Consider the following 41,178-nt stretch of genomic DNA (forward strand, 5'->3'; position numbering starts at 1 on the left):
ATTTGCAGGGTGATTGTGCCTTGTTGAAAAAAGCAGGTGTTGATTATGTTTTTGCACCTTCTACCGATGAGATGTGGCCACTTGGAAATGATACAATTGTGAAGGTGGAAAAACTATCACGTATATTAATCGGGAAATTACGTCCAGGGCATTTTTGTGGTGTGACCAGTGTTGTTGCTAAGCTTTTTAACATTGTTCAGCCAGATAAGGCTTTTTTTGGAGAAAAGGATTTTCAACAGATTTTCATTATTCGACGTATGGTTGAGGATTTAGCTTTTCCTATTGAAATTATTGGCGTTCCCATTTTACGCGAAGCAGATGGTGTAGCTCGTTCCTCACGGAATCAACTTTTAATACGAGAAGATCGCAAAGCAGCAAAAATTATTCCTGAAAGTGGTAAAGCTGCTGAACAGCTTTACCACCAAGGAGAACGATCGGTTAACAAATTATGCAAAATTGTTCGCGATATTTTACAACAAGAATCGCGCGCAATTATTGAATCTATAGATTTGCGGGATATGGAAACATTATGTGTTGCCAAAGGAAAACTAGAAAAGCCTGCGGTTTTACTCCTCACTGTTCGTTTTGGTGCTGTGAGGCTTATTGATCAATATATATTGCAAGAGAAGGTTGACAAATGAGTATACATAATAAAACCATAAAACGTATAACTTCTGCTGAGATACGTTCAAGAAAAGGGCAACAACCGATTGTTTCGCTCACGGCGTATCAGGCTTATACCGCACGGATTGCTGATCCCTATTGCGATTTGCTTTTGGTTGGTGATAGCGTTGGTATGGTCGTCTATGGGTTTGAGACAACACTTCCTGTGAGTTTAGATATGATGATTTTGCATGGGCAGGCAGTTATGCGTGGCTCTCAAAAGGCCCTTATCGTTGTGGATATGCCTTTTGGTTCTTATGAAGAAAGTCCAGAACAAGCTTTTTTGAATGCATCGCGTATCCTTGCCCAAACCGGATGTGGGGCAGTTAAGCTTGAAGGTGGTGTTTATATAGCAAAAACAATCGATTTTTTATGTAAACGCGGCATTCCAGTGATGGGACATATCGGGTTGACTCCACAGGCTGTGAATCGTTTTGGTGGTTTTAAGACGCAAGGGCGCAACGAGAGTGATTGGCAAAAGATTAAAACTGATGGAGCAGCGATTGAAGAGGCTGGTGCTTTTGCTGTTGTTGTGGAAGGAGTTGTCGAGCCTTTAGCAGCAGAGCTTACAGAAAAACTTGCTATTCCAACAATTGGTATTGGTGCATCTAATCAGTGTGATGGACAAATATTGGTTATGGAAGATATGTTGGGTTATGGTAGTTATGTGCCAAAATTTGTACGTCGTTATGGTGCTCTTGAACAAGCAATGGAAACCGCAATCAAGAATTATGCAGAAGATGTTACATCTCGTGCTTTTCCAGCGGATGAAGAAGTTTATAAACTGCAATAAAATCCCATTTAATATGAAAAAGATAATAATATTTATTATCAAATGTCTGTGAAGCTATGCAAACGCAAAGCAAGTTATGTTTATTATTTTACAGAGGATTGATAGAAGCTAATACATCTTTCCAATCTATGTTCATTCTATTGATCGTTTTATGAGGTTATTGGGTTAATAAAACTTGTGCTGTTTTTGTAAATCGATATCTAAATTTAGCATAGCCACATGTTTGAAATAGTGGTTAAGGAGAATGAAAGCTCCGCAGTTCCAGTTTTGTATGCCAGATTGGAAGGTGAGTGCATATATCTGTTTAGGCAAACTGTAAAACAGGAAAAAACTCACTTGGAAAAAATATGAAGGCATAAAGGTAAAATCAGCGTCTATCTTTCCAAATAACGAGATTACGCATTGTCTCGCGCTTTTATTTATTGCGTTCTCATGGGGACACACTCCTCACGCAACATAGAGCCCCACTCTATTGACCTTTATACATTTATTTTAAAGAAACATTTCTTAATGTTCTTAAACCCATTTCACGAGTATAGCCCATGAATGGTATAACGGTAAATCTATGAGGCACTATCATCTTTATGCTTATGAAAAAGCCAGCATCATCAGACTATTTTCTAGCTCCTAATATTATGCCAGACCTTGCATCTAAGAGTATTCATAAGAAGTATTTTCCTTCTTTTTTAAGTATTTTTACCCACACACCATTCTCATTTATGATATGCAAGCAAGGAACTTACATTGGTTTTATATAAGAGGATTTGAGACAAGAAAATTTTACTATACTCGAAGCTATTGTTGAATATGAGAAATGATGATTTATGAAGATAAATCAATATGTGATTTATTTTTAGTCATACATATCGATTTTTTCATATATTACTGATTTATGTTCAAAATTGGCTATAATTGCCTCATAAACACACAATTTTTCGAAGGACTTGTGAATAATATATTACAAAAAGCTGAAACTTAAAGAATGGCTACTTTTGTTGGTTCTAAACGACTTTATCAAGAGGCAAAAATTATAAAGTATCAAATATCTATAAGAAGAATAGGTACGATGAGAAAATTTCTTCGTATAGTGATTGTATTCAAGAAGCTGTTCAGTGAAAAAGGCTGTAAGCTCATTATTTTTTTCAGCTAAAACAATAAGATGAATGAGGCAAAGAGAATTATGATGACTTCTGAGTATCAAGATTATTAAAACGTGTTAAAAAGGCGCTTTCAATTTGTTGTGTAGAATAGGGTTGTAAATTGAGATCATCGCATAAAATATGATTCGGAGAACCAAAATAGCGAAGGGCTTCTTCTGTATTAAATCCAGCAAGCGTGATAGCTTCGTAGAATGCAGCGATACGGTCGGCTTGTTTAATTTTTTTTGAGAGCTTTTGAGAAGGATTAATAGGGAGAGAAAAACGCATATGGATAGCGTCTTGTATACGTTTTTCGATGGTTTCATATTGTTTTCCGATGACAGCTTTAAAGGGCGAAATAATATCACCGATAACGTATTCTGGCGCGTCATGTAGAAGAGCACACAAACGTTCATTACTGCGCGATTGAGGACAAAGCTTTTGAAATATTTGTTCTACCAAAAGTGAATGTTGTGCAACAGAATAGGCATGATCACCTTGGGTTTGACCGTTCCAACGTGCAACGCGGGCAAGTCCATGAGCAATATCTTCGATTTCAATATCAAAGGGTGAAGGATTGAGGATGTCAAGTCGTCGGCCAGAGAGCATTCTCTGCCAAGCACGTGCTTCTCCATTTTTTGATAATTCAGCTTTAGCCATTAAGATGTTTCCACAGTGTTTTCAAGAAAGGTAAAATTCATATTTTCAGCAATGCTTATGGTGACAGGAACATCATTTACTGTAAATGGGATATTATGCTCCATTGCATCTTTGACATGGTCAATACGCGTTAAAATGAGAGCTTCGTTTGCAGCGCATGTTCCCAAGGAACCAAGTACTTTGCCTCCTACTTTAACGCTAGAACCTAGAGTTAATTCACGCTGACTTTTTACGATTAAAATGCGGCGGCGCATTGTGCGACGGTGATGCATTCGCGAAACAATTTCTTGTCCAATATAACACCCCTTGTTAAAGGAAAGTCCATTAATTTGATCATAATTAATATCATGAGGAAAGACTTTTCCGATTTCATAATCTTTATCACTTTCTGCGATTGCATAACGGATACGCAATTGATTCCAATAATCATGATATTCTGAAACCAAAAACGGTGTTGTCCCATAGGTCCGTATTATTTTTTGTTTTTGTGGAAAGCGTTTATCAATAAAACTTGAATCAAAATTTAAACTATTTGATTCATTATCCCAAGAAACTGTAACAAGTTCTTGTAATGGTTTTATAATTTCTACTTTTTTATGTAGTTTATAGAGGAGCAGACGTTTATAGAGAATATCAGCTAAAGAGAAAGTGGTATCAATGAAATAACCGTCTTCTCTTTTTCCGATAAGAAAATCAGCAATAACTTTTCCTTGTGGTGATAAAAGAGCTCCAGGGAAAATTTCTTGAGAGCCGATTTTTGTCACATCTGTTGTGATAAGAACCTGCAGAAAATCTGTTGCTTCTTCACCCGTAATTTCAATAATCTTACGTTTTTTTAAGAGAATGGCATTTTGTTTTTCAATCATGGTTCTTGCCTTTCTAGCCAAAGTTACCTAATCGATAAAGAAAGGATATGTAAGGAGCACGGCTATGTTTAAAACATTTGATATAATTTTAAAAGGTGCAACAATTGTAAATCATGATGGAAGTGGTAAGCGTGATATTGGTATTACAAATGGCCGCATTGCTGAAATTGGTGATCTTACATGTGCATCTGCTGGGGAAGTCATTGATTGTACAGGACTCCATATTTTGCCGGGGATTATTGATAGCCAAGTTCATTTTCGCGAGCCTGGTAATGAACATAAAGAGGATTTAGAAAGTGGCTCCTATTCTGCGGTGTTAGGAGGTGTTACATCAGTATTTGAAATGCCTAATACCAATCCATTAACCACATCGGAAGAAGCATTGTCTGATAAAGTAAAACGTGGATTTCACCGGATGCATTGTGATTTTGCATTTTGGGTTGGAGGAACGCGTGAAAATGCACATCAATTAGCTGAGTTAGAAAGGCTGCCTGGTGCTGCTGGAATTAAAGTGTTCATGGGTTCTTCAACAGGCGATCTTTTGGTAGATGATGATGAAAGTGTGCGTCTTATTTTGGAAAATACACGCCGTCGTGCGGCTTTTCATTCTGAAGATGAACAAAGGCTTAGAGAGCGCAAAATGTTGCGTATTGAAGGGGATGCATCATCGCATCCGATTTGGCGTGATGAGATTGCAGCATTAAAATGTACACAGCGTTTAGTAACAATTGCGCATGAAACGAAGTCACGTATTCATATTTTACATCTTTCTACTGCCGAAGAAATTGATTTTCTAAAAAAACATAAGGATGTGGCAACAATTGAAGTTACGCAGCATCATTTGACGTTAACGTCAAATGATTATCAACGCTGTGGTACATTAATTCAAATGAATCCACCGATCCGTGAGAGCCGACACAGTGAAGCTCTTTGGTATGGTGTTCAGCAAGGTATTGTTGATGTGTTAGGTTCTGATCACGCTCCTCATACCCTTAAAGAAAAACAGCAGCCTTACCCAGCTTCCCCTTCCGGCATGACAGGTGTGCAAACAACAGCAGCAATTATGTTAACACATGTCAATGCAGGAAAGATATCTCTTGAACGTTTTGTTGATCTCACCTCGCATGGTCCTAGCCGCATTTTTGGTATAAGCTGTAAAGGACGTATTGCTGTTGGATATGACGCTGACTTAACCATTATTGATCTTAAGCGGGAAGAAATAATGACCAATGCATTGATTGGTTCACGTGCAGGTTGGACGCCTTATGATGGTAAAAAGGTTAAAGGCTGGCCTGTTGGGACCATTATTCGTGGTATGCGTGTTATGTGGGAAGGAGAAATTGTTACACCTTCGCAAGGCGAACCTATTAAATTTGTAGAAACTTTGGTGTGACCAAATAAAATTGGTGCTTTTTATGAAATAACTTTATTTGCATAAAGGGCGCACGTGGTAATTTTATCGGACGAAGATAAAAGCGTATGGAGGGGGCATTCTCTAAAAATGACGATATTTATATAAAGCAGGTTTATGCCTCTCTTTATTTTTTGTCAGTAGGGGAACTTAAACCAAGGGTTTGATAATTTTTGGGAGGTTGAGTACCATAATGCATGAGAAGGCTTTCGGATAAGGATCTTCCTTCTTTAATATACCTTTGATTTGCTTCAATTGCCGATTGGGTACAGTGATGATAATTTTCTGAAAAAGCACGATAAGCTTCATTAAACGCTGCATAAAAATAAGAGCGTCTTTGTTGTATTGGTTGTTCTGCTTCAATCAGTGCATTCATATAGTCATACCATTGGTTTGTTGGAGTACCACAAAGATTTTGTAGAGAGTGTAGGGCTCCCAAAATTTCTGCTAGCCGTAACAATTTTGTCTCATAGGGTGGCGATTGTTGTGCAAAAGTGGATGTTAAAGCGAAAAAAAATATAAAAAAAACAATTTTTATCAATATATTATGCATTAATTTTTGCCACCTTTGAATAAGTTCCTATGCAATTACAATTGCAAACAAAATGGTGTGGATAAAAGAAATTGTGCATCATTACCAAGAGCAAACATATTATAAATTTAGGGCATGAAAGAGAATAAGGAAAGCCTCATAGGGCTATTGAACATTCTAACAAAGTTTTGTGTAGTTAAAAATTTCAGATTTTATGTATACAATCTATTTTTTGTATAAATTTACAGTAGATTGTTCGTTGTAGTTTTTTTCTGTGATAATGTTCTCATCAAAAAAATATGTATCAATAAAATACTCCAATCAAATAAAATGGATTGTTTTTTTCACAGATGATAGATACAGCCTACATGAAAGGGGGAGCTATGAGAATTTTACGTAACTTATACAAAAGTTTGAGCTTAAATCACATAATGCAATAATTTTTTGCAAGATTTACTTGGATGAGCGATGAGTGTTATCGCTAACGGAGTATAATAATGAGTAAGTTGCAATTTTATAATACGCTTACACGTAAAAAAGAAATTTTTACACCGATAGATGCGACAAAAGTGCGTCTTTATGTTTGTGGTCCAACAGTTTATGATTATGCGCACATAGGAAATGCACGCCCTGTAATTGTTTTTGACCTTTTATTTCGCTTATTGCGTTATCTTTATGGTAATGAGCATGTTATATATGCGCGCAATATCACAGATGTGGATGATAAAATTAATGCACGAGCAGCCCACGAATATCCAGAATTAGCACATAATGAAGCTATTCGCCGATTGAGCGAGCGTACCTCTTCTCAATTTCAACAAGATACGGTAGCACTTGGGTGTCTCTTGCCGACCAGCCAACCACGCGCAACGGATCATTTAGAGGAAATGCGCTGTTTGATTGAAAGGTTGCTTGAAAAAGGGCACGCTTATAAAGCAGAAAATCATATATTATTTTCTGTCAGTAGCATAAAAAATCATCCCCATTATGGGGCATTTGCTAAACGCTCGTTGGAGGAAATGAGAGCTGGTGCACGTGTCGATGTTGCGGCTTATAAAAGGGAGGAGATGGATTTTGTTCTATGGAAGCCTTCTGTGGAGGGAGAACCAGGGTGGGCATCACCAGCAGGAATTTCTGTTTTAGGACGTCCAGGTTGGCATATTGAATGTTCTGCAATGTCAATGGCAAAGCTATTAGAACCATACGGTGGTGGTTTAAACTGTGATGATCCGTCAGTAAATATTTTTGATATCCATGGTGGTGGCATTGATTTGATTTTTCCCCATCACGAAAATGAGATTGCACAAAGTTGTTCAGCTTTCGGGACTGAACGAATGGCTAACTTTTGGATGCATAACGGTTTTTTGCAAGTTGAAGGCAAAAAGATGTCAAAAAGCCTTGGCAATTTCATGACTATTCGTTCTATTTTAGAGAATGATTTTTTTGAACTTAATGATGCGTTAACCAATGAAATGAAGCAAAATTGGGCTGGCTTATCTGCACGTTTTTCAATGTTACAAACGCATTATCGTGAACCATTAAATTGGACAGCTCAGCGTTTAGCGCATTCTAGTAATGAACTTTATCGTTGGTATGAATTGCTTCGCTCTGAAAGAGAGAAGGTGAATAACAATGAAATGGTTGATGACTCTTTGATAAGTGCACTAAGTGATGATTTGAATACTCCGAATGCATTTGCTCTTTTGCGAAAGTTTTATAAAACAGGGGATAGTGTGGCTTTATCAAATGGGATGAATTTATTTGGCTTATTGCACCAAGAGTGGATAACAGATGTACAGTGCCCATTGTTTGTGAAAAAAGCTTCTCTTGATGTAAAGTTTATCGATCAATGCATTGCCGAAAGACTACGGCTTATCCATAATAAAGAGTGGGGGGCTGCGGATACAATTCGTGATGAGCTGGCAGCTGAGGGGATTCTTTTAAAAGATAAAAAAGACCCACAGACTGGTGAGCGTATAACGATGTGGGAAGTAAAGCGGTGATTTTCCTATTCCAGCAGCTCTCATAAAAAAGGGAGAATGTGATGGAATTTATATATAGTTATGGATATGTTGCACTTAAATTAGCCATAGGTCTTTTTGCTTTTCTATTGATTTTAAGAACGACGGGGCGTGGTAGTCTTAGTCAAATGACCCCTGTTGATTTGGTCAGCAATTTTGTAATGGGGGGTATTATTGGTGGCGTTATTTATAATCCAAATATTAGTAGTGTTCAGCTGTTGGTTGTTTTATGTATTTGGCAAGCTTTGGTGACATCTCTTAATTTTTTTGCACACCATTCTGTTTTTTTTCGTCGCCTTGTTGCAGGACGAAATGTCACATTAGTTTTAGATGGTGTATTTCAAATAGATAAAATTGAGAGTTTGGGTCTCAGTGTTAATGATTTAATTACAATGTTGCGTATTAAAGGTTGTAGTTTACATGAAGCAGCTTTTGTTCGTTTAGAAACCAATGGCGATTGCACCATTATTAAAAAGGAAGAAGGTAAGAAATCTACTATTTTAGTAGAAAATGGTGAAGTTATTGAGGAAGGACTTAAAGAAATTGGTAAATCAAAAACATGGCTTCAAGCTGAATTGAAAAAAAAGCGTATCAAGGTTGAAAGTTTATTTGCAGCAGAATGGTATGAGCATACGGATCAAAATAATAAACTTTCTAAGGGATTCTTTCTTGTTCCTTTTTCCAAAACAGTCTAACTTCAAATGCTTATAGGTAGAGCTTATTGGAAGCGATAGAAGAGAGACTATGATCAATAAGCCGCAACAGGAGAGGTTTTATAGGACCTGTGGAGTAGATGATAGAGAAGTAAAGGCTTTATGAAACGCAATAAAACGATAAAAACTGTATCGTCAGAGACAGGTCAGACATTTCGCACACTGTACAATTTATGGCCTTATATGTGGCCGGCAGATCGACGTGATTTGAAAGTGCGTGTTCTATGGGCAATATTTTACCTTATTTTAGCTAAGCTGTTTCTTATCTCGGTGCCCTATTTTTTTAAATATGCTACGGATACGCTTAATGCTAGCTTTCATTTACCAGTATGGCTTCCATCCAGTTGGATTATTCCCATCATGCTCGTTTTAGCATATAATGTTGCACGTATTGTTCAGTCTGCATTAAATCAGTTACGCGATTCTCTGTTTGCAACCGTTGGTCAACACGCTATTCGTCAGCTCGCTTATAAGACTTTTGTACATATTCATGGATTGTCTTTGCGATTTCATTTAGAAAAGCGAACTGGCGGGCTTTCTCGTGTGATTGAGCGTGGTACAAAGGGCATTGAAGCTATCGTTAGATTTTCAATTCTCAATACAGTCCCAACGGTTTTAGAGTTTCTTTTAACAGCATTTGTATTTCAAATAAGTTATGGATGGCATTATGTATTCGTAGTTTTGATAATGGTTGGTTTATATACTTGGTTCACAATTAAGGCGAGTGATTGGCGTATTCGTATTAGGCAAGAAATGAATACAGCAGATACAGAGGCCAGTACGCGAGCTGTGGATTCCCTTTTGAATTTTGAAACAGTCAAATATTTTTGTAATGAAAATCTGGAAGCACGTCGATTTGATTCTTCGATGGCAAATTATGAAAAATCGGCAACAAAAATTTGGACATCATTAAGCTGGCTTAATTTTGGTCAGACTCTTATTTTTGGTATTGGAATGACTATTCTGATGTTGATGTCCGCTTATGAAGTTTTTCATAAAACACAGACTTTAGGAGACTTCGTTTTTATTAATACACTTTTAATACAGCTTTCTATTCCACTCAATTTTATTGGTTCAATTTATCGTGACATTCGGCAAGGGCTAACGGATATTGAAGCCATGTTTGATCTTTTAGATGTTCAGCAGGAAATCACTGATAAATCAGATGCTAAGCCATTGGTGATAGAGGGTGGTAACATTCGCTTTAATCAGGTAAATTTTTCCTATGATCCGTCTCGCCAGATTCTCAAAGATATCAATTTTGAGATTCCCAGAGGTAAAACCGTTGCCATTGTTGGTCCATCAGGTGCTGGTAAATCGACTATTGCTCGATTACTTTTTCGTTTTTATGACGTTAATGCAGGTTCTATAACAATTGATGGACAAGATATCCGTGATATAACGCAAAAAAGTTTGCGTGAAGCTATTGGTATGGTACCTCAGGACACAGTATTATTTAATGATACAATAGCCTATAATATTTGCTATGGGCGTCCAAGTGCTACAGATGAAGAGATGCGTAAAGCTGCTGAAATGGCACAGATATCAAAATTTATTGAGATGCTTCCGGAAAGCTTTCAATCTATGGTCGGTGAGCGTGGGCTTAAGCTGTCAGGTGGTGAAAAACAACGTGTGGCTATTGCTCGGACATTGTTAAAAGCTCCTCCACTTCTTATTTTAGATGAAGCAACCTCAGCTCTTGATACGGCGACGGAACAGGAAATTCAACAAGCATTGGATATTGTTAGCCGTGGGCGTACAACATTGATCATTGCGCACCGTCTTTCTACTATTATAAATGCTGATGAAATTTTGGTTCTCAAAAATGGTCGTATTATTGAAAATGGGACACATGCAGAGCTTCTACGTAAAAAAGGTCTATATGCTTCCATGTGGAATAAACAGCTTGAAGCATCGCAAGCGGAAGAAAAATTACGTAAAATGCGTGAAGAAGATGAAATGGGTGTTGTTAATCGTAAAAAATAAGCTGCGCAAAATGTGATTTATGACTTTATATGGAGTGATTGGTTCAGTACAGAAAGGAATAGTGAGGAACAAAAGCGTTTATGACTTATTTAGGTTATACTATGAATAGGAAATTATATGAGTATTCTACAATCTATCCATAATGGTTTTACACCAATTCATAAAGAAGGTTACCCTTTTATTGTAGCGTTTTTTATTATTTCGCTCATTCTTGGTTGGATATGGAGTCCGTTGTTTTGGTGTGGTCTTGTTCTCACTGTGTGGTGTATATATTTTTTCCGTAATCCAGATCGTGTGATTCCTTTGAACTCCGATTGGATTATATCTCCTGCGGATGGGTGTATCTCATTTGTTGAGCCATGTGTTCCACCAGAAGAATTGGGATTAGGTAAAGAAGAGATGATCCGTATTTCTGTGTTTATGGATATTTTTTCATGCCATATTAACCGTATTCCCATAAGTGGTACAATAGAATCTATCGTTTATCGTCCAGGTCGGTTTGTAAATGCTGAGCTTGATAAGGCTAGTCAATTTAATGAGCGCAATGGGATGGTGATTGACAGTAAACATGGTAAAATTGGTATGGTACAGATAGCTGGAATGCTTGCTCGCCGTATTGTTTGTTGGGCGAAAGAAAGTGATTCTGTTACGGTTGGAGAAAGATTTGGATTGATTCGTTTTGGTTCTCGCCTTGATATTTATATACCAACTGCAGTGAAATTACGTGTTGCTGTTGGCCAGATAGCAATTGCTGGAGAAACAGTATTAGGTTCTTTTGATGAGAAGAGTGCTACCACTGATTTTAGATTTGATTAGGATGAATAATGAAAAACTTTTCGCTATTTTCTTCATTTAATCCTGAGGGACAACATGATGACGTTGCAAATCGGTGGCGTTCACCTACACCGATGCGGTATATTGTTCCCAATATCATCACTATTTTAGCAATTTGCGCAGGAATGAGTAGTATTCGTTTAGCTTTTGAGCATCGCTATGAGGGGGCTATTTTAATGGTGCTTTTAGCCGCAGTTTTAGATGGTGCGGATGGCCGTATTGCTCGTTTGATGGATGGGAGTTCATCTTTTGGAGCACAGATGGATTCTCTTGCTGATGTGGTTAATTTTGGTGTTGCACCTGCACTTATTGTTTATTCCTTTGTTTTGACTCAAGCACACCAAGTTGGTTGGGTAGCGGCACTTGTCTATTGTGTTGCTTGTTGTTTGCGATTAGCACGCTTTAATGTGATGTTGGATAATGCTGATACACCAAAATGGAAGGAAAGTTATTTTGTTGGTGTTCCTGCGCCAGCGGGAGCATTATTGCTTTTATTACCTATGTATTTAGGAGCTCTTGGTTTGATGCCAAGTTGGAGTTGGGCATTATTTTTTAGCCTTTATACTGTGATTATTGCTTTTCTTTTGGTGAGCCGTTTACCAGTATGGAATGCAAAAACAATAGATCAAAATCTGAGGCGTGATATTGTTGTACCGTGTATGTTGGGAGTGGTTATTTATGTAGGTTTTCTTGCAACTTACACATGGTACACTTTATTGATCACAGCCATTGGCTATATGATCTTTCTTCCTTGTAGTTTTGTGGCTTATAATAAACGGGTTGTTTTGGAAGGAAAAAACAACAATGTTAAAACTATCCAAGAGTTATAATGTTTTTTTAAGAATAGAAGAAGTAGAGAGAAATTTAATTTAGATTGGACATTTTTCTTCTATGTCTGTGATTGTAGCGTGTTTCTCACATAAAACAGAAGGCTATTGCGTTGCATATTTCACAGGCTTGTTTTAAAGAGATACTCTCAAGGCGCCAAAACCCATCTCACGACAGCGCCCGTGAATGGTGTAACAATAAAGCCATTGAGCACCCCCATCTTTGCGCTTATGCCGCACCATTATTATATTTGCAAGTTCCCAACGTTGAGACAGCCCTTGGCACCTAAGACGGTTCATTAAGAGCCATTTTAGTCCTTTCTTGTACGGTTTTTATCCATACGCTAGCCTCGCTTTTGATGTGCCAGCAAATGATTTTGATTGATTCAACAATGGGAGAGACTTGAAATGAGAGAATTCTACATTATTCGGGTCTCTCATTCAATATACAAAACAGTAAACGATCATTATAAATCAATATGCTATTGGAAAAATAATCGCCATCGCGTGTTTCATTCATGAATTTATTTTAAAAAGACTTTCCTTGTTACGGCTCATCTTATTTCGCAATGATGATTGTAAAGGATCTAATGCCAATATCTATTTTGCGTATTATCTTTACGCTTATAAAGATACAAGCTGGCATCGTCATTCTATTCATCAGTTTTCAATGTCATAATTTATTTTGTTTTTAAACGGTTTATGAAAGTTATGCTATTTTTCTCTTTTTGAAATAATTTCTGTTCGCACATAGCTTCCTTTTATGGCTAAAAAGAGATTTTTTTATGTTATAACTTAAGAAAGCCTAAAATGAGAAAGTTTTAACTGTATTTGAAACTTTTATTGAATCTAAAAAATAAATTACTTTTACAAATCAGTGTATTAGGTTAATCAGGCGCATGATAATCCATAAAACGATTTTTACGGACATTAAAGAGTTTGCCTGTTTCTTTTAAATTAGGTGAGGATAAATGTGCTATTTTTGCGGCGACTTCTTGTGGTGAAGGGAGGGTTTGAGGATCTTCACCAGGCATAGCTTGTGCACGCATGGCAGTGCGTGTTGCACCAGGGTCAACACAATTAATCTTGATAGGGGTTTGTTTGAGTTCTTCTGCCCAGCAACGTGCAAGAACTTCTAAAGCTGCTTTAGAGGCTGCATAGGGGCCCCAGAAAGCGCGTGCAACATGAGCAACGCTTGAGGATAACAAAATTGCTCGTCCAGCATCGGATTGACGCAATAAGGGTTCAACAGCTTTCATTAAACGCCATTGGCTGATGAGGTTTATCTGAAAAACATCTTCAAAGACCGTATTGTCGGTATGAGCTATTGGTGAGAGTGTTCCAAGAATTGCTGCATTTACAACCATAATGTCGAGCTTCTGCCAGCGTTTAGCAATTGAAACACTAAGAGTATCGATGTTTTCCATATGATGTAAGTTGAGCGGAACAAGTGTTGCGTGAGCCCCTTTTTTTTGGATTTGATTGTCAAGTTCAGTAAGTCCACGAATCGTTCGTGCAAGGGCGATAATGTGAGCACCACGTTCTGCGAGTTCTAAAGCTAAATGGTAGCCAATACCCTTCGAAGCACCAGTAATAAGTGCAACGCGACCAACAAGACTAAAATCAAATTTTGTCATTATTAATTTCTTGTTTTAAGGACCGATGCTTGATGAATTTGAGGGATATTTTCTTGATCAACTAAATGTGTCGGATAATGTCCGGTGAAATAATGGTCAGTAAATTGTGGATCAGCGTTATTACGTTTTTCTCCTGATACAGCAAGATACAGTCCATCTGTTGAAAGAAATTCTAATGAGTCAGCTCCGACAAAATGACACATAGATTTTAAGTCAGGATATTTATTAGCTAATAAGCTTTCAATTTTAGGTGTATCAATACCATAAAAATCGGGATAGAAAATCATAGGGCTAGAAATACGCATATGAACTTCTTTTGCACCTGCATCGCGGAGCATTCGCACGATTTTGAGGGAGGTTGTTCCGCGTACAATGGAGTCATCAACCAGAATGACACGTTTGCCTTTGATGATAGAACGATTTGCAGAATGCTTTAATTTTACTCCAAAAGCACGAATTTGCTGTGTTGGTTCTATAAAAGTGCGACCAACATAGTGATTTCGAATAATACCAAGTTCAAAAGGAATTCCAATTTCCTGTGCATAACCAATTGCAGCAGGTGTTCCGCCATCGGGAACGGGAACCACAACATCACCCTTACAAGGGGCTTCCCGTGCCAAATGAATTCCCATATTTTTACGTACCGTATAAACACTCCGCCCTCCAACAATCGAATCAGGGCGCGCAAAATAAACATATTCAAAAAGGCAAAGCTTTTCTGGTTTTTCATTCTCTGGTTTTATAACTTTTTTAGTAATTTCCCCATTTTTTTGGATTTCGCATATGATGATTTCTCCATTTTTGACATCGCGCACATATTTTGCTCCAATAATATCAAGGGCACATGTTTCAGAACAGAAAATTGGTTTACCATCAAGTTCACCCATCACGAGAGGTCGAATACCTGTTGGATCACGTGCCGCAATGAGCTTCGTACGTGTAAGCGCTAACATGGCATATCCTCCTTCCACTTGCCGAATAGCATCAGCAAAACGGTCAGAAGACGATTCATAGCGTGAACGAGCGATAAGATGAAGAAAAACTTCTGAATCTGACGTTGATTGACAGATGGCACCCGAGGCAATGAGCTCGCGGCGTAATGTAAGACCATTGGTAAGGTTGCCATTATGGGCAATAGCAATACCTCCAGCTTTTAATTCTGCAAAAAGAGGCTGAACATTGCGTAATGCTACTTCTCCAGTTGTTGAATAACGAGTATGTCCGATAGCTCGATCTCCCGGTAAACGAGCAAGGGTTGCGGGATTCGTATAGTGATCACCAACAAGGCCTAGATGCTTTTCTTGATGAAACATTTTATTATGATAAGAAACAATCCCAGCGGCTTCTTGTCCACGATGTTGAAGTGCATGAAGCCCCAGAGCTGTCAATGTTGCTGCATCTTCATGCCCAAGAATACCAAAAACTCCACATTCTTCATGAAGGGTATCGTCATCCAATAAAAAATCCTCACAGGAAATGTCGCTTTTTGTCATCATGTTCTTTCAATTCTGATATCAGCAATAATAATATCATATTCATGTGTTATTTGAAACGTTGTATCCGTGATGAATTATTCTCTATTTTGCTGAATTACTTTTTTATGAGAGTGCTTATCTTGTGTATGAGCATCATCTTTTTTTAAAAAATTTTCAGCCTTTTCAAGAACAGTATCGAGATCTTTGGGAAGTTTTTCCCAGACTTTTTGTCCCAATGAATCTAAGATGGGTTTTGTTATTGCATTTTTTAACCAACTTGCTTGATTCTCAGGTTTCACAAGCGCATTAAGAAGCAACATGGCGATGACCACAATAAATAAACCACGAAGTGCTCCAAAAACGAAACCGATAATACGATCAAGGATACCAATGCGGCTATCAATAATAAAATCGGAGATTTTCATTGTAATAATTGAAGTAATAATGAGGACAATAATAAAAATTGAGACCAAAGTTGTGATCAATGCAATCATTTTATTAGAGAGATATTGTTCAAAAAAGGGCAAGACAGGCTTGAATAAAAACAATGTAGCAACAGCTGCGATTGCCCAAGAAACCAACGACAGCACCTCACGTGAAAATCCTCTGAGCATAGCAAGGAAAGCGGACAACAGGATGACTGCTACGACAATTCCATCAAGGACTGTTATGATCATTTGTTTGTTCCTTATACATAAAGTTGTATTGTTTTAATTTAGTATAAAAATGCGTTTTTTGTTATGCCATTTTTTATTCTTATAGCAAGGGTCTTTTTCTTTTGTAGAGTTTTTTCTATATTATGATAGGTATCACTTGGAGCAGTTTTTATCTGCGGTAAGTGCTGCAACCAGCTCAGGAAGGTCAGAGAATGTTTTTTGTTGAAAATTGAGCAATTTCATTGTTTTTTTTGTTGTAGTTGGTTGAACAGCTCCTTGAAATCCCAGTTTTTTTGCTTCATTGATGCGCTGTGCTGAATGCGCAACAGCGCGAGTTGCTCCTGAAAGGCTGATTTCACCAAAATAGACATAATCCGTTGGAAGAGGAATGTTTGCAAGAGAAGATACCAAAGCTGCTGCAACGGCTAAATCAGCGGCTGGTTCTGATATGCGATATCCACCTGCAACATTAAGGTAGACATCGTGTTGTCCAAAGCGAATACCGCAATGCGCTTCCAAAACAGCAAGAATCATTGAAAGACGATTTCCATCCCATCCCACGACAGCGCGTCGTGGTGTACCAAGCGAAGAGGGAGCAACAAGCGCTTGAATTTCTACGAGTATTGGGCGTGTTCCTTCCAAGCCTGCAAAAACAGCAGATCCTGGTGCTTTTTCATTTCGTTCACCCAAAAATAGCTCCGATGGATTGGCAACTTCCCGTAATCCTTTATCAGACATTTCAAAAACACCAATTTCATCTGTTGGGCCGAAGCGGTTTTTAACAGTTCTAAGGATTCGATAATGATGTCCACCTTCACCTTCAAAATAAAGAACAGCATCAACCATATGTTCGACCACACGGGGGCCAGCGATTTGCCCATCTTTTGTTACATGGCCGACAAGAACAACAGCTGCTCCTGTTTTTTTTGCAAAGCGGATCATTGCTTGAGCACTGATGCGTACTTGTGTGACAGTACCAGGCGCTGAATCGGCTGCATCTGACCATAGAGTTTGAATAGAATCGATAATCACCATATCGAGATTTTTATGTTCGCTTAAGGTTGCAAGAATATCTTCAACATTCGTTTCAGCAGCGAGTTTAACCTCCGTATTGGCAGTTCCAAGTCTTTGGGCACGCAGACAAATTTGTGCAATAGCTTCTTCACCTGAAACATAGATGACATTATGCCCCTTTCGCGATAAAGCAGCAGCAGTTTGTGTCAGTAATGTTGATTTCCCAATACCTGGATCGCCACCAACAAGGAGCGCTGATCCACGAACAAAGCCTCCACCTGTCACACGATCAAGTTCAGTGATACCAGAATGGATACGTGGAGCATCTTTAAGATCTCCAGAAAGAGATGTAAGAGGAATGACACGCCCTTTACGGATATTTTGCACTGGACCAGAGCCGATGCCCCCATTCAGATTTTCTTCGATAAGGGAATTCCATTCACCACAAGAATTACATTTTCCAGCCCAACGTGAATGGACGGTTCCACAATTTTGGCAAATAAATTGAATACGGCTGCGTGCCATGATAATTTAACCAATTTGTTCTGGAAGATAATGACTATCTGCCAGATCACTAAAGCGTGTGAAATCAGACTGAAAAGCAAGAGGAACAGTTCCTGTGGGGCCATGGCGTTGTTTTGCGACAATAACGTCGGCTTTCCCCATAATTTTATCCATTTCATCTTGCCATTTTGTATGTTCAAGGGTTCCTAATTTGGGTTCTTCATTTTTGAAATAATATTCTTCACGATAAACAAAAAGCACGATGTCTGCATCTTGCTCAATCGAACCAGATTCACGTAAATCTGAAAGTTGTGGTCGTTTATCTGTTCTATTTTCAACTTGGCGCGAAAGTTGTGAAAGGGCAATAATAGGAATATTTAGTTCTTTTGCCAATGCTTTTAATCCTGTGGTAATTTCTGTAATTTCCTGAACACGATTTTCTGAAGAACGTTTTGAACCGCTTGTCATAAGTTGAATATAGTCAATAAATAAAATATCCAAACCATGTTGCCGTTTAAGACGCCGTGCACGGGCAGCCAATTGCGTAATTGATATACCACCAGTTTGATCAATATAAAGTGGCGCTTTTTGTAAACGATTCATAGCACGGATAATTTTAGAAAATTGCTCTTCAGAGATATTTCCACGACGGATATCAGAAGAAGAGACCTCTGTTTGTTCGGAAATAATGCGGGTTGCAAGTTGTTCTGATGACATTTCCAGTGAAAAGAAGCCAACAATACCCCCCTCATTTTCTTGTATTTTGTTATCACGATTGTAAGCATTGGCAATATTAAAGGCGATATTGGTAGCAAGTGATGTTTTCCCCATACCAGGACGTCCTGCGAGGATAATAAGGTCGGATGCTTGTAGCCCCCCCATTTTTTCATCAAGTGTTTTAATATGAGTAGCTATTCCTGATAAGTGTGAAGAACGTTTTTTGGCAGCACTTGCCATGTCGATAGCTTTTTTGATAGCTTCATTGAAGTTTTCAAATCCTCCTCCATATTTTCCCTTTTCTGCCAATTGAAACAATTGCTGTTCAATAGTTTCAATTTGTTGGGATGGTGTAAATTCTACAGGAGCATCAAAGGCTGTATTAACAACTTGAGTTCCAAGATTAATCAAGGAGCGTCGGATAAAAAGATCATAGATGACACGTCCATAGTCTTCGGTATTAATAATTGTTATTGCTTCTTTTGCTAAACGAACAACATAATTATATACGGTGATATCGCCAATTTTTTCGTCAGCTGGAATAAAGGGCTTGATGGTAATTGGATCAGCAATTTTTCCTTTTTCGATATGATGGGATAAAACATCATAAATTTTTTGATGCAATGGTTCAAAAAAATGTTCAGGTTTTAGAAAATCTGAAACGCGATCATGCGCATCATTATTGATGAGAAGTGCACCAAGCAATGCTTGTTCAGCTTCAATATTATGCGGGAGTTGTTGAAAAGAAGAGGCTTCTTCTTTTTGCGCAGAACTGAAGTTAACAATGCTTGTTTTTTCCATAACAGTTTTTTCCACTAAAAGTTCACCTTTAGCTATTTTAGGCAATTAATTGAGTGTTGTATATTAAAAGGATAGAAAACTAAATCTTCCTTTTTAGCCTCTCTGCAATTGCTGATTCACCATTTGTATATTACCGATAACATCTTATTCCTTTATATTTTATTTTTATAATGTGGAAATTTTAGAGAATATATAAATTTTCCAAATTGCACTTTATGATGTAAAAAGGAAGTACAATACAATCTTTGGGTATTATAATATTATGTAATTTCAATACCAGTATGAGTAAAATAACTTCTTTATGGTCAGAATTATTTTAGATTATAGAGGGATATAATTCATTTACCGCTTCATTTTATGCAAATATCACTCTTTTAAGAAATAGAAACTTACACAATTTTTTGTTCTATTTTCACAAAACGACGGATAAGAATATTTTCTCGCAGCCTTTATAGTTTTTAGTATATTTTTATACCATATGCTAGACACTGCTTTTTTATAAGAATACAGTTTTTTGATGATAAAATAATAAAAGCACTCAATTTTTTTGTAAGTGCTTTTATAACGTATCAATCTCTTAGACAATGCAAAATGCAATATAGGTAAAAGGATAATTAAGCATCTTCATTAAGACTGTTTGTCTCATTCTCATTATTTTCTTCTGCTAATAATTCTTCCTGTTTTTCTTCTACCAACTCTTCTTGAATGTCATATATTGCTTCAGCAGAGGTTAAATTTTCACCTTCTGCTTGGCGTTGAGCTTCACTAGCTGAGCGTGCAACATTAATAATCACAGAAATCTGAACTTCAGGGTGTAAGCTAAGAGTGATGGTATGAAGGCCGATAGTCTTTATTGGATGGTGAAGTTCAACTTGATTTCTACTAATAGAAAAACCGTCATTTGTTATAATTTCAGCAATATCACGTGTTGATACAGAACCGTAAAGTTGCCCCGTTTCACCAGCTGAACGGACAGCAATAAATGATTTACCATCAAGTTTTTCAGCAACTTTCTGCGCTTCGCTTTTACGTTCAAGATTACGTGCTTCAAGTTGTGCACGCTGTATTTCAAAATGTTTTTTATTAGCTTCATTTGCACGTAAAGCTTTACCTTGAGGCAAGAGAAAATTACGTGCATAACCATCTTTAACTGAGACAATATCACCCATCTGACCAAGGCGAGGAATGCGCTCAAGTAGAATAATATCCATAGTTTTTCCTTTCGAACAAATAAATTTAATGAAGTTTCTTGCCTGATTGAAAGTTGTATTGAATAGCTGCCCAAATACCCATTAACAGCATCATGAAAGAAATTGGTGGAGCAAAAACGACGGTTAAAATAGCAATATAAACAAGAGAGAGTATAATAAATCGTCCGTTAATTCCTTTCGTAATATTATGGAGATACGCTAGACCACTGATTGATATGATGACAGTGTATGCAGTGCTAAAAACACGTGTGCTCAAATTAACAGGAGCGCTCAATTCAATCATTGATGCTACGCAAACAACAATGAAAATAAAAATTCCAGAGATTGGCAGGCGGAGAGTTTGACTCCAATCATCACGAGGCCTTTTAAGCCATTTCATATGTTGTGCCGTTATTATCGAAAAATAAAGATTTCCAATGAGAAAAATCAAACTATAAATAGTCAAAGCAATGGCAGTCAAAGTTGCTGCATGTGTCATTAACAACTCACTAAGAGCCTGTATATCAGTTTCCCTCATTGATCGAGATTGTTGCATAGCTTGTGCTATGTTTGCAGTGATTTTTTTTGCAATAAGGGGTGTGGAAGGACGGGTTTGGACATAAAGCCCGATGAAGGTTGCTATAAGCGCGATGAAGTTGGTTAAATGAAAAATGACCGATGATAACGGATACCATATCAGGGCGTTTTTCTTTTGTGTTGGTCGTGCAAGTCCAAGGAGCCAAGAAGCATAGACAGCCGGAAGGAAAAATAACAGCATAAAGCCAAAAGCAATATAGATATTAGTGGTGATGATAAGAACAACAGTAGCAATTATGAGTGCAACAATGCTGGCGAATGTTCCTTGAGCGAATGCAACAATGAAAATTGGCAATGAAAGAAAGCAACCAAGAATAAGAGGAAAATAGGGAACAATATTCGCGACACTGATAATTGCCATTCCTATTACAACAGCAAACAACCCCGCTAAAATACCGGTCATTATCTTATAAACATGAAAATTTTTCATTTGTTGCTGTCCTGCTGTTGGCAGTTAGAGGCATTCCAACGCCCCAACTTTTTGTGCTCTATAGATTTAATATAGTCTATAATCAGGCTATACTAAATCACACAAGGCAACTGGGGAGTGTCCCCAGTTTATAGAGTTTATCTTATAATGTATGGAAGCAAGCCTAGAAAACGAGCACGTTTAATGGCATTTGCCAACTCACGCTGTTTTTTCTGACTAACAGCTGTGATTCTTGATGGAACAATTTTCCCACGCTCTGAAATGTAACGTTGCAACAATTTGACATCTTTATAATCAATTTTAGGAGCATTCGCACCTGAAAACGGACATGTCTTACGACGACGATGAAAGGGACGACGCGCTGCAGTTTGATTCATATCAGTCATCATTCTATTCCTTCTATGGCATCTTCACGTTGACGACGCGAGGAGCGAAAGCGTTCTTCATCTTGCCCCATGTGATTATTACGATCAAGGCGTGAGAGCGCAATAGACTTCTCTTTTTCGTGTTTTTCGACGCGAATGGTCATGTAACGCAAAATATCTTCATTGATACGCATTTGACGTTCAACCTCAGCAATAGCTGCAGCTGGAGCATCAATATTAATCAGCACATAATAAGCCTTACGATTTTTGCGAATACGATAAGCAAGGGGACGAAGCCCCCAATTTTCTACACGCCCAACTTTCCCCCCGTGCGCTTCGATGACACCTTTGTAGACATTCAAAAGTTCATCAATTTGCTGTGGAGCAATATCTTGTCGGGCAAGGAACATATGTTCATAAAGAGCCATTATTTTGCCTTTCTTCAATTAAACTTTACCGGTTTTAGCGCAAAGCCTCTGCGACTTGTCTTTTTTGGAGACCCAAAGAAGAAAGGACGCGTTTACAATTCGAGACATTCGAGAGCGGAGACACGGGAGGTCGAAAACTTTGCACTTTCTACTGGTTACTTCCCAGTCCTCCGTTCAATCCCCAGCTAAAATGCCGGTAACAAACGTTTGACATTTACAACTTATCTTTAAAAATAGCAAGTTCATGTGCATAAAAAAATTGATTTATTAAATCTTGATATATTGTTTATCTTTACTAAAGAGACGATGGCGTAAAGTTGTAGTATAAATATGAAGGAAAGAAGAATGGATTTTTTAAACCGGATTGACATTGCACTTTTAGGAATACTTACAGGCAATCATCAATCTTGGTCATTTGTGGTATTGTTTAGTATTTTTTGTGCAAAGTTTTTAATTTATATTATCCCACTACATCTTTGTGTATTGTGGTTTTGCGGTGAACAGATGGAACGGCGTGTAGCGTTAAGCATTTGCGTGAGCATTTGTGTAGCCCTTTTAATAGGTTATCTCATTTCACTCACTTATTTTCACCCACGCCCGTTTGTTGTTGGTTTGACAAATCCACTCATTCAACATCGTCCAACAGCTTCTTTTCCGAGTAATCATGCTTTGACTATTGCATCTTATACAGCGAATCTATACTTTTACCGATACAAAGTGGCTTCTAAGCTTGCAGGAATGTTTTTGTGTTTAATCTGTTGGGGGCGTATCTTTGTTGGTGTACATTATCCTTTTGATGTTGTCGCTGGGATCATTTTAGGAAGTTTCATAAGTTGGGGTGTTATTCAGTTTATGGTACCGTATTTCCCTAAGTTTTTATACAAAATTCCACCATTAAAATATAATTTTAAGAAAACTATCCATTTCAAATAAAGCACTTTATCTTGATTTGTGCTGATGAATAAGATCAAAAGAAAATAATTGAATTGCACAATTTGAGGAGTCGATAAATGGCTACAGCTTTTATTTTTCCAGGGCAGGGGAGTCAGCTTGTTGGTATGGGCAAAGCGCTTACAGAGCAATTTGTTGCAGCACGGATGGTTTTTGAAGAAGTCGATGAGGCTCTAGGTGAGAAATTATCAGATATCATTTTTGAAGGGCCAGCAGATGTTTTGACGTTAACAGCAAATGCACAACCAGCCTTAATGGCTGTATCCATGGCTGTTATTCGTGTGATGGAACAATTGGGGCTGAATATAAAAGAAAAGGTGAAGTTTGTTGCAGGCCATTCTTTGGGAGAATATTCGGCTCTTTGTGCTGCTGGTACATTTAGTCTTACGGATACGGCAAAGCTCTTGCGCATTCGTGGAAATGTCATGCAAGCTGCTGTCGCTGTTGGTGAAGGTTCTATGGCAGCACTTATTGGTTTGAGTGAAGAAGATGTAGAAGAAATTTGTGAAACGGTTTCTAAGCAAGGATTATGCCAGATTGCTAATGATAATGGGGGAGGGCAAATTGTTATTTCAGGTGAAGCAAAAGCGGTTGAAACAGCGGTAGAGGTTGCATCAAAAAAAGGTGCTAAACGTGCACTTCTTCTTCCAGTTTCTGCTCCTTTTCATTCGCTTTTAATGCAGCCTGCTGCTGATGCCATGAAGAAAGCACTTTTAACTGTTAATAAAATGGTTCCCCTTGTTCCTTTGGTTGCCAATGTTTCTGTTGCACCAGAAACCGATCCAGAACGTATTATTGCGCTTCTTGTCCAACAAGTGACAGGGAGAGTACGCTGGCGTGAAACAATAGAATGGATGGGAAGTAATGGGATTGACACGCTGTTTGAAGTTGGTTCTGGAAAAGTATTAACCGGTTTAGCGCGTCGTATTAACAAGGATATAAAGGGATTAACAGTTGGAACAGTTGAGGAAATAGAAGCAGCACTACAGGTGCTTGGTGTTTAATCTATTAAGGAGTCTAAAAAATGTTTAAATTAACAGGTCGTAAAGCTCTTGTGACGGGGGCGTCAGGAGGGATAGGTGAAGCAATTGCACGTTGTTTTCATGCGCAAGGAGCAATTGTTGGGCTTCATGGAACGCGTGAAGACAAGTTAAAAGAAGTGGCCGCAGATTTAGGACAAGATGTTTTTGTATTTCCCGCTAATCTTTCTGAGCGTAAATCCATTAAGGAACTGGCTGAAACAGCAGAAAGAGAGATGGGTGGAGTTGATATTTTGGTTAACAATGCGGGCATCACCCGAGATGGTCTTTTTGTACGTATGCAAGATCAAGACTGGGATGATGTCTTAGCAGTCAATCTCACAGCTGCTTTTACTTTAACACGTGAGTTAACACATTCTATGATGCGGCGTCGCTATGGAAGGATTATTAACATAACATCAATAGTTGGTGTTATGGGAAATCCTGGACAAACCAACTATTGTGCTGCAAAGGCTGGTTTGATAGGCTTTTCTAAAGCATTAGCGCAAGAAATTGCTTCACGAAACATCACGGTTAATTGTATTGCTCCAGGATTTATTAAGTCTGCCATGACCGACAAGCTTAATGAGAAGCAAAAAGAAACCGTTATGGCAGCGATTCCAATGAAACGTATGGGGGGTGGGGAAGAAATCGCTTTTTCTGCAGTTTATTTAGCGAGTGATGAAGCAGCATATGTGACAGGTCAAACATTACACGTCAATGGCGGGATGGCAATGATTTGAGTATTTGCTTTATTCCACATTGATTTATAATCTGTATTATTTTAAGTAGTAATAAATGAAATGGGAAGATTGCCCATTTATCTAAATATCGTAGGTTGATCAATTTATGTCGGAATGTCAGGTTGTTTCATTTTGTAGGGGATATCCACAGGGTGTTTTAAATCTCTGCTAGAATCTTTAAGAGTAATGCATCTATTGCTTGATTAGATGATCCGATATAGCTAACCAATTATAGGAAAAATAAATTCGAGGATTTCAACATGAGTGATACAGTAGAGCGCGTTAAGAAAATTATCGTAGAGCATCTTGGAGTTAATGCAGATAAGGTAGTAGAAAATGCAAGCTTTATCGATGATCTAGGAGCAGATAGCCTTGATACGGTTGAGCTCGTTATGGCTTTTGAAGAAGAATTTGGTGTAGAAATCCCAGATGAAGCTGCTGAAACAATTTTCACGGTGGGTGATGCAGTAAAGTTTATTGATAAAGCGTCTGCGTGATAACAGAAAGGCAAAAGCGTAAAATACTTTTGCTTTTATTTTTTAGCTATTTTGAAAATAGAGCTTTGAGAGGTGATCTCAATTCAAGGTTAAAAGTTATGAGACGTGTTGTTATTACTGGTTTAGGGCTAGTATCTCCATTAGCTGGTGATGTCGAATATAGCTGGAAACGCCTTCTTGAAGGAAAAAGTGGTGTTCGGCGTATTACGGAGTTTGATGTATCCGATTTACCATGTCAGATTGCTGCTCGTATTCCTTTAGGTGATGGAACAGATGGTACATATAATGCTGATTTATATATGGATCCCAAGGAACAGCGTAAAGTTGATGCATTTATTGTTTATGCAATGGCTGCTGCTGGTCAAGCACTTTCAGATGCTGAGTGGTTTCCCAAGAGTGATGAGGATCAGATTAGCACAGGTGTATTAATTGGTTCGGGGATTGGCGGCATTGAAGGGATTGTTGAGGCTGGTTATACACTTCGTGATAAAGGTCCTCGACGCGTTTCTCCTTTTTTTATTCCAGGACGTTTGATTAATCTTGCTTCTGGCTATGTGTCGATTAAGTATGGTTTACGCGGTCCTAATCATTCTGTTGTAACGGCTTGTTCGACAGGTGCGCATGCCATTGGTGATGCTGCACGTCTGATTGCGTTTGGTGATGCAGACGTCATGGTTGCAGGAGGCACTGAATCTCCGATCAATCGGATATCTCTCGCTGGTTTTTCTGCTTGTAGAGCTCTTTCCACTTGTCGTAACGACGATCCTGAGCGCGCATCACGTCCTTATGATGCTGATCGCGATGGTTTTGTGATGGGTGAGGGAGCCGCAGTTGTTGCTTTAGAAGAACTTGAACATGCGAAAAAGCGTGGTGCTCGTATTTATGCCGAGGTTATTGGCTATGGTTTATCTGGCGATGCCTATCATATCACTGCTCCCTCAGAAAGTGGTGAGGGTGCACAGCGTAGTATGATAGCTGCTCTAAAGCGTGCACAGGTAAATGTGAGCGAACTTGATTACATTAATGCTCATGGAACTTCAACGATGGCAGATACCATAGAGTTGGCCGCTGTTGAACGTGTTTTGGGGCATTATGCGCCACAAGTATCCATGTCATCAACAAAATCATCTGTGGGGCATTTACTTGGTGCTGCTGGTGCTGCTGAGGCTATTTTTTGTGTTTTAGCTATACGTGATAATATAGCTCCAGCGACCCTTAATCTTGATAATCCATCAATTGAAACGAAAATTGATCTTGTTCCACATAAACCACGTGAACGAAAGATTAATACGATTCTTTCTAATTCCTTCGGCTTTGGTGGAACAAATGCCTCTTTAGTGATGCGGCGCTTTGGGGAAGAATAAGTTACATTTTTTCTATTTATGAGTTTTCTACTTTATTGTAAAATTATAAAAGTTTAAGTGAAAAATTATAACTGTAATACTTAAAACTTGTTGAGGGTAAGAATTGTGTCCGAAGTGAAAAACAACAAACCACCACAGGACATAAATGATTCCTTTTCAAATCATAGAATAGATAATATAGAATAGATAATAATGACATGTTAGCACATAAAAAACAAAAGAAGTCATTTGTCGTACGTAATCCATTGGTTATTCTCGGTCATTTTTTTTTGATGTTTATTGTGGTTATTATTTTAGCCATAAGTATTCCTCTTTATATTGGAAAAAGTATTTTTGAAGGAAAGGGAATATCGAAGGAAGAGCAAGTTGTTCTTATTTCTCCTGGAACAGGGATTCGTGAGATTTCTTCACTCCTTGAAAAACAAGGTCTCATTCGATCAGCTGATGTTTTTGTTTACGGGGTTGGTTATCATCAAAAAACAACACATCTTAAGGCTGGTGAATATTTAATTCCAGCTCATGCTTCAATGCAGGATATTATGGATATTCTTGTGAAGGGCAAATCTATTGAATATACCTTTACGGTGCCAGAAGGTTTGACGGTTCAACAAGTTTTTGATCGATTAGAAGCTAATGAAGTTTTAATTGGTGATCTTCCAAAAGTTTTGCCTCCAGAAGGCAGTTTAATGACGGATACTGTTCGTTTTATTCGTGGAACAACGCGTAAAGAAATTATAAACAGATTGCGCGAAGGACAGACAAAATTAATTCATGCTATATGGGCTACGCGCTCACCTGATTTACCCATAAAATCTATCGATGAATTTGTTATATTGGCATCAATTGTTGAAAAAGAGACAGGAATTGCAGCAGAAAGACCTAAGATTGCTGCGGTATTTTATAATCGTCTTGCAAAACATATGCGTCTTCAATCTGATCCAACAGTAATTTATGGTCTCTTTGGTGGGAAAGGCATGCCATCAGGTCGTGCAATTTACCGTTCAGATCTGGAGAAAGAGACACCATATAATACGTATAAAACTGATGGTTTACCGCCAACAGCTATTGCCAATCCAGGTCGAGATTCTTTAAAAGCCGTGGCACATCCCCCAAGCAGTGATGCACTCTATTTTGTTGCTGATGGTTCAGGAGGACATGTTTTTTCTAGAACTTTAGAGGAGCATAATATGAATGTTCGCAAGTGGCGTGCATTCAAGGCAACACATTGATTTGAAAAAACTCTATAGAAAACCTATTATTGAAGTTTTGAAGAAAAGTAGAACAGTATGATGACAGATTTTGGGGATGGATCGCGTGCTAAAAAAAACAACCAGCGTCGTGGTTTTTTATTGATTCTCTCTTCACCCTCAGGAGCAGGTAAATCAACTCTCTCTCGGTTACTTTTAAAAGATAGACAATTAGAGCTCTCCGTAAGTATGACAACACGGAAAAGACGTCCTAGTGAAGTGGATGGTCTTCATTATCATTTTATTTCAAAGAAAGAGTTTGAACGCAAGCGCGATGGTGATGAATTTATTGAATGGGCAGAAGTCCATGGAAATTATTATGGAACTTTACGTGAAAGTGTTGAAAATGTTTTGAGTGCTGGCAGAGACATGTTATTTGATATCGATTATCAAGGCACAGAACAGCTTCAAAAAAAGTTGCCAAATGATACCGTATCTGTTTTTATTCTTCCACCATCTATGAAAGAGCTTATTTCACGTTTACATCGTCGAGCAGAAGATAGCCAAGATATTATCAATTTACGCTTAAAAAATGCACGGACGGAAATGCAACATTGGCGTTCTTACGATTATGTTGTCATTAATCAGGATTTAAATCAGTCTTTATCACTTATTAAAGCGATTTATTTCGCTGAAACAGTAAAACGTGAGCGCTGTTCTTTTCTTGAGTCTTTTGTTAATGGGCTTATTGCTGAAAAGATTGACGAACGCTTTGATCATTTTGAAAAGAAGTAAGAAGCAAAAAGGTATGTTTTTTAGGTTACCAAATGCGCTAAAGTTACAAATTCAGCAATTGAAAGCGTTTCAGCACGGCGTGTCCCGTCGATACCAGCTTTTTCTAAAAGCTTTTCACCTCCAAGAGTTTTAAAATTTTGACGAAGCATTTTTCGTCTTTGTCCAAAAGCAATTTTTGTAACAAAACTTAATTTTTGGGCAGAGCAGTTGAGGGGGTGTGCGCGCGGAATAATATGAACAACGGAAGAAGTTACTTTGGGAGCTGGTGTAAAGGCTTGAGGAGGAACATCAAAAGCAATTTTAGCAGTGGTCCGCCAACCAGTTAAGACACTAAGACGTCCATAGTGGTCGGATTGAGGCTGAGCAGTAATGCGTTTTGCCACTTCACGCTGAAACATCAATGTCATTGATTCATAAAAAGGAGGCCATGGTTCAGTCAATAGCCAATTTAATAAAAGTTGCGTTCCAATATTATAAGGAAGATTTGCAATAATGCGTGGTTTTTCGAGAGATGTTTTAAAAAGTATTGAGAAATTTTGCTTCAATGCATCATTACAAAGAACTTTTAGTTTTTGTGGATAGTACTTTTCTATCTCTAAAAGAGCCGGTATACAACGCTCATCACGCTCTATCGCTGTTACTATGGCTCCCTGTGCAAGCAAGGCACGTGTCAAACCTCCAGGACCAGGTCCCACTTCAATAACAGGTTTTCCTTCTAAATTACCTGCTTGATGAGCAATTTTGGATGTTAAATTAAGATCAAAAAGAAAGTTTTGTCCCAAGGACTTAAGAGCTTGTAATCCATAGATTTCAATGACTTTACGCAGAGGAGGTAAATGATCTATTGGCATGCTATCAAACTATTTTCTGCAAGTTGATTTGCAAGTTTAAGGGCAGCAATAAAACTTGTCGGAGAAGCTATTCCTTGATCAGCAATATCAAAAGCAGTTCCGTGATCTGGAGAAGTACGAATAAAAGGTAGTCCTAATGTGACATTAACAGTGGTATCAAAGTCTAATGTCTTAACAGGAATAAGGGCTTGGTCATGATACATGCAAAGGGCAACATCATATGTTTTTCTTGCACATTCATGGAACATTGTATCGGCAGGCAATGGACCTACAATATTGAGTCCTTTCTTTTTAAGAGTTTCAATAGCTGGAGTAATAATTTCAAGATCTTCTTTTCCCATAGCCCCTCCTTCTCCGGCATGAGGATTAAGTCCAGCAACAGCGAAACGAGGAGAAGTGATTTTAAATTTCTTTTTTAAGTCATATTCTGTAATGAGTGCGGTTTGAACGATCAAATGATCAGTAAGTTGTGAAGAAACTTCTTTGAATGGGACATGAACAGTAATAGGTACGGTTTTTAATCGGGGTCCTGCTAACATCATAACCGGATGATAACATTTATTGGAGGCTTGATGAGCCAAATCGGCTAAAAACTCTGTATGACCAGGAAATTCAAATCCGGCATCGTAAAGATTTTTTTTAGCAATAGGACAAGTAACCAGTGCAGAAGCATATCCACTTTGAATCAATTGAACACTGCGTTTAATAGCCTCAATCACTCCAGCAGCATTGTTAGGAGAGGGGAAACCTCGTTGATCACTTTGTCGATTTTCCAATGGTATTACAGGAAGAGCAGCGTAAAAGTTTTTTCCAGGATTATCTGTTACAACAGTTTCTATCACAACATCCATCTGTAAAAAACGGGCACGCGAACGGATAATATCTGGATCAGCAAGCAAAACAAAAGGAGGAATTTGACGTGTAAAACGCAAATTCCACGCTTTTAGTGCTATTTCAGGACCAATTCCGGCAGGATCACCACCGCTAACAACAAGGACAGCCATTATGAGTTTTGAATACGCGCTACCTGACGCAATTCGTCTAAATATTTTTCGCTTAACTTTTCAAGTTGCTGTGGGCTTTTTTTCTTATTATCTTGAATGGAAAATATCAGCCGTGCTACGTAATCGTCAGAGACTCTTTTTATTTTACAGACAGCCAGTGCTTCAATTCCATCAGATGTTTCTTGAAATTTTGTCATTTTTCCAGCAGGTGTTGCAAGGATAGCCTGTTCCCACGCACTTGGAAGCTGGGGTTCGAGAAATTTTCCCAAGTGGCGGATAGTGACATCTAAAATGCCTCTTGCTTGATTTTGAGAATTTGCGCATCCACGGAAATGTGCGCGAAAATTATTGGCTTCTCTTTGGCGTCTTTCAAAAATTTCTGAACGGCGGTGTGCAGGAATGACAAAAATAATTCGTTGTAGTGTATATTCATTGGTTGAAGGTTTTACACCACCATTTTTCAATATTCTGCGTACGGCTTCCTGTTCGCTAATCATACCCGTTTCAGCTTGATAACGTGCATGAACAAGACGACCCCATCCTATTTGTCCACGGATATAATCTTTAAAGTGTTGTACTGTGATATCATTTTGAATCAAAATCTGATTGAGTTGATCAATAGCCATATTATTTTGCATTGCAAAATTTTCAAAAGCTTTATCCACCTCTTCATTGCTTACTTCAATATTCCGGCGCTTGATTTCGATGTTTTTGAGGGTCTCATTGATAAGTTCATTTTTGGCTTGCCCAGCAAGATTGCCTTGCTTTTGTTGCAATCTAAGAAAAGCAATACGTCTTTGAATATCGTAATTTGTGATAGGATTACCATTGACTGTAACGACAATGGCAGTCTGTGCGAAGACTGGTGAAATTAAAAATTCACTTATTATGAGGTTGCTGACACTCAAAGGTGCAATACACAATAAAGCAAGAATGCGCTTTTTGAATTTATTCATGTAAGTAGGCTTTCGCATTATTTATTAATCCTTATCAATTACTTTAAATATACGTTTTTTTTCATAAAAACAATGATAAGTTAAATGATCTATACATTCTCTTTATAAATTTGAGTTTATCTTTTTTCCGATATCTGCAATTGTACGCAATGAAAGAGAGAAATTAAAGTTTTGCAAAGGTGTCTTCTTCCCTGGGTCAGTTATCTGCTGATAACCAAATGTAAGTCCAAAACATTCATCTGTATAGTTTAAGCTGATTCCTCGTTTTATGAATATTCCCGATACTAAATCATAACCGGCATTGCTGTTAATAGACCAATAGTTAGCCAGTTTAATGCCCGTTTGAAAAGAAATTTCTTGACGTTCTTGTGGATATTCGTAATCGGGTTGATTCGCAATATAGGCATATTGTACAGCCGCCCAAAAATTCCGCCATTTCTGTGATGCTTCAATTTCACTACGGCGGATTTTTCCTGTTTTTTTATCAAAACGTCCACGAGTTTCTAGGGAAAAACCACTTTTATGGTTTGCTCCAAACATTGCGACATAGTCTGAACGGGTTGCCTCTAAGCTAGAATGAATTCCTACGTTAACAAAATCCTTTTCTGCAAAAGAATTTTTTCCTGCAAGATGAAAGGATTGTCCAACAAGACCATAAAGAGACCAATTATTGTTAAAATTGCCGGAGTATCTTAAACCTATATTGGCTCGTGTTCCTCCTTCTACACGGTCGTAACCAGAAAATTTATCACGTTGAAAGAGGGTCGTTGCATCAAATATAAAGCTTTGCGCATCTTCATTAGGGAGCTGTCCGATATATCGCTCATTATTGCGGATAAAAATTTGTGCAGTTGGCTCTATAATATGTGTGGAGTTTTCTAATGTAATGAGTAAGGGATAGCGTAATTCTAGACCAGCAGTTGCCATACCACGAAATGCTGAACGATGAAGAGTGGATGAGAAGTCATTTGTTCTATAAGCAGTATCATTTTCGTGCGCATTTGTTGTAATGATATCAGCTCGTAAAGCAAGAAGAGGGGTTAAGATAAGCCCACTCTGCATGTTAAAGCGCCTCTTCCACTCTAGCTCGTTTGTTAAACGAAAACTATTTCCAGCGATACCAGAAAGTCTAGCAGCGTTGAGAGGTTTTCCGTTCCAGTCAGTAGCAGTAAAGTCAGTATGACGACGATAAATTGATTGCATGTTGCTATGAAATGTGAGTTCCCCATTATAAATTGGTTCATCTGGTGTGAAGAAGTAATCAATACGGGGAAGAACCCACGCTTGCCGAGAATGACGTTCATGAGGATTATTCAATATCAAATCTTGAACTTTAAAATGGTAAAAACGCATATCAAAATAGTTTTTACCTGCAAGGCCATTCAAATAAAGCTGAGAAAGTTGTGTAGGATTGTTATAGTTTTCAAGTTTATAAGCACGACTAAAATGTCTATCAGACTGTGCAAGAATATCCCACCCATAGGTCCAGTGTGAATTAATACGAAAATCTCCCTTTGTGGCTAGCATATAACGATTTTTATGTTGTGCATCAATCGTATCACTGTCAAAATGATGGGGTTTCATCTGATATATATGCGCGAAGCGAATGTTATAACTGCCTGTTTTCAAACGTTGACGCCATTCACCTTCAGTTAAAAGCCCTTGTTGAGTATAGAGGGTAGAAGAGAGTGTTAAATCATAATGAGGTGCAAGATTCCAAAAGTAAGAATTTTTTATACCCATGCCGAGATAATCAGCATAGAAAAGATGAGGAACAAGGAAACCGCTAGCACGTTTCACTGTTGGATCATGAATCTCAAAAGTTGGAAATTGTAGGATCGGTACACCAAAAACTTCAAAGTGGCTATTTTCAAATCGAATTTTTTTAGTAATGTTATTCCAGATGATCTTTCTTGCTTTAATTTTCCACAAGACTTCTTTATCTGGTTTATAAGAACAGGGTTCACAGGCTGTATAAGAAGCGTTATCAAAGACTGTTATCTGATTGTTGCGGCGTGTAGCACTTGCCGCTGCAAAATGGACATTGTTGGCCGTATCAATACGCAAGGCATTTACGAAACCTTCGCCGAGATCTTTAGTCATATCAATTTGGTTGGAATAAATTTTGTTTCCATCTTTTTGAATAACTTCAACATTCCCTTGCGCTATGATTCGTCCTGTTTTTTGATTGTAAGTAACTTTTTTAGCGATAACTTTGTTGCCATCATATTCGATTTGGACATTGCCTTGTGCAGAAACAGTGTTTTCATCACGGTTGTAGATAAGTTCATCTGCAGAGAGCAAGAGAGGACTGATCGGATTTTGGATACGATTTTGAGTAAGAAGAGTCGGGCTTTTGGCGTTTACAGAATAGGATAAAGATATAGCTAAAACACAGCACATAACACTTTTAAAGATAAGTGCAGTTAATTTTGTCAGAATCATTCTTTTACTTATCAATGCTTTCACTTAGCCATCCTCTTTATGGAGTAAAAAGGAGATTCCCAAAAATAATGCAATAACAACTGGTGTCCAAGCTGCAATAATTGGTGGAATATATCCAGCGTTACCAAAAGCTTGAACGAGTACAGAAATAACATAAAGCACGAAACCGGCGAGTACGCCACCAAGAATCAACATTCCAGATTGTCCAAATCGCGTGAAGTTTAAAGACACAGTTGCTGCAATAAGAGTCATTGCCACAAGAAGAGCAGGTAATGCAATCAAAGATTGTAAATACATATCAAAATTATTGGCAGAATAGCCGAATGAACGTGCGATCATAATTTTTTTTGGCAATTGATAAAATGGGATAGTCGCTGGATTCACTAAACGTTCAGTTAAAAATTCAGGTTTTAGATTAGTTTTTATTTGAAATGTCGTAAATTTTTCAGGAGGATGTCCTATTTTATAGATTGTTCCGTTTGTTAAAAGCCAAGAATCGTTCATCAACGTTGCTTTTCTTGTGTTAATCCAATTTTTGACTGTTGCATCATCATTGTATTGCACAAAGGTTGCTTCAATGAGAGAAAGTCCTTGATCAGTAATAGATTTAGCACCAATGGTTGTTCTACCTGAAGTTGTTTGTTGTGTTAACCATGGGATACGGGTGTTTTGAAAAGAAGATGTTAAGACATTATTACTACGCCACTCAGTCATCATTTTTTCTGCTTGAGAAAATCCCCATGCGGCAAGAGGATTAATAAAAAGAATTGAAAATAATCCAAAAAGAAAAGCACCCAAGCAAGTAGGCATGAGAAATTGCCATGCAGAAACGCCAATTGAGCGTGTCACAACAAGTTCAAGTTTTCGATTAAGTGAAATCAGCATAACCATTGCAGAAAACAGTGCAATAAAGGGAATGAGTTGCTGCATGATAAAAGGAATGCGTAAAACAGAGATGAAAAAAGTATCTTTTGCCGTATAATGGGAAAGATGAGATAATCGACCAGAGTTTTCTGTAAAATCGATCAAAAGGGCAAGAATAAAAATACCCCCAAAAAAATAACAAGTTATTTTAAAATAACGTATAAAGAAATATCGTCCAAGCGTCCACCCAATCATGATACCTCATCCGAGGGATATTGAGACTTTTGATGTACAATTTTTTTGACCAATTTTTGAAAAACAATTTGAATAATCTCATGAAGTTTTGTGGGAATACCAATTGTATGATTTGTCAAAAGCATAAAAAAAACGAAAGCACTTATTCCTACGGGGGTAATATAAAGAAGAGGAATGTATGCAAGATCACTCTTTGCTTTTTCTGCAAAAAAATATCCTATCCAATATACGAGTAATGAGATGGTAATGGCAGAGAAGTTGGCAAAGTTACGAGCTTGTCGATATGAGCGTGTATCTCCTGCTGCTGCTAAGGCAATGAGTGAAAAAATAATTGGATAGAACCATTCTGTAAGTCTGCGATGAAATTCAGCTTTATATTGGAGTGGTTTCCGTTGATAGTAGGGATCTTTCGGATCAGGACTTAGTAAATAAGAAAGAGGACGATCTTTCGGGTAAAGTGTGGGTATTTTATCATTGGGAATGAATTCACTCAAGCTAAAGATATACGAGCTGAATTGAACAATTGAGACGCTATCATTTTGATGATTAATCCTTTCTATTTCGCCATTATGAAGGATGAGAAAATTGCCACTTTTATGACTCACAATTGATGCATTTGTTGCATAATAAAAAAGATCGGTTTTGGGATCACGCTGGTCGGCAATGAAAAGTCGTTCAAGCGTCCCATTTGGATTGCGTTCACCAATTTCGATGTAAAGATTATTGGCAAGTTTTTGGAAGCTACCTTCACTAATAAAAAGGTTAATAAGATCGACATGGGCACTCGCTAGCATTTGTCGCATATTAAGACGTGCTTGAGGAACAACAAAATTGGCTATAGAAAAGGAGACACATGATGCAACAATAGCGAGAAGAAGAATTGGTTTCCAAATAGTGCTTTTGGGAAAACCAGAAGCGCTAATGATCGCAAGCTCTGAATCTTGATTCATTGCTGAAAGAGTGGTCGTAATTGCAATCAGTAATGCAAATGGAATGACAAGAAAAATAACAGAAGGAACCAATGAAAATGAAAATTGCAGGACTGTTAGAAGTGTTTGCCTACTTGTTGTAAGAAAATTTATTCGTGCAAGAATTTGCACTGTCCAGCTAATACTAATTGCTGCAATCATGACAGCACTAAACAAGATCAAAACACGTTTCAGGATGTAAAACTCAATAATACGCATAAATGGGATAGTACCCTCAGTTTCAAACTAGAAAGAAGTATTCTACACTGCCTTGAATGAAAAATATAACCAAAATTTAAAATATTCTTATGTTTCCTGTGTATTTTTACCAAATAGATAGAGTAAAATAATAGGATAATTTCAATCCGTTGTGTGATACATTATATTTTGTTTTCAAGGATAGGCTATAGGGAAGTGAGAGAACAAAGCTAAAATAAACCTTTTAGTGCCCTTAAGAACCGGCGATTTGTCTTTAACACATATGAAAAAACAAGTAATACATACAATCAAAAGAAGAGGAAATGTTATGTTTTTAGCCAGTTTCTTCAGTGCTGGAGATGATAGAGGATTCTCACCCCCAAAAATGTTAACTTTTTATAAAGAGTGATGAGGGCTAAGCAGGGTGGATATTTTATTCTATCATTTGACGCAGTCAACGCTTGGGGATATTTTGCCAACACTTGTGGAGCGTGCACTGGCTCGTTTTAGTAAGGTCACAATACAATGTGTGAGTAAAGAGCTACGCGATGCTATGGATATGCGTTTATGGGTTTATGCTGATGAAGCATTTATTGGGCATGGCACTGAGTGTGATCAATACCAAAATTTACAACCTGTATTTCTTACCACAGGGCAAGAAAATCCGAATGATTCAAAGATACGCTTTCTCATAGAAGGAGCAAGTTGCTCAGATATTGATTCTTATCAACGGCTTGTAGTGATATTTGATGGCAACAATGATGAACAGTTGAATCTTGTTCGGGCACAGTGGAAAAAATATAAAATGGAAAACCATAATTTAACGTATTGGCAACAGAATGAAGATCGCGGTTGGGAAAAACAGATTTGATGTGTGTCACGCCTGTTATTTTGATTTTTATAGGACTGATAAGAATCACAACTTTCACACTCCTTATCACGGAAGAATCAGGAAAAAGCATTGAGTTTTTATTGTGACTTTTCTTTTAAGAATACTAAAAATGTAGATTATAATAAAAAAAGATTAAATAGCAATGATGATGATTATTGATCGAATTTTGCTTGTTTTATGGGCTGTTATGTTGGCTTTTTTTTGCGTTTCATGGTTGGGAACAACACATATTCTATCGCGAATGTTTTCTGTTACTTATATTGGCAATATTGCAGATATTTTATTCTTTTTTTTGAGTGCACTGTTTGCTGGAATATTGTGGTTGAGTATACCACAACCGATGTCTTGGAATATAAAACTGGCGGCATTTCTACCGCCAGCACTTATTTTATTCTTTTTCATTGCATTCTAGTTAGAGATTTCATCTTCGGTAAATCCTACAAAGCAAAGCAGTGAAATAAAAGAAGCGAGAAGCAAATAATAACCGATATAAGAAGTATCAAAATGTTGCACTAGATATTCTGCAATATAAGGTGCAAGAGATGCTCCTACGATACCAGATAAATTGAATGTTACAGAAGCCCCCGTATATCGGATTGTTGTTGGATATGGCGAAGCCAAAACAGCACCAAGAGGACTGTAAACCATTCCCATGATAGATAAGCCAATGACAGACATTATAAGGACTCCTATAATTCCAGAATTTAGAAAATAAGGAATTGCGAAAGAATAGATACCGGTAATGATTGTGACCAAAATCATCAAAGTTCTACGCTTAATGCGATCAGCAAGCTTTCCAGTTATAACGGTAAAAATTCCACAGAAAATAGCACCAATCACTTCTACTTGAAGAGCCTGATGATATGGCAGTTTCAGGTGATTTGTTGAGTAACTTAATAAATATGCTGTGACCAAATAGAACAAAACAAATGTTGCCATACCAGAAAATATTCCAAGAAATAGGATTCGTGGACATTTTAAAAAGACATCAATGATAGGAACTTTGACACGTTCTTTACTTTGAAGAGCTTTCTTGAATTGAACGGTTTCATTGATTGAAAGACGAACCCACAGTCCCACAATCATGAAAATGATTGAGGCAATAAAGGGAATGCGCCATCCCCACGCTAAGAGTTCATCGTGATCAAGAAAGTGCAACAGACCTAAATAAACAACAATAGATAAGAACAAACCGATTGGAACGCCCAATTGAGGAAACATAGCATACCATCCACGTTTTTCTGGAGGAGCATTTTCTGTTGCAAGCAAAACGGCTCCTCCCCATTCACCTCCCAATCCCATTCCTTGCCCAATACGGCACAGGGTTAAGAAAAAGGGAGCCCACCAACCAGCTGTTTCATAAGTGGGAAGAAAACCAATAATAACGGTTGACACACCCATCGTAAGAAGAGAGGCAATAAGTGTTGCTTTTCGTCCAATTTTATCTCCAAAATGTCCAAAAACAATTGATCCAAAAGGGCGTGAAAAAAAAGCTGCTCCAAAGATCAGAAAAGATTGCAAAATGGCAAGTTGGTCATTTTGCGTTGGAAAAAATACATGGGGAAATATAAGAGCTGCGGCAGTTGCAAAGACATAAAAATCAAAGAATTCAATTGTTGGGCCAATAAGGCTGGCAAATAAAATTCGACGAGGAGAATTTCTTTTGCTTGTACTTTGTATTTCTGAGTTTATAGACATGAATAGAATGTCCCTTTCAGTATATGACAAATCAAATTATGGAACTAACCCCTTATAATTATAGAAATTTCAAATCAGTGTCGAGTCGATATTATTATGCTTCCGTATATTAGAACAGTGATTATAGTATGAAAAGCATAGATAATTGTCCTGTAAGTGTATCCAAATTGAAGACAATTAAAGACACCTTTTAAATGTCATAGAATATGGAAATCTATTTCTATAAATAATTTAGTCTCTTAATATCCTATTACTGTTTACTTTAAAATACAGACACTGTTTTAGTTTATTTCAAGAATCCATCTGATTTTTGAGATCAATGTTTCTTATCTCAAAAATATTCAAGAAATCCTTTTATTGATGCAATTAGAACACTTTTAAATTGTATAAAGAAACAATTTTATCTTTTGGTTGTGTGTAAGTTTTAAAACACACACTGGGGTGTTCTATGAGGCAGAGTTGAGTACGCTGAATGCTTTGTAGAGGATGATTTGTTGCCTTGAAGAATATGAGATTGAGCAGGTACATCGTGTTGTTTTTATTATGCACTTTTTTCCAAATATGCGAATTTTTTTATTTGAAATTATGGGGTGTGAAGAATGCAATGCAAATTAAGGATAAGTTTTTGGGCATTAATGGCTGGTAGTTTGCTTGTAAAAATTGCACATGCTGAAGAAGTAACGGCACTAGGAGAGAAATCATTAACATCAGTAAGTGTAAGTGAGCAGTTAGGAGAAATGAGCGAGAAGCTCGCCAGTGAGAATCTTACAATTGAAAATGGTAAAGTTGAGATTGTTAAGAACGGAAAGGTTTCAAAAGGCACTTTTATTGGTCAATATGGGTTACAAAGCGTTGAGCATCGAGGACAAACAGAGAAGGTTAAAGTTCATGGTGGTGAACAAATTGTTGTAGGAGATGGGAGCTATGCTTATAATTCTGAAATTTATGGTGAAGGTGAAACATCGGGGCAACAGAATGTATATAGTGATGGAGCAGCTTTCTTCACAAATGTTATGAGTGGAGGGGAGCAAAATCTCAGTAAATGGCTTGGAGATGAAGGGGGCTTAGCGGTAGATACTGTGGTTTATGCAGCTGGAGTGCAGAATGTTTTCGCGGGAGGTAGGGCAAACACAGTTACCTTGGAAAAAGGAGCTCTTCAAAGAGTCTATGCCGGTGGACGTGTAGAAACTCTGACGATTAACAGCGAAGCAAATGCATTGGTATATGCTGGGGCAACATTAGAAGGAAAAATAAAGGTTAATGGTTCTGGAAAGCTCTACCTTTATGCTGGAGATAATGGGCAGCAAACGAATGCAGAAGAAATTATATTAAAGGGAAAAGAGTCTCAATTATATTCCATTGCTACTAAAATTGATGGTTCAAGTTCTCACATTCAGAAGTTAAGTAGTAATGGGAGAGTTGTTTTCACTTCTGATTCTCATGATTCTCAGCAGTCTCACCCATATTATTCTTTGCTTTATATTGGTAATCTTTCTGGCAGTATACATTTCAGTTTGAATGTTAATTTTGCAGAGAGCTACGGTGATCATCTTATCATTGAGATAAGGAGAAGGGAACCATACAGTAAGTGTTACGGATTCTGGTACAGAAATTACAAAATCTTTTTTCAAAGCATTTGATTTAATTACTGATAAAAGTGGGAATGCCCATTTTTCTTTAATCGGTCATTCAAGATATTATCATAAAAAACACAATAAAGTCAATATGTTGCGTGCAATTATTTTATATGAATCCACTTAAGAATCCACATTTTTATACGTGATTCATTTGACCATTTTTTATAAACAATTGCCATGTATGAATAGACCATAAAAAGCAAATCATGATGTAAATATTATAACGCATATGTGCATTCAAATGAAATGAAAAGCAGTTATCATTCATAACAGTTCATAAATTTTATGATACGTTTTTATCATTCAAAAATCGCATGCGTTTAGAGAATGGTATGAGTTTTGCTCTTTTTTGAGCGAATCCTTAAAAGGAAAATAATCGTTTAAAATTTTTATAAGCTTATAAGTGTAATTCATTAAGGGTGTATAAAAAGACAAAATCGCTTTTAAAGCGCTTACTAAAAATTTAGTAAATGATAGGCAGTCATTATACAAACATATCATCACAACAGTTATGAAATTCAAAACGTTATGTCTTATGATGCGAAAATCTTTTAATGAATATGGTGTATAGTGAGTTTTAAATGATGGAACTCTC

The 41,178-nt window shown here is 37.6% G+C and carries 36 protein-coding genes and 2 pseudogenes (1 of these 38 cut by a window edge); 18 read left to right on the plus strand and 20 right to left on the minus strand.

The genetic code is table 11. From position 1 onward, the window contains the following. Nucleotides 1–641: the 3' portion of a pantoate--beta-alanine ligase gene (panC, locus tag PVV68_RS03410; RefSeq protein WP_273720533.1), read on the plus strand. Its footprint begins 226 nt before the window's first position; only the last 641 of its 867 coding nucleotides appear in the window; its start codon lies off the left edge, out of view; its stop codon occupies nucleotides 639–641. Then, nucleotides 638–1,456, plus strand: coding sequence for a 3-methyl-2-oxobutanoate hydroxymethyltransferase (gene panB, locus PVV68_RS03415; RefSeq protein WP_273720535.1), 819 nt, complete (start codon nucleotides 638–640; stop codon nucleotides 1,454–1,456). Before panC ends, panB begins: the two co-directional genes overlap by 4 nt. A 1,178-nt stretch (nucleotides 1,457–2,634) precedes the next feature. On the opposite strand, the gene PVV68_RS03420 is transcribed toward panB, so the two are convergent. Then, nucleotides 2,635–3,255, minus strand: a complete 621-nt coding sequence (locus PVV68_RS03420) for an HD family hydrolase (protein ID WP_273720537.1) — start codon at nucleotides 3,253–3,255, stop codon at nucleotides 2,635–2,637. Then, complete coding sequence (locus PVV68_RS03425) at nucleotides 3,255–4,121, minus strand: folate-binding protein YgfZ (protein WP_273720539.1); 867 nt, start codon at nucleotides 4,119–4,121, stop codon at nucleotides 3,255–3,257. Before PVV68_RS03425 ends, PVV68_RS03420 begins: the two co-directional genes overlap by 1 nt. A 64-nt stretch (nucleotides 4,122–4,185) precedes the next feature. Between PVV68_RS03425 and PVV68_RS03430 the strand changes: the two genes are divergently transcribed. Continuing rightward, entirely contained in the window at nucleotides 4,186–5,514 is a 1,329-nt protein-coding gene (locus PVV68_RS03430) for a dihydroorotase (protein WP_273720541.1), read from the plus strand. Between the two features lie 145 nt (nucleotides 5,515–5,659). On the opposite strand, the gene PVV68_RS03435 is transcribed toward PVV68_RS03430, so the two are convergent. Beyond that, nucleotides 5,660–6,085 carry a TIGR02301 family protein gene (locus PVV68_RS03435; RefSeq protein ID WP_273720544.1) on the minus strand — a complete coding sequence of 142 codons (426 nt, stop codon included), beginning with the start codon at nucleotides 6,083–6,085 and terminating at the stop codon, nucleotides 5,660–5,662. Nucleotides 6,086–6,561: 476 nt separating this feature from the next. Between PVV68_RS03435 and cysS the strand changes: the two genes are divergently transcribed. The 5 genes from cysS (at nucleotide 6,562) to pssA (ending at nucleotide 12,448) form a co-directional block, all read left to right on the plus strand. Then, a complete protein-coding gene (gene cysS / locus PVV68_RS03440) occupies nucleotides 6,562–8,067 on the plus strand; it encodes a cysteine--tRNA ligase (RefSeq protein ID WP_273720546.1) in 1,506 nt (501 codons plus the stop codon). 41 nt (nucleotides 8,068–8,108) lie between these two features. Then, nucleotides 8,109–8,780, plus strand: coding sequence for a DUF421 domain-containing protein (locus tag PVV68_RS03445; protein ID WP_273720548.1), 672 nt, complete (start codon nucleotides 8,109–8,111; stop codon nucleotides 8,778–8,780). Between the two features lie 120 nt (nucleotides 8,781–8,900). Further along, nucleotides 8,901–10,784 carry an ABC transporter ATP-binding protein/permease gene (locus PVV68_RS03450; RefSeq protein WP_273720550.1) on the plus strand — a complete coding sequence of 628 codons (1,884 nt, stop codon included), beginning with the start codon at nucleotides 8,901–8,903 and terminating at the stop codon, nucleotides 10,782–10,784. A 117-nt stretch (nucleotides 10,785–10,901) separates the two neighbouring features. Next, a complete protein-coding gene (locus PVV68_RS03455) occupies nucleotides 10,902–11,600 on the plus strand; it encodes a phosphatidylserine decarboxylase (RefSeq protein WP_273720552.1) in 699 nt (232 codons plus the stop codon). A gap of 8 nt (nucleotides 11,601–11,608) precedes the next feature. Beyond that, nucleotides 11,609–12,448 carry a CDP-diacylglycerol--serine O-phosphatidyltransferase gene (gene pssA, locus PVV68_RS03460; protein ID WP_273720554.1) on the plus strand — a complete coding sequence of 280 codons (840 nt, stop codon included), beginning with the start codon at nucleotides 11,609–11,611 and terminating at the stop codon, nucleotides 12,446–12,448. Between the two features lie 115 nt (nucleotides 12,449–12,563). On the opposite strand, the pseudogene PVV68_RS03465 reads toward pssA, so the two are convergent. The 10 genes and pseudogenes from PVV68_RS03465 to rpsF form a co-directional block, all read right to left on the minus strand. Beyond that, a pseudogene (locus PVV68_RS03465) lies at nucleotides 12,564–12,745 on the minus strand (integrase); the annotation flags it as partial. A 587-nt stretch (nucleotides 12,746–13,332) separates the two neighbouring features. Then, nucleotides 13,333–14,082: an SDR family NAD(P)-dependent oxidoreductase gene (locus PVV68_RS03470; RefSeq protein WP_273720557.1), complete on the minus strand. Its 750-nt coding sequence runs from the start codon at nucleotides 14,080–14,082 to the stop codon at nucleotides 13,333–13,335. A gap of 2 nt (nucleotides 14,083–14,084) precedes the next feature. Further along, nucleotides 14,085–15,578 carry an amidophosphoribosyltransferase gene (purF, locus tag PVV68_RS03475; protein WP_273720559.1) on the minus strand — a complete coding sequence of 498 codons (1,494 nt, stop codon included), beginning with the start codon at nucleotides 15,576–15,578 and terminating at the stop codon, nucleotides 14,085–14,087. A gap of 74 nt (nucleotides 15,579–15,652) precedes the next feature. After that, entirely contained in the window at nucleotides 15,653–16,234 is a 582-nt protein-coding gene (locus PVV68_RS03480; RefSeq protein ID WP_273720561.1) for a CvpA family protein, read from the minus strand. A 132-nt stretch (nucleotides 16,235–16,366) separates the two neighbouring features. Then, the gene (radA, locus tag PVV68_RS03485; RefSeq protein WP_273720562.1) at nucleotides 16,367–17,752 is read right to left on the minus strand and encodes a DNA repair protein RadA; all 1,386 of its coding nucleotides are present in this window, start codon (nucleotides 17,750–17,752) and stop codon (nucleotides 16,367–16,369) included. 6 nt (nucleotides 17,753–17,758) lie between these two features. After that, complete coding sequence (locus PVV68_RS03490) at nucleotides 17,759–19,249, minus strand: replicative DNA helicase (protein ID WP_273720583.1); 1,491 nt, start codon at nucleotides 19,247–19,249, stop codon at nucleotides 17,759–17,761. A 614-nt stretch (nucleotides 19,250–19,863) separates the two neighbouring features. Beyond that, nucleotides 19,864–20,460, minus strand: coding sequence for a 50S ribosomal protein L9 (gene rplI, locus PVV68_RS03495; protein WP_273720563.1), 597 nt, complete (start codon nucleotides 20,458–20,460; stop codon nucleotides 19,864–19,866). A gap of 25 nt (nucleotides 20,461–20,485) precedes the next feature. Next, nucleotides 20,486–21,466 (minus strand): hypothetical protein, encoded by a 981-nt coding sequence (locus PVV68_RS03500; RefSeq protein ID WP_273720564.1) that lies wholly within the window; start codon nucleotides 21,464–21,466, stop codon nucleotides 20,486–20,488. Between the two features lie 137 nt (nucleotides 21,467–21,603). Continuing rightward, nucleotides 21,604–21,852, minus strand: coding sequence for a 30S ribosomal protein S18 (rpsR, locus tag PVV68_RS03505; RefSeq protein WP_273720565.1), 249 nt, complete (start codon nucleotides 21,850–21,852; stop codon nucleotides 21,604–21,606). Continuing rightward, nucleotides 21,852–22,259: a 30S ribosomal protein S6 gene (gene rpsF / locus PVV68_RS03510; RefSeq protein ID WP_273720566.1), complete on the minus strand. Its 408-nt coding sequence runs from the start codon at nucleotides 22,257–22,259 to the stop codon at nucleotides 21,852–21,854. Before rpsF ends, rpsR begins: the two co-directional genes overlap by 1 nt. Nucleotides 22,260–22,604: 345 nt before the next feature. On the opposite strand from rpsF, the gene PVV68_RS03515 reads away from it, so the two are divergent. The 7 genes and pseudogenes from PVV68_RS03515 (at nucleotide 22,605) to gmk (ending at nucleotide 28,815) form a co-directional block, all read left to right on the plus strand. Next, nucleotides 22,605–23,192: an undecaprenyl-diphosphatase gene (locus PVV68_RS03515; protein WP_273720567.1), complete on the plus strand. Its 588-nt coding sequence runs from the start codon at nucleotides 22,605–22,607 to the stop codon at nucleotides 23,190–23,192. Between the two features lie 77 nt (nucleotides 23,193–23,269). Further along, nucleotides 23,270–24,214, plus strand: coding sequence for an ACP S-malonyltransferase (gene fabD / locus PVV68_RS03520; RefSeq protein ID WP_273720568.1), 945 nt, complete (start codon nucleotides 23,270–23,272; stop codon nucleotides 24,212–24,214). 20 nt (nucleotides 24,215–24,234) lie between these two features. After that, a complete protein-coding gene (gene fabG, locus PVV68_RS03525; protein WP_273720569.1) occupies nucleotides 24,235–24,972 on the plus strand; it encodes a 3-oxoacyl-[acyl-carrier-protein] reductase in 738 nt (245 codons plus the stop codon). Between the two features lie 260 nt (nucleotides 24,973–25,232). Next, nucleotides 25,233–25,469 (plus strand): acyl carrier protein, encoded by a 237-nt coding sequence (locus tag PVV68_RS03530; protein WP_004860281.1) that lies wholly within the window; start codon nucleotides 25,233–25,235, stop codon nucleotides 25,467–25,469. Between the two features lie 98 nt (nucleotides 25,470–25,567). Further along, nucleotides 25,568–26,833, plus strand: a complete 1,266-nt coding sequence (gene fabF, locus PVV68_RS03535; protein WP_273720570.1) for a beta-ketoacyl-ACP synthase II — start codon at nucleotides 25,568–25,570, stop codon at nucleotides 26,831–26,833. A gap of 105 nt (nucleotides 26,834–26,938) precedes the next feature. Then, nucleotides 26,939–28,062, plus strand: a pseudogene (mltG, locus tag PVV68_RS03540) (endolytic transglycosylase MltG). Between the two features lie 60 nt (nucleotides 28,063–28,122). Continuing rightward, complete coding sequence (gene gmk, locus PVV68_RS03545) at nucleotides 28,123–28,815, plus strand: guanylate kinase (protein ID WP_404978432.1); 693 nt, start codon at nucleotides 28,123–28,125, stop codon at nucleotides 28,813–28,815. A gap of 20 nt (nucleotides 28,816–28,835) precedes the next feature. On the opposite strand, the gene rsmA is transcribed toward gmk, so the two are convergent. From rsmA to lptF, 6 genes are all read right to left on the minus strand, one after another. Next, nucleotides 28,836–29,666, minus strand: coding sequence for a 16S rRNA (adenine(1518)-N(6)/adenine(1519)-N(6))-dimethyltransferase RsmA (gene rsmA / locus PVV68_RS03550; RefSeq protein WP_273720573.1), 831 nt, complete (start codon nucleotides 29,664–29,666; stop codon nucleotides 28,836–28,838). Next, entirely contained in the window at nucleotides 29,657–30,670 is a 1,014-nt protein-coding gene (pdxA, locus tag PVV68_RS03555; protein WP_273720574.1) for a 4-hydroxythreonine-4-phosphate dehydrogenase PdxA, read from the minus strand. Before pdxA ends, rsmA begins: the two co-directional genes overlap by 10 nt. Further along, the gene (locus tag PVV68_RS03560) at nucleotides 30,670–31,626 is read right to left on the minus strand and encodes a peptidylprolyl isomerase (protein ID WP_273720584.1); all 957 of its coding nucleotides are present in this window, start codon (nucleotides 31,624–31,626) and stop codon (nucleotides 30,670–30,672) included. Before PVV68_RS03560 ends, pdxA begins: the two co-directional genes overlap by 1 nt. Before the next feature lie 102 nt (nucleotides 31,627–31,728). Next, entirely contained in the window at nucleotides 31,729–34,095 is a 2,367-nt protein-coding gene (locus PVV68_RS03565) for an LPS-assembly protein LptD (protein ID WP_273720575.1), read from the minus strand. Further along, nucleotides 34,096–35,190, minus strand: a complete 1,095-nt coding sequence (gene lptG / locus PVV68_RS03570; protein WP_273720576.1) for an LPS export ABC transporter permease LptG — start codon at nucleotides 35,188–35,190, stop codon at nucleotides 34,096–34,098. Further along, complete coding sequence (gene lptF / locus PVV68_RS03575) at nucleotides 35,187–36,377, minus strand: LPS export ABC transporter permease LptF (protein ID WP_273720577.1); 1,191 nt, start codon at nucleotides 36,375–36,377, stop codon at nucleotides 35,187–35,189. Before lptF ends, lptG begins: the two co-directional genes overlap by 4 nt. Before the next feature lie 403 nt (nucleotides 36,378–36,780). On the opposite strand from lptF, the gene PVV68_RS03580 reads away from it, so the two are divergent. Both PVV68_RS03580 and PVV68_RS03585 read left to right on the plus strand, forming a co-directional pair. Next, nucleotides 36,781–37,227, plus strand: a complete 447-nt coding sequence (locus tag PVV68_RS03580; protein WP_273720578.1) for a DNA polymerase III subunit chi — start codon at nucleotides 36,781–36,783, stop codon at nucleotides 37,225–37,227. A 169-nt stretch (nucleotides 37,228–37,396) separates the two neighbouring features. Next, the gene (locus PVV68_RS03585; RefSeq protein WP_273720585.1) at nucleotides 37,397–37,660 is read left to right on the plus strand and encodes a hypothetical protein; all 264 of its coding nucleotides are present in this window, start codon (nucleotides 37,397–37,399) and stop codon (nucleotides 37,658–37,660) included. On the opposite strand, the gene PVV68_RS03590 is transcribed toward PVV68_RS03585, so the two are convergent. Then, nucleotides 37,657–38,946: an MFS transporter gene (locus PVV68_RS03590; RefSeq protein ID WP_273720579.1), complete on the minus strand. Its 1,290-nt coding sequence runs from the start codon at nucleotides 38,944–38,946 to the stop codon at nucleotides 37,657–37,659. The two genes, PVV68_RS03585 and PVV68_RS03590, sit on opposite strands and share 4 nt — an antisense overlap. Before the next feature lie 599 nt (nucleotides 38,947–39,545). On the opposite strand from PVV68_RS03590, the gene PVV68_RS03595 reads away from it, so the two are divergent. Continuing rightward, a complete protein-coding gene (locus tag PVV68_RS03595) occupies nucleotides 39,546–40,586 on the plus strand; it encodes a hypothetical protein (RefSeq protein WP_273720580.1) in 1,041 nt (346 codons plus the stop codon). The last annotated feature ends 592 nt before the right edge of the window (nucleotides 40,587–41,178 follow it).

The organism is Bartonella sp. ML69XJBT (genome assembly GCF_028618515.1).
In the GTDB taxonomy this organism is placed as follows: Bacteria; Pseudomonadota; Alphaproteobacteria; order Rhizobiales; family Rhizobiaceae; genus Bartonella.

Excerpts from the sequence above, each read along its gene's own strand:
- gmk (WP_404978432.1), top strand. The coding sequence starts at position 28,123 with ATGACAGATTTTGGGGATGGATCGCGTGCTAAAAAAAACAACCAGCGT.
- cysS (WP_273720546.1), top strand. The coding sequence starts at position 6,562 with ATGAGTAAGTTGCAATTTTATAATACGCTTACACGTAAAAAAGAAATT.
- fabG (WP_273720569.1), top strand. The coding sequence starts at position 24,235 with ATGTTTAAATTAACAGGTCGTAAAGCTCTTGTGACGGGGGCGTCAGGA.
- lptF (WP_273720577.1), bottom strand. The coding sequence starts at position 36,377 with ATGCGTATTATTGAGTTTTACATCCTGAAACGTGTTTTGATCTTGTTT.
- fabD (WP_273720568.1), top strand. The coding sequence starts at position 23,270 with ATGGCTACAGCTTTTATTTTTCCAGGGCAGGGGAGTCAGCTTGTTGGT.
- PVV68_RS03490 (WP_273720583.1), bottom strand. The coding sequence starts at position 19,249 with ATGGAAAAAACAAGCATTGTTAACTTCAGTTCTGCGCAAAAAGAAGAA.
- rplI (WP_273720563.1), bottom strand. The coding sequence starts at position 20,460 with ATGGATATTATTCTACTTGAGCGCATTCCTCGCCTTGGTCAGATGGGT.
- fabF (WP_273720570.1), top strand. The coding sequence starts at position 25,568 with ATGAGACGTGTTGTTATTACTGGTTTAGGGCTAGTATCTCCATTAGCT.
- rpsR (WP_273720565.1), bottom strand. The coding sequence starts at position 21,852 with ATGACTGATATGAATCAAACTGCAGCGCGTCGTCCCTTTCATCGTCGT.
- PVV68_RS03500 (WP_273720564.1), bottom strand. The coding sequence starts at position 21,466 with ATGAAAAATTTTCATGTTTATAAGATAATGACCGGTATTTTAGCGGGG.
- PVV68_RS03480 (WP_273720561.1), bottom strand. The coding sequence starts at position 16,234 with ATGATCATAACAGTCCTTGATGGAATTGTCGTAGCAGTCATCCTGTTG.
- PVV68_RS03425 (WP_273720539.1), bottom strand. The coding sequence starts at position 4,121 with ATGATTGAAAAACAAAATGCCATTCTCTTAAAAAAACGTAAGATTATT.
- PVV68_RS03595 (WP_273720580.1), top strand. The coding sequence starts at position 39,546 with ATGCAATGCAAATTAAGGATAAGTTTTTGGGCATTAATGGCTGGTAGT.
- PVV68_RS03430 (WP_273720541.1), top strand. The coding sequence starts at position 4,186 with ATGTTTAAAACATTTGATATAATTTTAAAAGGTGCAACAATTGTAAAT.
- panB (WP_273720535.1), top strand. The coding sequence starts at position 638 with ATGAGTATACATAATAAAACCATAAAACGTATAACTTCTGCTGAGATA.
- pdxA (WP_273720574.1), bottom strand. The coding sequence starts at position 30,670 with ATGGCTGTCCTTGTTGTTAGCGGTGGTGATCCTGCCGGAATTGGTCCT.
- PVV68_RS03560 (WP_273720584.1), bottom strand. The coding sequence starts at position 31,626 with ATGAATAAATTCAAAAAGCGCATTCTTGCTTTATTGTGTATTGCACCT.
- rpsF (WP_273720566.1), bottom strand. The coding sequence starts at position 22,259 with ATGGCTCTTTATGAACATATGTTCCTTGCCCGACAAGATATTGCTCCA.
- PVV68_RS03590 (WP_273720579.1), bottom strand. The coding sequence starts at position 38,946 with ATGTCTATAAACTCAGAAATACAAAGTACAAGCAAAAGAAATTCTCCT.
- PVV68_RS03470 (WP_273720557.1), bottom strand. The coding sequence starts at position 14,082 with ATGACAAAATTTGATTTTAGTCTTGTTGGTCGCGTTGCACTTATTACT.
- pssA (WP_273720554.1), top strand. The coding sequence starts at position 11,609 with ATGAAAAACTTTTCGCTATTTTCTTCATTTAATCCTGAGGGACAACAT.
- PVV68_RS03455 (WP_273720552.1), top strand. The coding sequence starts at position 10,902 with ATGAGTATTCTACAATCTATCCATAATGGTTTTACACCAATTCATAAA.
- PVV68_RS03420 (WP_273720537.1), bottom strand. The coding sequence starts at position 3,255 with ATGGCTAAAGCTGAATTATCAAAAAATGGAGAAGCACGTGCTTGGCAG.
- radA (WP_273720562.1), bottom strand. The coding sequence starts at position 17,752 with ATGGCACGCAGCCGTATTCAATTTATTTGCCAAAATTGTGGAACCGTC.
- rsmA (WP_273720573.1), bottom strand. The coding sequence starts at position 29,666 with ATGCCAATAGATCATTTACCTCCTCTGCGTAAAGTCATTGAAATCTAT.
- PVV68_RS03445 (WP_273720548.1), top strand. The coding sequence starts at position 8,109 with ATGGAATTTATATATAGTTATGGATATGTTGCACTTAAATTAGCCATA.
- PVV68_RS03530 (WP_004860281.1), top strand. The coding sequence starts at position 25,233 with ATGAGTGATACAGTAGAGCGCGTTAAGAAAATTATCGTAGAGCATCTT.
- lptG (WP_273720576.1), bottom strand. The coding sequence starts at position 35,190 with ATGATTGGGTGGACGCTTGGACGATATTTCTTTATACGTTATTTTAAA.
- PVV68_RS03435 (WP_273720544.1), bottom strand. The coding sequence starts at position 6,085 with ATGCATAATATATTGATAAAAATTGTTTTTTTTATATTTTTTTTCGCT.
- PVV68_RS03585 (WP_273720585.1), top strand. The coding sequence starts at position 37,397 with ATGATTATTGATCGAATTTTGCTTGTTTTATGGGCTGTTATGTTGGCT.
- PVV68_RS03515 (WP_273720567.1), top strand. The coding sequence starts at position 22,605 with ATGGATTTTTTAAACCGGATTGACATTGCACTTTTAGGAATACTTACA.
- PVV68_RS03450 (WP_273720550.1), top strand. The coding sequence starts at position 8,901 with ATGAAACGCAATAAAACGATAAAAACTGTATCGTCAGAGACAGGTCAG.
- purF (WP_273720559.1), bottom strand. The coding sequence starts at position 15,578 with ATGATGACAAAAAGCGACATTTCCTGTGAGGATTTTTTATTGGATGAC.